Consider the following 57,671-nt stretch of genomic DNA (forward strand, 5'->3'; position numbering starts at 1 on the left):
GCGCGAGATCCTCGCCGAGAGCTGAGCGCGACGACCGCTGGATGGCGCCGTCTCAGATCAGCCGGTAGCCGATGCCCGGCTCCGTGACGATCAGGCGGGGGGCGGCGGGATCGCGCTCCAGCTTGGCCCGCAGGTGCCCGACATAGACGCGCAGATATTGCGTATCGTGCTCGTTGGCCGGGCCCCAGACGCCGCGCAGCAACTGGCGATGCGTCATCACCGTGCCGGCGTGGCGGAACAGCATCTCGAGCAGCGCGAACTCGCGTTTCGTCAGCCGGATCTCCTCCTCGCCCCGGTGCACCCGGTGCGCCTCGCTGTCGAGCGTCACCTCGCCCGAGCGGAACGACGTGTCGCGCGAGGAGCGCGAGCGATGGCGCAGCGCCGCGCGGATTCGCGCCATCAGCTCGCCGACGCCGAAGGGCTTGTTGACGAAGTCGTCGGCGCCGAGATCGAGCGCATGCACCTTCTCGGCCTCGCGATCGCGCGCCGAAAGCACGACGATCGGTACGTCCGAGACGCGGCGCAGCCGCTCGATCACCACCTTGCCGTCGATGTCGGGCAGGCCGAGATCGAGAACGAGGATGTCGGGCCGGCGCTCGCTCGCCAGCGCGAGTGCCTCCTCGCCCGTCGTCGCCTGCACCACGTCGTATCCCTCGGCCGCCAGCGACGGGCGCAGGAAGCGGTGGATCGCCGGCTCGTCGTCGACCACCAGCACGAGGGCGCACGTCATCGATCGTTCCCCCGTTCGTTCGGCAGGCGCAGGCGAAACACCGCGCCGCGCGGGTGGGCGGGGTCGGGCGGCACGAGCTCGATCGTGCCGCCATGAGCCTCCAGGATGCCCTTGGCGATGGCGAGGCCGAGACCGGCGCTCTCGCCGCCGTCGGCCGCGGAGCGCCGCGCGCGGGTGAACTTCTCGAAGACGTGGGCGCGCAGGGTCTCGGGCACGCCGGGCCCGTCGTCGGCGATCTCGACGGTGAACCCGTCCTCGCCGCTTGCCGCCGACAGCGTGACATGCGCGCCCGCGCCAGCATGGCGCACGGCGTTGGCGACGACGTTGCCGAGCGCCTGGTCGAGAAGGCCGCCATCGGCGCGCAGCAGCGGCAACGGCCGCTCGCGCGGGGGGATGGCGAAGCGCTGGGGAGCGCCGCGCCGCTTCGCCAGATCCACCACGCGCTCCAGCGCCTCGCCGAGATCCACCCAGTCGCGGTCGAGTTCGAGGGCGCCCGCTTCCAGCCGCGTCATCGACAGGAGATTGCGCACCATCGTGTCGAGATGGCGGGCCTCGTCGCGCACCTGACCGAGGAGGTCGAGGCGCGCGGCGCGATCGAGCCGGTCGTCGTAGTCGATGAGCGCGGTGGCGGAGCCGAGCACGCAAGCGAGCGGGGTGCGGAAGTCGTGGCTGATGGAGGCGAGCAGGATGTTGCGCACGCGCTCGGTCTCGGCGGCGGTGCGCACGAGGCGCATCTCGTCCGACAGGAGCGCGCGGTGGAGCGCGGCCGCCGTCTGTTCGGCGAGCGCGGCGAGGAGCGTGCGCGTCTCGCGATCGAGCGGCGCGGCGTCGCCGGTGCGCTCGATGCCGAGGACGCCAACGCGGCCCTCGGGCGCGGCGAGCGGCAGGAAGGTCCAGCCGCTGTTCGGCAGCGTCGCCGTACCCTCGCCCGCCGGCTCGCCGCGATCGAAGGCCCAGCGGGCGGCGGCAAGGGCGGGCGTTCCCAGCCGGTCGTCCGGCGGCCAAGCCGCGGCGATGGCGAGATCGGCGCCGTCCAGCCGCAACAGCACGCAGGCGCGCCCGATCGCGGCATGCACCTCGCTCGCCGCCGCCTCCATCACCGCCCCGGCATCCGGCAGGGCCGAGAGCGCCTTGGTGAACTCGTAGAGACGGCGCGCGGCGCGGGTGCGGGCGGCCGAAGCGCGCATCTGCTCGCGCGCCCGGCCCGCAAGTGCCGAGATCGACACGGCGATGATGAGGAAGATCGCGAGCGCCAGCACCTCGTGCGGCCGTGCCACGGTGAAGCTGCCGGTGGGCTCGATGAAGACGAAGTTGTAGGCGCCGAACGAGAGGAACGAGGCGAAGACCGCCGGCCAGACGCCGTACGCGACGGCGGGCACGAGCACGGCGAGGAGATAGAGCATCGAGAGGTTGGGCAGCGGCACGAAGCGCAGCAATTGCGATCCCATCAGCGTCGCGGCGCCGACGCTGGCCGCCGCGCTCGCATAGCCGATCCAGCCGCCGAAGGCCGGCATCGCGAACGCGCGAGCACCCTCGTCGGCTTCGCCCGTGATGACGTGGATCGACACCCCGGCGGCGCGCCGCACGAGCGCATCGGCCAGGCTCGGCCGCGGCCAGCCGAGGGCGGACGCGCGGCGGCGCGCCTTGCCGACGACGATCTGCGTGACGTTCTCGAAGCGGGCGAAGCGCAGGAGTTCGTTTCGCAGGTCGGACGCCACGAGATGGCGCGTCTCGGCGCCGAGCGTGCGGGCGAGCTGCATCGCGCTCTCCAGCCGGGCGGCGGCGGTCTCGCCTTGCGTGGTGCCCGGCCGCTCGATCGTCACCGCGAACCAGGGCGCGTCGAGAAGATCGGCGAGGCGCTTGGCGCCGCGCACGAGCCGCTCGGCGGCGTCGGTGGGGCCGAGGCAGACGAGCAGCCGCTCGCCGGCCGCCCAGGGGCCCTCGATGGCACCGCCTTGCATGCGCTCCAGAAGGTCGCTGTCCACCTGCGCGGCCACCTGGCGCAGCGCCAGTTCGCGCAGCGCCGTGAGGTTGGAAGGCTTGAAGAAGTTCTGCGTGGCGCGGGTCGCGGTGTCCTCGACATAGACCTTGCCCTCGGCGAGCCGGCGGATGAGCTCGTCGGAGGGCAGATCGACCAGCACGATCTCGTCGGCCACCTGCAGCGTGGTGTCGGGCACGGTCTCGCGCACGCGCACGCCCGTGATGCGCTGGACGACGTCGTTGAGACTCTCGACATGCTGGACGTTCATCGTGGTCCAGACGTCGATGCCGGCGGCGAGACATTCGGCGACGTCCTGCCAGCGCTTGGGGTGGCGCGAGCCCGCGACGTTGGAATGGGCGTATTCGTCGACGAGAAGAAGCCCGGGCCGGCGCTCCAGCGCGGCGTCGATGTCCAATTCGGCCACCAGCCGGCCGCGATAAGGCACGCGTCGGCGCGGCAGGATCTCGAGATCGGCGACCATCGCCTCGGTGTCGGCACGCCCGTGCGTCTCGACGATTCCGACGAGGACCGCGCGCCCCGCGCCCGCTGCGGCGCGCGCCGTCTGCAGCATGGCGAAGGTCTTGCCGACGCCGGGCGCGGCGCCGAGAAACAGCCGCAGCCGACCCCGCCCCTCGCGCCCGGCCTCGGCGAGAAGCGCATCGGCGCTGGCGCGCGGAGCCTCGTCCCGGTTCATGGGCCTCGCTGTCCTTCTCGATCGGCTGCGAGGCGATGGTCCTGCCCCGCGCCGTCACATCTGCCTTCGAACGTCATAGCGCCGGCACCGGCCGATGCCCACCGAGGGCGCCTCGTCGCCTCACCCCGCGGGCGAGGCCGAAGCCGTCGGCACCCCATCCGCAGGTACCGGCGCCGCAGCGTCGAGGGCGAGGTTGGCGGCGAGGACGTTGACGCGGGGCTCGCCGAGAAAACCGAGCGTGCGGCCCGTGGTGGCGGCGGCGAGGACGCGGCGGACGGTGTCGACCGGCAGGCCGCGCGCCTCGGCGATGCCGGCCGCCTGGAGGTCGGCGAAGGCGGGCGAGATTTCGGGGTCGAGCCCGCTGCCCGACGTCGTCACCGCGTCGGCCGGCAAGAGGGCGGCGCCCGTCCGGGCGCGCAGCACCGCCGCGTCGGTCGCCAAGCGCTCGGCGAGCGTGGCGCTGGTCGGCCCGAGATTGCTGCCCGACGAGGCCGAGGCGTCGTAGCCGGCGCCGGCCACGGAAGGGCGCGGATGCAGGTAGCGGGCGTCCGCGAAAGACTGGCCGACGAGCCGCGAGCCGACCGCGACGCCGTCGCGCATCACGAGGCTGCCCTTTGCCTCCTCGGGAAAGAGCGCGCCGGCGACGGCCGTCATGGCGAGCGGATAGAGAAGGCCGAGAAGCACGGTGAGGACGCCGAGCAGCGTGGCGGCGGCGCGAAGTTGAGCGAGCATGGGATGGGTCCTTTCAGGCGAGAGCCAGCGCGGAGACCGCGAGGTCGATGAGCTTGATGCCGGCGAAGGGCACGAGGATGCCGCCGAGGCCGTAGACGAGGAGGTTGCGCCGCAGCACGGTGGCGGCGTCCAGTGCCCGGTAGGGCACGCCGCGCAACGCCAGCGGGATCAGCGCCACGATGACGAGGGCGTTGAAGATGACCGCCGAGAGAATGGCGCTCTCGGGCGACGCCAGCCCCATGACGTTGAGGATTGCGAGCTGCGGGATGGCGGCGACGAACAGCGCCGGGATGATCGCGAAATACTTCGCGACGTCGTTGGCGATCGAGAAGGTGGTGAGGGAGCCGCGCGTCATCAGGAGCTGCTTGCCGATGCCGACGATCTCGATGAGCTTGGTCGGATCCGAGTCGAGATCCACCATGTTTCCGGCCTCGCGGGCGGCCTGCGTGCCCGTCTGCATGGCGACGCCGACATCGGCCTGCGCGAGCGCCGGGGCGTCGTTGGTGCCGTCGCCGCACATCGCCACGAGCCGGCCCTGGCGCTGCTCGTTGCGGATGTAGTTCAGCTTGTCCTGCGGGGTGGCCTCGGCGATGAAGTCGTCGACGCCCGCCTCCGAGGCGATGGCGGCGGCGGTGACGGGATTGTCGCCGGTGACCATGACCGTGCGGATGCCCATGCGGCGCAGTTCGGCGAAGCGCTCCTTGATGTCGGGCTTCACGACGTCCTTCAGGTGGACGACGCCGATGAAGCGGCCGTTCTCGGCGAGGCCCAGCGGCGTGCCGCCGGACTTCGCGATGCGCTCCACCGCGGCGGTGAAGGCTGCGGGCTCGGGCACCTCGCGACCCGCGCTCTCGCGCACGAAGCGGCGGACGGCATCGACCGCGCCCTTGCGCACGTGCCGGTCGCCCCGGTCGACGCCCGACAGGCGGGTGGCGGCCGAGAAGGGAATGAAGACGGCGTCCGCGGGCGCGGCGTCGGGCAGCGAGACGCCATGCCGCTCGCGCGCCAGCACGAGAATCGAGCGGCCTTCGGCCGTCTCGTCGGCAAGACTCGCCTCGGCCGCGGTTCGTGCCGCCTCGGCGTCGCCGACGCCCTCCACGGGCACGAACTCGGCCGCCATGCGGTTGCCGAAGGTGATGGTGCCCGTCTTGTCGAGAAGCAGCGTGTCGACATCGCCCGCCGCCTCCACCGCGCGGCCCGACATGGCCAGCACGTTGTGGCGGATGAGGCGGTCCATGCCGGCGATGCCGATGGCCGAAAGGAGTCCGCCGATCGTGGTGGGAATGAGCGTCACGAGAAGCGCCACGAGGATCGGCACGGAGACGGCCGCGCTGGCATAGCGCGAGAAGCCCGTGAGTGTGACCACGGCGACGAGGAAGATCAGCGTCATGCCGACGAGGAGGATCGTCAGCGCCAGCTCGTTCGGCGTCTTCTGCCGCTCGGCGCCCTCCACCAGCGCGATCATGCGATCGAGGAAGGACGAGCCGGGCGCGGCGGTGATGCGCACCACCAGCCAGTCGGACACGACCGTGGTGCCGCCGGTGACGGCGGAGCGGTCGCCGCCGGCCTCGCGGATCACGGGCGCGGACTCGCCGGTGATCGCGGCCTCGTTCACCGAGGCGATGCCCTCGACGATCTCGCCGTCGCCGGGGATCACGTCGCCGGTCTCCACGAGAACGTGGTCGCCGAGCTTCAGATCGAGCGCCGAGACGCTCACGGTCGCGGTGCGATCCCGAGGGTTGGCGAGGCGCCGGGCCGGCGTGTCGGTGCGCGCCTTGCGCAGACTATCGGCCTGCGCGCGCCCCCGCCCCTCCGCGATCGCCTCGGCGAAATTGGCGAAGAGCACCGTGAACCAGAGCCAGGCGGTGATCTGGCCGGTGAAGAGAAGCGGGTTTCCCGCCACGAGATCGCGCAGGAAGAGCACCGTGACGACCGCCGCCACCGCCTCGGTGACGAAGATCACGGGGTTGCGCGCGAGGGCGCGCGGGTCGAGCTTGCGGACGGCGTCGAGCGCGGCGCGCCCGACGAGATCGGGCCGGAAGGTGGATGCGGCGGCTTTGGAAGCCATGGAACGGGTTCCCTGAGGATCGGGCTCGGAGGAGCCGACGGAGGACGGAAGGAGCGGGGCCGGCTTGAGGCGTCAGAAGGTCTGGCCGGCGAGCATCTGCACCTGTTCGGCGATCGGCCCGAGAGCGAGCGCGGGAAAGAACTGCAGCCCGCCGAGGATGAGGATGATGCCCGCCAGCAGCCCGACGAAGAGGGGTCCGTGCGTCGGGAACGTGCCGGCCGAGGGGGCGAGCCGGGTCTTCTCCACGAGCGAGCCGGCGATGGCCATCATCGGCACGATGTAGGCGAAGCGGCCGATGAGCATGGCGAGGCCGAGCGTCGTGTTCCACCAGGGCGAATTGGCCGAGAGGCCGCCGAAGGCCGAACCGTTGTTGCCGGCCGCCGAGGTGTAGGCGTAGTAGATTTCGGAGAGCCCGTGCGGTCCGGCATTGCCGAGCCCGGCCAGCGCCGCCGGCAGCACCGCGGCAACCGACGAGAAGCCGAGGATCGCGGCGGGCAGCACAAGGATCGCGAGGATCGCCATCTTCATCTCCTTGGCCTCGATCTTCTTGCCGAGATATTCCGGCGTGCGCCCGACCATCAGCCCGGCCACAAAGACCGAGACGATCGCGATCACCAGGATGCCGTAGAGGCCGGAGCCGACACCGCCCGGCAGGATCTCGCCGAGCATGATGAGCACCATCGGCACCATGCCGCCGATGGGCGTGAAGGAGCCGTGCATGGCGTTGACGGCGCCGTCCGAGAGACCCGTCGTGACGGCGGCGAACATCGCGGAGGCCGCCAGGCCGAAGCGCACCTCCTTGCCCTCCATGTTGCCGCCCGCGGGATCGAGGCCGGCGGCCGCGAGGATGGGCGTGCCCGCCGCCTCCGCCCAGTAGGCGACGGCGATGCCGGTGACGAGCAGCAGCCCCATGACCGAGAGAATCGCGGCGCCCTGGCGGCGGTCGCCGACGATGCGGCCGAAGGCGAAGACCATGGCGGTGGAGACCACCAGCATCTGCCAGATCGTCAGCGCGTTGGAGAGCGGCGACGGGTTCTCGTAGGGGTGTGCCGAGTTGGCGTTGTAGAAGCCGCCGCCATTGGTGCCGAGCTGCTTGATCGCGAGCTGCGAGGCGACGGGCCCGAGCGCCAGCGTCTGCTCGCTTCCCTCCAGCGTGGTGAGCGTGGCGGCGGCTTCCAGCGTCTGCGGCGTGCCCATCGACACCTGCCAGAGGCCCGTGACGATCGCGAGCGGCAGCAGCACGTAGAGCGTCGCACGGGTCATGTCGGCGAAGAAGTTGCCGACCGTCTTCTGCCCGGACCGCGCGAAGGCTCGCACGAGCGCCACCGCGAGCGCCATGCCGGTGGCCGCCGAGAGGAAGTTCTGCACGGTGAGGCCGGCCATCTGGCTGAGATGGCTCATCGTCGTCTCGCCGCCGTAGCTCTGCCAGTTCGTGTTGGTGACGAAGGAGACGGCGGTGTTGAAGGCCAGATGCGGCGACAGGCCGGCGAAGCCTTGCGGGTTCAATGGCAGCACGCCCTGCCCGCGCAGCAACGCGTAGAGCAGCAGAAAGCCGCCGGCGTTGAAGGCGAGCATGCCCAGCGTATAGCCGAGCCAGCTCTGCTCGCGGGCGGGATCGATGCCGGCCAGGCGGTAGAACCCGCGCTCGACGGGGCCGAGGATCGGCGTGAGGAATGTGCGCTCGTTTGCGAAGACGCGCCCGATGAAGGCGCCGAGCGGGATCGCGACGGCCAGCACCGCCGCGAGGATGACGAGAATCTGCAGCCAGCCCATGACCGTCATGGCACGTGCCTTTCAATAGTCGGAAGGGGTCAGAACCGCTCGGGCCGCACGAGGGCGAATACGAGATAGCCGGCGAGGGCGAGCGCGACGGCGCCGCCGAGGACGAGATCGAACATCGTCAGGCCTGTCCGGCCCAGCGCGCATAGGCGCCCATCAAGACGAAGAAGCCCAGCCCCGTGGCCAGGTAGAAAAAATCGAACATGGCGGTGCCCTCCTTGGGGATCACCCCAGGAGTGCCGCAGGCCGGCGTAAAAAATCGATGCGAGTTTTCGGCGGAAATCGGCGGGTCGGTGGGATTTGAACGGCCGGGTGGCAGGTCTTCGCTCTTCACCGTTCGCCCGCCGATGCGCCGCGACGCCGCGATGGACCGTCAGCGCCGGGTGCGTCGGATCAAGATCGGCGAGGCGTGCCGCACAATCGCCGGCCGCCGCGTTGCCGGCGACGATAAAGCTTGTGCCCAATGGCCTCGGACGTCGGGTTCTCGTCCTTCGGGATCAGATACTGGGTGTTGGGAGCGATAATGCGAACGCCCTCGTCGTCGAAGAACCGACGCAGACTTGGATCGAAGGACGGGGTCCGGCCGCAGCAGTCCTCCGCAGTCGGCCAAAACGGGACGAGCTTCGTATCCCGGACGATTCCGTCCTGTGCCGGGTCCTCCATCTGGGTGTCCCCGGTTCCATCCGTCATGAGCAGGACTATGGCCCTGGCCGTCTGTCTCGTCAGCCCGTCTCCAGGCTTCGTGATCGCCTTCTGCAGCTCCCCGAAGGCGAAATGCGCGTTCGTGCCGGCCTCCCGCGTCGAGAGATCGATCTTCGGGACCGGAGGCGATGGCGCTCGCGGAGCCCGTCAGAGGCATGTTGCGAACGAGGAATGGATCGGTTCGTCCGCCCTCACGCCTCTGTCCCGACCTCCGCAGCGTCGATCGGCCGGCGCGGTCAATCCACGGGATAATGGAGAGCATCGCGGCCGCAAACTGCCCCTTCGAAGACGGCCGCGATGGTCGTTCGGTGCGCCGTGGGGGGCATGTCACGGCGCCGCGGATTACACGGCGCGTCCCGCTCCGCCCTCGTCCGGTCGTCGCGCGAGGCTCGGCGCCCCTGTCTCGGTCAGCGTGCGCCCGGCTGGCCGAGAAGCCGCGCCAGGATGCGCCCCTCGATCGCCGCGGCGGCGGCCGAGCCGCGGCGGCGCGGGCGCGGCAGGTCGACGCGTTCGTCGAGCGTGATCTCGCCGCCCTCGACCAGCACGATGCGGTCGGCGAGCGCCACCGCCTCCGAAACGTCGTGGGTGACGAGCACGGCGGTGAAGCCCTGCTCGCGCCAGACCCGCTCCAGAAGGCCCTGCATCTCGATGCGGGTCAGCGCGTCGAGGGCGCCGAGCGGCTCGTCGAGCGCCATCACCCGCGGATGGCTGACGAGCGCGCGGGCGAGCGCCACGCGCTGGCGCTGGCCGCCCGAGAGCACCGAAGGCCAGTCGCCGCCCCGCTCGGAGAGACCGACTTCGGCGAGCGCCTCGGCCGCGAGCCGGCGCCGCTCGGTGAGCGCCAAGCGCCGGTCGGCGCCGAGCGCGACATTGGCGAGAACCCGCTGCCAGGGCAGGAGCCGGGGCTCCTGGAAGACGAAGCGGGCCGACACCCCGGCGCGGCGGGCCTCGCCGCCGATGCGGATGTCGCCGGCATCGGGCGTCTCGAGCCCGAGGAGGAGGCGCAGCAGCGTGGACTTGCCGCAGCCCGAGCGACCGACGATCGCCACGAACTCGCCGGGGCGCACGTTCAGATCGATGTTCGACAGCACGGTCTTGTCGCCGTAGCGCTTGGCGACGCCGCGAAGCTCGATCTCCGCCCCGGCCGGCCGCGCGGCCTCGGCCGGCGTCGCCGCCGGCGCATCGGTGCGCACGGGAGACGCGAAAGGGCTGCGGGCGCGCGCGACCGCCTGGGGCTGGGGAAACAGTGCCGTGTTCATGGCGGTCGGCCTTTCCAAAGGGGTTCGGGCGCTAGCGGCGATAGCCGGGATGCCAGGAGAGCGCGGCGCGCTCGAGGATCCGCACCAGGCTGTCGGCGAGCTTGCCGAGCAGCGCGTAGATGAGAATGGCGAGGATCACGACGTCGAGCTGCATGAACTCGCGCGCCTGCATCGCCATGTAGCCGAGGCCCGAGGAGGCCGAGATCGTCTCGGCGACGATCAGCGTCAGCCACATGATGCCGAGCGCGTAGCGCACGCCGACGAGAATCGAGGGCAGCGCGCCCGGAAACACCACGCGGGCGAAGAGTTCGAGCCGCGAGACGCCGTAGACCCTCGCCATCTCGACGAGCTGCGGGTCCACCGAGCGGATGCCGTGGAACGTGTTGACGTAGACCGGGAAGAACACGCCGAGGGCCACGAGGAACAGCTTGGCCTCCTCGCCGATGCCGAACCAGACGATCACCAGCGGGATCAGCGCCAGATGCGGGATGTTGCGGATCATCTGCACGCTGGTGTCGAGCACCGTCTCGGAGCGGCGCGACAGACCGTTGGCGAGGCCGAGCGCGAAGCCGACGAGCCCGCCGACGGCAAAGCCCGAGAGCGCCCGGCCGACGCTGACGGAGAGGTGCTCGGCCAGCTGCCCGTTGCCGGCGAGCTTGGCGAAGGCCGCGGCCACCGCCACCGGCGAGGGCAGGACGTTGCGGGCGACGAAGCCGCCGGCGGTCGCCGCCTGCCAGACGGCGAGCAGCAGCAGCGGCAGGAGGAAGGGAGCGAGGCGCTCCCCGAGGCGTTGCCGGGTCATGGCCGATCCCTTCAGGTGGCGCGCGCGGCGCCGAGGCCGGAGCGCTGGCCGATGGCGGTCTGCAGCCCCGCGGGCACGCGGCTCTCGCGCCCGTAATGGCCGACGGTGAGGCCGAGTTCGGGGAAGAGCAGCTCGGCGACGCGGTAGGATTCCTCCAGATGCGGATAGCCCGAGGCAATCACCGTATCGATGCCAAGCGCCTGATATTCGCGGATGCGCGCGGCGACGGTGGCGGGATCGCCGACGAGCGCGGTGCCCGCGCCCTGGCGCACCAGGCCGATGCCGGCCCAGAGATTGGGCGAGACCTCGAGCGCATCGCGGCGCCCGCCGTGGAGCGCGGCCATGCGGGCTTGCCCGACGCTGTCGCTGTTGTCGCGAAGCGCCGTCTGCGCGTTGGCGATCGTCTCGTCGGAGAGATGCGAGATCAGCCGGTCGGCCTCGGCCCAGGCCTCCCGCTCGGTCTCGCGCACGATGAGGTGCAGCCGGATACCGAAGCGCAGGCGCCGACCGCGCTCGGCCGCCGCCGCGCGCACCCGCGCGATCTTCTCGGCCACCGCCGCCGGCGGCTCGCCCCAGGTGAGATACATCTCGACGTGATCCGCCGCGACGTCGATCGCGGCGTCCGAGGAGCCGCCGAAATAGAGCGGCGGATGGGGCGTCTGCACGGGGGGAAAGAGCGTGCGCCCACCCTTGGCGTTGAGGTGGCGACCCTCGAAATCGACTTCCTCGCCCGCCATCAGCGCGCGCCAGACTGTGAGGAACTCGTCGGCCTGCTCGTAGCGTTCGTCATGGGCGAGATGGATGCCGTCGCCGGCGAGTTCCCTCGGGTTGCCGCCGACCACGACGTTGAGGAGCAAGCGACCGTTCGTCAGCCGGTCGAGCGCCGCGGCCTGCCGGGCGTAGTGGGCGGGCGTCGCGACGCCCGGCCGGATGGCGACGAGGAACTTCAGCTGCTCGGTGAAGGGCGCGATCGAGGCGGCGGTGATCCACGAGTCCTCGCAGAACTGCCCGGTCGGCAGCAGCACGCCGCGATAGCCGAGCCGGTCGGCCGCCACCGCGATCTCGCGCAGATAGGCGTTGTCCGGCGCCCGGTTGCCGACGTCGGAGCCCAGGTAGCGCCCGTCGCCGGCGGTGGGCAGGAACCAGAAGAGATCGAGCGGGCGATCCTGGATGAAGGCATGGGTGTTCATCGCGTGTCTCCGTGGGAAGTCGCCGGGAGCGGGGTAGGCGCTGCCGAACGTGTCAGCTGCCGGGCCGCGACCAGACGATGTCGCTCACCTTGATCGGCTCGGGGATGAGGTTCAGCTTGGCGAAGCGGTCGGCCACCTGCTGCTGGGTCGCCACGATCTCGGGCGTCACGGGCGTCACCGTGAACTCGCCGCGCTCGGCCGTCAGCGTCTGCGTCTCGACGGGCACGCCGGTGGCCTGCGACAGCGCCTCGGCGACCTTGCCCTTGTTGGCATTGGCCCATTCGCCCGCCTCGCCCAAAGCGTCGATCGCCTGGGCGACGATCTCGGGATGGGCCTTGGTGAAGGTGCCGTTGGCGAGGAAGAACGAGTTGGTCTGCCCGAGGATCTCGGGGCCGGAGGCCAGGACGCGGGCGCCGTAGTTCAGTTCGGCCGCCGCATAGAAGGGGTCCCAGATGCTCCAGGCGTCCACCGAGCCGGAGGAGAAGGCCGCGCCCCCGTCGGCGGGGCTGAGGTAGACCGGCTCGATGTCGCCATAGGTCAGGCCGGCCTTTTCCAGCGCGGCGATGGCGACGTTGTGGGCGCTGGAGCCCTTGGTGAAGGCGAGCTTATGGCCCTTGAGGTCGGCGAGCGTGCGGATCTCGCTGTCCTTGGGCACGAGGATCGCCGAATTGTTGCCCTTGGCGGGCAGCGCCGCGACGTAGAGGAGGTCGGCACCGGCGGCCTGCGCGAAGATCGGCGGCGAGTCGCCGGTGGTGCCGAAATCGATCGAGCCGACGTTCAACGCTTCCAGCAGCGGCGGCCCGGCCTGGAACTCGATCCAGTTGACCTTGATGCCCTCGTCGGCCAGCGCCTTCTCGATCAGTTGCTGTTTGCGGGCGACGACGAGGACGCCGTTCTTCTGGAAGCCGACGTTGAACTCCTTCAGCGCCTCGGCGTCCGCGACGCCGGAGAGCGAAAGGATGACGGCGAGCGCGCCGGCGGAGGCGGCGAGACGGGAGCGGATCGACATGGAAACATCCTCATGGCTTCGCCGGTCCGCCCGATCGGGCGGTGTTGGCGGCGGTGAATTCGAAAACGCCAGAGTGAGAGCGAGCCGTCAGGCCGGGAGCGGCGCACCGAGATCGAGGGCGCCGTAGCGTCCCTCCGCATAGACGAGCGCCGGGCCGGGGGCCCCGAGCACGACCGCGCGCACCGCGCCGAAGATCAGCGCATGGCTGTGGCGCTCCACGACGTGCTCGATCTCGCAGTCGATCGAGGCGAGCGCGCCGACGAGGGCGCCCGCGCCGGTCGCCAGTTGCACCCACTCGGCGCCCTCGTAGCGCGCCTCTCCCTTCTCGCCGCCCCGCCCGGCGAACCGGTCGGCGACCGCGAGCTGAGAGGCCGCGAGAAGATTGACGCAGAAGGCGCCGTGATCACGGATCACCGGCCAGCTCGAGGACGAGCGGTTGATGCTGATCAGCATCGTCTCGGGATCGACGGACAGCGACTGGGCCGAGGTGACCGTCGCGCCGGTGCGGTGGAGGCCCGTGCCGGCGGTGACGACCGACACGGCGCCGGCCATGCGGCGCATGGCGGACTTGAGGGCGACCGGGGCAGGTGTGAAACGGCGGGGATCGTGCAGCATGGAAAAGCCCTTCGCTCAGCCGGCGTTCAGCGGCTGGCCGAGGCCCGACAGGGCATCGCTGAACAGACGTTCGCCGGAGCGCGCCCGCTTCAGCCGATCGCGCGCGTCAGGCGTCGCGCCGGGTTCGGCGGCGTCCTGCGGCAGCGGCGCGGAGCGCGTCAGGGTCTGGATCAGAAGCGAGAGATCGAACATGGGGCACCTCAGATGGCGAAGGTCGCCGATGCCCAACGATAACTATCACTATAGAATTAGTAGAGAGATACAGCGCTAGTTTGACGGTGTATCGTGAAACGATCGTCTCAAATGACCCCGCTCGGAGGATGATCGTTCGCTTCAGCCGGCGCTGGGTCCGGTTTGAGGGTGCGCCCCGCCGGAGACGGATCCGCGCGTTGGCCTCGTGCTTGTCCGGCACGCCGGTCGCCCGGCCGCTGTGTCGGCGGGCTCGTCCGGGCCTGCCAGGCAAGAGGCCGAATCTCACCGGCAGGCGGGCAATTGAGATAGCTGCGGTTCGGCGCGACGAGCCACCTCGCACGATGGCCGGCCCGACGTTGATCGCCGAGCCGGCCGCGGTGGATGGAACGTCCTACTCGTCGAAATCCTCGTCGTCGTCGGTGTCCTCGTGCGCGCGGAACCCTTCGCGCCAGAGATCGAACTCGTCGGTCCCCTTCTCGTAGGGGTTGGCGGAGATGCGCTCGCCCTCGGAGGCTGCGATCTGGCCCTCCTCGTAGGGCCCGGTGTCAAGATTGGACATGCTCGCCCCTTTCACTGTTCGGCGCGGCGATAATGCGGCAGGGCCCTCGCCGTTCCCCCGCTCATGCGTGGCCGGCTGCCGGTCGGACAGGCTGGCCACGAGCCGTCAGAAGGCGATGAGCTTCAGCATCAGCGCGGTCGCGACCGTGTGGGTCTTGTTCGAGCAGTTCAGCTTGCGCTGCGCGTTGGAGAGGTGGGAGACCACCGTCTCGCGCGAGATCCCGAGGATCATGGCGGTCTCGATCACCGTCTTGCCGTAGGCGGCCCAGATCAGGCTCTCGCGCTCGCGGTCAGTCAAGGATGCCGCCTCGAGCGACTGGCCCTCGCCGTCCAGCAGTTCGCGCGGCTTCAGCTGGTCCCGCGCCACCAGGTTCATCGCCCGCGTCGCCCAGTAGATCATGATCAGCTGAAACTGGAGCTGGTACTCGCGCTTCTTGATCACGCGCCTGAACAGCCCGACATCGTCGGTCCAATAGGCCACGGCCGAGCTCGAATAGTGTCGCCCGAGCGCGTCGGTGTAGTGGCAGGGCACCACCAGCCCGTCGCGGAACGAATGGTCGGCCGCCGCGTCCATGATCTTGCGGGCGAGTGGCTTGCGCACGCCGGGCCCCTTCGGCAGGGGCGTCGAGCTCCAGGTGAACGGCTGGTTGGTTCGCCGCGCGAAGGCCGCGCAGGGGTCGCCCGCCACGAAGTCGTTGGCGATGTAATCCTGGACCCACCCGTCGGTCGTCGTGGTGACGTAGAAGGTCTCGGGCTTGGGCCCCGAGCGCGTGTGCATGAAGCCGAAGGAGTGGAAACCGTTCCGCTGCACTTCGGCATGCATGATCTGCGTGAGCTGGTCGAGGCTGTCGGCGCTCTCGATGCTGGTGATCAGATCGTCGGTCTTCATCCAAAGTCCCACTTTCATGGGATACGTCGACCACGCCCCACGCCTTAACCCTGGTTGCACTAGCATTCCTGCAACCCACGGTGAAGCGACGTGCCAACCTATTCGGGTGTTTTCTTCCGTCCATCGAGCGATCCCGCGCGCTTCGACGCGGTGGCGCGACTGCGCAAGACCATCTTCGTCGATCAGCGCGGCTGGGATCTGCGCACGGTCGACGGGCGCGAGAGCGACCAGTTCGACCTGCCCGACACCGTCCATGCCACGCTCGCGCGGCGGGGCGCTCTCGTCGGCAGCTTCCGGGTCCGCTCGACAAGCGAGCCCTATCTCGCCGACTCCGTCTTTCCGGGTCTGGCCACCGACCGCCCCTATCCGCGCGACGCCGACTGCGTCGAGATCTCGCGCTTCGGGGTCGACCGGGACACCGCCGGCCACGAGGACGCCGTTCGCCTCTACGCGCTGATGTTCTGGTATGCGCGCCGGCGCCAAGTTCGCGCGCTCGTGGCGCTCTGCGACCCCACCTACGAGCGCTTCCTGCGAGCCTTGGGCGTGCGCACGCTGCGCTACGGCCCGCCGCAGACGGTGGACCTCGACGCCTTCGGGCGGCCGATCGAGGTGATGGCGGGCGAAATCCCGATGGCGACTCAGTCGGGCCCGCGCTTCCAGAAGCTTCTCGCGACCTGCGACGACATGGAGATCTCTGATGAAACATCCGTTTTCGGACGTCGCCGCCTTTCAGCGTGACGCGACCAGCCTCCTCTCGCGCGATTGCCGCGACGGCGAGCCGCTGAAGCGCCTGCATCTCGGCCTGCGCCCGGTCTACCAGGTCACCGATCCCGACCTCGTCAAGCCCATCCTCAAGGCCGACGAGACGATTCTCGACAAGGGCCGGATGGTACACAAGCTACGCTCGGTGGTGGGCATGAGCTCGCTGACGATCAGCGGTCCCGAGAACACGCGCCGGCGCGCCGCCATCCACGAGCAGCTGCGCGACGGGCTGGCGCAGCATTTCGTGCCGGTCGTCACCGATCTCTACCGTCAGGTCTGGTCGCGCCTGCCCGAGGAGGGCGTCGTCGACGCCCACAGCTTCACGGGGCCGCTGGCGCTGCGGGTGATCTGCTCCGTGCTGTTCGGCGGCGGCGTGCTCACGGCGGGCGACGAGGCCGCGCTGATCACCTGCGTCAAGCTGGTGGAGGACGACCTCGCCGACAGCATCACCCGCGTGCTGCCCGCCCTGCCGCATCGCCAACTCGCCAAGCGCCGGAACCTGCGCTTCGCGATGGCGGCGATGGATCTCGTGGTGCGCCGCGCCCGAGACAATGCGAGCGAGCAGAGCATCCTGCGCGGCCTGCGAACGCTCGGCCTCTCCGACACGGATCTGCGCGACGAGATCCTGATGCTGATGCTGGCGGGCCACCACACCACCGGCACCGCCGGCGCCTGGATCCTCTACTACCTCGCCAAGGATCCGGTGCTCGCCAACGCCGTGCGCCAGGAGGCGCTGCAGGCCTGCGGCCCCGACGGGACGCTCGACGCCCGTCGCCTCACGCGATGCGCCGTCAGCCTCAACGTGGTGAAGGAGGTGCTGCGCCTCTATCCCTCGAGTTACTGGTTCGCGCGCGAACTGAAGCAGGACCACGAGATCGCCGGGCAGCCGCTGAAGCGCGGCACCTCGCTGATCATCAGCCCCTGGCAGATGCAGCGCGACGCGCGATTCTGGAGCGATCCGACAGAATTCCGGCTGGGCCGCGACTACGGCGGCAAGACCTACCTGCCGTTCGGCGCGGGGCCGCGCGCCTGCATCGGCATCCAGGTGGCGATGCTCGAGCTGCAGCTTCTGGCGCTGGAATTCGCCCGGAACATGGATCTCGAAATCCACTCGCCGGTGCCCGCCCCCCTGCCCCGCCCGTCGCTGACGCTGATCCCCCCGCCAATCCTCGTCTCGGGCCGCATCCACCACCCCCATCACGCACGCGAGGCCGCATGATCGACGACCACGAGCCCCTGATGGCGCCAAGCTCCCTCGACCACGTGGAATGGGTCGCCTACCTCCGGCTCATCCGCAGCGAACTCGCCACCCTCTCGCCGGTCGCCGCCCAGTGCATCGAATGGGCCGAGGACATCCTGCGCCGCGAGGACGCGGCCGGCACCCGCCTCCTTCCGGTCACCAGCGCCGTGGCCCTTCGCCAGTAGCCGCCGGGGGAAAGGTACGGATCGATGGCATCCGACGCAGGCCGGCCTCTCGGCCCGCTTGCAGAGTTCGCCGTCCAGCGCCGTGCGCAACCCACGCCATCGCCGAAGGGCACGCCCTCGACGGTGGCGGATCGGCGCCGATACCGGCACGGCCGACGATCTCGCGAAACTCGCCGACGGCCGGGCGAACGCCATTGCGGGTCTCGGCAGCGGATGTCCTCCCGCCGCCGACCGCACACGCCGACGGCCATCCCACCATGTAGACCAAGTCGGATCCCGTCGTCGCGGCACCACCGACCATGCTGTCGATCAACAGTTGGCGGCGATGCCGGCGGCGTCGTTCGCGCCGCGCGCGGTCTGGCAGGCCGCGCCCTTCGCGAAATCGTTCAGGCCGTTGCGGGTGGCGTCCAGCGCCTCGGCCCCGGCCTCCTTGGCGCGGGCCACGGCGGGTGCTGCGGCATCGCGCACGTCGCCGGCGGCCGAGCTCGCGGCCTCCCCGACTTCGCGGCCCGCATCCTGAAGCGCCGCGCCGGCCTCGCGCGCCTGCTGCTGCGTCGACGTCGCAGGGGTCGCGGTCGACTGGACCGCCGCCGGCGTCCCCGGCTCGTCGCTGCAACCGGCCAGCAACATCAGAGCCACGAGGGCGGGAGCAAAGGCGCGCATGGAGAAACTTTCATCGTGAGAACTTTGGGTCACAGGAGATGGAGCACCCGCCCGCCCCTGCAACCCTCCAGGCTCTGGCGCGTGCGCTTTGCCTTGGGCGACGCTCAGGTCCTTCATGGGACACGGCTGCACGGATGGCGACCGGTCGGCGTCATGCGGACGAGCGGGCAGCGTGCGCTCTCTTACGAACTTACCGAGCATACCGGGTCGCATCACCGGCATATCGAAGAACACCTCGTTCGCCTGCAACACAACACATTAGGCCGCAACTCTGACCTAACGAACGACCGGCCGAAAACTTACGTCGAAGAGCAGCGGGTCGCGGTCAGCGTCGCGGACGCATCGTCGAAAGGAGAGCCCAACAGGTGGGAAGGATTTTCCCATCTCGGCGACGAGGCTTGCAACTTCAAACGCTACCGATGACGAAGATGGTACGGTTGGGCGGGTTCGAACCGCCGACCTCTGGAGCCACAATCCAACGCTCTAACCAACTGAGCTACAACCGCATCCGGGCGGGGTTCACCGCCGAGGCCTCGCAATAGGATTTTTTGCGGGCCGTGGCAAGAGGCGACGAGAGCCGCCTCCGCCAGGGCCGCGAGGGCCTGTCGTCAGAACGCGTCCTTGCCGCTCGCCTGTTCGGCGGCCTCGCGTGCCGGCTGGCTGACGTCGCGCGCCACCGACTGCGACATCTGCTGCATTTCCTTGGCCTGGTCGGTCGCCAGTTCGACCTGGCGGCGCACGAAGCTCGTCTGCATCTCGATGATCTCGGAGAGCGAGCGCGCGGAGGCCAGCTTCTCGAGATGGGCGAAGTTCAGCTCGGCCTGCGCCCGCAGACCCTCGATCGCCCGCTTCGACAGCGAGAGCGAGCCGTTATGGGCGTGCTCCATCGTCGACTCCAGCGTCTTGGTGGCCTGGTCGGCGGCGGTCTTCATGCGGGCGTAGGCGTCCTTCGACTGCTCCATCGACCGCTCGGTCATGGTGCGGAACGCCTCGGTCATCTTGGCGGGATCGAGCCCCATCGCGGCCTGCGCGTCACGATAGGCCTTGGGATCGGTCATCGTGTCGAAGGCTTTCTGGGCCTGGTCGTAGGCCTGGCGGCCGGGTTCGTTGCTGTTGAAGTTCTCGGTATCGGACATCGGGCATCCTCCTGAAGCGCTTCGGCAGTGGGAGGCTAACATGCATTTCCCCCCGAGGTTGCGACAGTGCGTCCGATTTTGTCGCGGTGCCGTTTTTCCTCGCATCGCTCGCGCCGCCCGCGAATTTAACCGTGCCGACAGGGACCGGCGTCGGCACGCCCGCGCGTTCTGGATTAACGGATGCCAAGCGCCTATTAACGTTCCAGTAACCGCATTCGACCTGCCGGAGACCCGCCCATTCCCGCCCCCCTCGATCTCATGGCCACCGAGGCCGTCCGCACGGCCAATGCACTCGGTTCCGCGATCGCGGTGCTCTCCGAAGACCTCGGCGGGATCGTCTGGGCGAACGGCGCGGGTCAAGCCCTGCTGCGCGGCACGCCGGACGAGGCCCCGGACGGCGCCGACGCTCAGCCGGTGATGCGCCAGATCGCCGCCGCGATCGGTACGCTGCGCGCCAAGGGCCGGACGCAGCTGCTGCTGCGCCCGGCCTCGGCCGCGCTCGGGCGGGCGGTGCTCGCCCGGCTGGAGCGGATCGAGGATTTCGAGACGCCGCTGGCGCTCCTCACGGTGCGCATCGAGTGGGCCCCCGCGGAGACCCGCCTGCAGCTGGCCGAGCGGCTCATCGCCGAAGCGGGCCTCGGCGACGCCGCCGCCTGCATTGTGGCCCGCGACGGGCTGGTCGCCGCCGCCGCCGGTCTGTCGCGCGAGGAGGAGCCGCTGCTCGCCGCGCAAGGCCAGGAGTTCCTCCTCTCGGGCGAGACGCGCCTCACCGTCGAGGACGAGTTCGGCGCTCTCTCCTTCGCCGAGGTCGCCCACGGCCTCGTGCTCATCCATGTGGGCGCACCGCCGGAAGCCGCCGCGACCCCTCCCCTTGCGCTCGACGATGCGCCCGAGACGGCGCCGGTGGCGGTCGTCGAGACCCCCGCCGAGCTCGAGGACGTCGCATCTGCGAAGCCCGGCGATGATGATTTCGCTGAAATGCGGGACGGCGAATGCGCCGGGGACGAGCCGGTCGAGGCGCGGCTTTCCGCAGGCGAGCCGGCCGAAGCGGTTTTGCCCGAAGCCGAGCCCCACGCCGCCGCCCAGCCCCAGCCCGCCCCGCCCGTCGCGAGCGAAGCCGCACCGCCGGCAGGCGACCCGGCGCCCGATTTCCGAGCCGATCTCACCGCCGAACCCGCGCGCTTCGTCTGGCAGATCGACGCCGAGGGCCGTTTCTCCTCGTTCTCGCCCGAGTTCGCCGCCGTGCTCGGCCCCCGCAGCGCCGACGTGATCGGACGCTCCTTCGCCGATGTCGCGGCCGTCTACGGCTTCGACGAGGGCGGCGACATCGGCCGGCTGCTGGCGCGGCGCGACACCTGGTCGGGACGCTCGATCCTGTGGCCGATCGAGGGCACGGACCGCCGTGCGCCGATCGACCTCGCGGCGCTGCCGCTCTATGGCCGCGACCGCGGGTTCGAGGGCTTCCGCGGCTTCGGCGTGGTGCGCCCGGCCGAGCATGTCGAGGATCCCGACGCGCTCGGGCTGGTTCTCGTGCGCCCCGTCGAGGCCACCCCGCCGCCGCCGCCTGCCGAGCCGTCGTCACCCGCCCCCGAGATCGTAGCGTCGCAAACGGGCGAGGCGGATGCGGCGCTTCGCCCGGCGCCGAAGATCCGTCGCATCGTCGCCGAGCCGGCCCCGGGCTTCGGACGGCGCTCGCAGCGCTCGATCGATGCGGCGAACGAGGCGGAGCAGGCCGAGGATCGGCGGCGCCTGCGCGAGGCCTCGCTCTCCAGCGCCGAGGCGGCGGCGTTCCGCGCCATCGGCGCCGAACTGCAGCTTCCGGCGAGCGCGCCGAGCCTCGTCGCCCTCGCCTCGCAGCCCCCCGTCGCGCCGGCGGCGGCGCCGCCGATCCTCGCCAGCGCCCTGCCCGAGGTGCCCGACATCGGCTTCGAGGAGGACGACGATCCCGCGCTCGCCGCCGCGCGCGAACTCGAGACGCTCCTCGACGCGCTGCCGCTCGCGGCGCTCGTTCAGATGCAGGAGCAGCTCGTCTTCGCCAATCGGCGCTTCTTCGGGCTGACCGGCTATCCCGATCTCGACGCGCTCGACGCCGTCGGCGGCCTCGATCACCTCGTGGTCTCCTGCGGCATCGACGAGACCGATTCGGAAGCGGTGATCCGCAAGGCCGACGGATCGCAGGAGCGCGTGCGCCTCTATCTGCAGCGGATCACGGTGGCGGGCCGATCCTGCCTGCTGATGACCTTTCCGGCCCCGGAACAGACGACGGCCCCGATCCCCGACGTGTTGACCCCCGAGGTGCTGGCTCCCGACGCGTCGATCGACGACCTGCGGCGCGAGCGGGACGAGCTGCAGGCGGTGCTCGACACCGCCACCGACGGCATCCTCCTCCTCGACGACGACGAGCGGCTGCGCAAGATGAACGGTTCGGCAGAGGCCCTGTTCGGGCTGGCGGCCGAGCAGTATCTCGGGCGCCCCTTCGTCGATCTCCTCGCCCCCGAGAGCCGGCAGCCGGCGCTCGACTACATCGAGACGCTGCGCGACAACGGGCTCGCCGCGATTCTCAACGACGGGCGCGAGGTGAGCGCGAAGGTCGCGGCCGGCGGCGCCACGATCCCGCTCTTCGTGACGCTCGGCCGGCTGGCCGACGGCCGCGGCTGGTGCGTCGTCATCCGGGACATCGCCCAGTGGAAGCACGCCGAGACCGACCTCGTGGCGGCGCGGCGTCAGGCCGAGGACGCGAGCCTCCACAAGAGCCGCTTCCTCGCCAACATCAGCCACGAACTGCGCACGCCGCTCAACGCCATCATCGGCTTCGCCGACGTGATGGCCTCGGAATGCTTCGGCCCGATCGGCCATGCGCGCTATCTCGAGTATCTCGGCGACATCAAGCGCTCGGGCCACCACGTGCTCGATCTCGTCAACGATCTTCTCGACATCTCGAAGATCGAGGCGGGCAAGGTCGAGCTCACCTTCGAGTCGGTCTCGCTGAACGAGGTGGTGGCCGAAGTGGTGTCGCTGATGCAGCCGCAGGCCAATCGCGAGCGCGTCATCGTGCGCTCGGTGCTGCCGGCCTCCGTGCCCCCCGTGGTGGCCGACCGGCGCTCGGTCCGGCAGATCGCGCTCAACCTCATCGCCAACGCGGTGCGCTTCACGCCCGCCGGCGGCCAGATCGTCGCTTCCACCCATTACGGCAAGGGCGGCGAGGTCACGCTGCGCTTCCGCGACAGCGGCATCGGCATGACCGAGCGCGAGATCGAGATCGCCCTCACGCCCTTCCAGCAGGTGAACGCCGCCGCACTCGGCCAGGGCGAGGGCACCGGCCTCGGGCTGCCGCTGACCAAGGCGATGGCCGAGGCGAACCGCGCCCTCTTCTCCATCGCTTCGACGCCTGGCGAGGGAACCTCCGTGGAGATCGTCTTTCCGGCGCAGCGCGTTCTCGCGGACTGATCTTGAATGATAAGTGATCTATACTTTTTCAGGCGTGAGTTCACGGTCTAGAATCACTCTAGATCGCATTACACGACCTCGTTACTGGCGAAGGACTTGCACCACGCGATCGATTCCGACATCGAAAACTTGAGCGAGGCGGTCATGTCATCCCCTCGCCACCTGCCGCCCGTCGCGTTCACGCGACGAAGCGGCTGCGATCCGGACCGACGAGCGGAGTTCTGCCATGCATCCCACCTTCCTGCGACACGCCGCGGCGCTGGCTCTGGCGGCGACGGGTGCCGCGATCGGCGCGCCGGCGCTGGCGGCCGACGTCAACATCTACTCCTCGCGCCAGCCCGCGCTGATCCAGCCGCTGCTCGACGCCTTCACGAAGGAGACGGGGCTTTCCACCGCGACGATCTTCATCGAGAAGGGCTTGGAAGAGCGGGTGAAGGCCGAGGGCGCCAATTCGCCGGCCGACGTGATCCTCACCGTGGACATCGGCCGCCTCTACGCTGCCAAGCAGGCCGGCATCCTGCAGCCGCTGGCGGACGCCGTGATCGAGCGTGACATTCCCGCGACATTCCGCGACAAGGCAGGCGAGTGGTCGGGCGTGACGGCGCGCGCCCGCGTCGTCTACGCGTCCGCGGAGCGCGTCGGCGACGAGCCGATCACCTACGAGAGTCTCGCCGACCCCCGGTGGAAGGGCCGGATCTGCATCCGCTCGGGCCAGCACCAGTACAACGTGGCGCTCATTGCCGCCTTCCTCGCCCATCACGGCGAGGAGAAGACCAAGACCTGGCTGACGGGACTTCGCGACAATCTCGCCACGGCGCCCGAGGGCGGCGACCGCGACCAGGCGCGCAACATCGCCTCCGGCCAGTGCGACATCGCCATCGGCAACACCTACTATGTCGGCCTGATGCAGACCAACGAGAAGGAGCCGCAGCAGAAGGAATGGGCGAAGGCCATCAAAGTGGTGATGCCGGCCTTCGAGACCGGCGGAACGCACGTCAACATTTCCGGCATGGGCCTCGCGAAGAACGCGCCGAACCGCGACAACGCGGTGAAGCTGATGGAATTTCTCACCACCGACGAGGCGCAGCGCATCTACGCCGAGACCAACTACGAGTATCCGCTGAAGCCCGGCGTCGCGCTCTCGCCCGCCGTGAAGGCCTTCGGCGAGCTGAAGCCCGACACGCTGTCGCTCGACGACATCGCGGCCCAGCGGTCCAAGGCCTCGGCGCTCATCGACGAGGTGCGCTTCGACGAGGGTCCGCAGTCCTGATCGGCGCCGGGACCGGGCGCGAGTCCGGTCCCGCAGGTCCGATCCCGTCCCGGCGGATCGGCCGCGCGCCGCCCGCCGATGCCCCGCCGCAGCGGCGCTCGCTCCCTTCGGGAGCGGGCGTCGTCGGCCGTTCGCCCTCCTGCATTTCATGAGCCCGCCATGAGCCGTCCGGCTCGCCCGATCCCGCGCGCCGGCTTCGCAGCGTCGCCGGAGCGCCCGTTCCTTCTCGCCGCGCTCCTTCTGGCCGCCCTCGTGGCAATGCCTGTGGTGGCGCTCGCCGTGATCGCCCTCTCGGGGTCGCTCTCGAATTTCCGGCATCTCGCCGCCACCGTCCTGCCGCGATCGGGCACCACGACACTCGGTCTCATGGCGGGCGTGGCGCTCGCGACGGGCACGACCGGCGTCGTCACGGCCTGGCTCACCACGAGCTTCCGCTTTCCCGGCCACCGCGTCTTCTGCTGGGCGCTGGTGCTGCCGCTGGCCGTGCCGACCTATATCGCCGCCTACTGCTTCAACGAATTGCTGCACTTCGTCGGCCCGGTGCAGAGCGCGCTGCGCGCGGCCTTCGGCTGGCGCTCGCGCGCCGACTACTGGTTTCCCGACATCCGCTCGCTCGGCGGCGCCGTGCTCGTGCTCTCCTCGGTGCTCTACCCCTACGTCTTCCTCACCACGCGCATGGTGTTCCTGATGCAGGGCGCCAAGGCGGCGGACGTGGCGCGAACGCTCGGCGCCGGCCCCGCGCGGGTGTTCTTCGTCGTGCTCCTGCCGATGGCCCGGCCGGCGCTCGCGGTCGGCGTCGCGCTGGCGCTGATGGAGGTGGTGAACGACATCGGCGCGGTGGAGCATCTCGGCGTCCAGACGCTGACCTTCGCGGTCTATTCCACCTGGCTCAACCGCGGCGATCTGGAAGGCGCCACGCAGCTCGCGCTCCTCATGCTCGCGGTGATCCTTCTCCTCGTCGGGGTGGAGCGGTTCGCGCGCCGGCGCCAGCGCTTCACGGCGGCGCGCGCCGACCGAATGCGCGCGCCGCCCGAGCGGCTCACCGGCTGGCGCGCGGCGGCGGCGGCGCTCGCCTGCGCCCTGCCGATCGTCTCGGGCTTCGGCATCCCGCTCGTCGTTCTCGCCGGATACGCCGCCCGGCGCCTCGGCGATCTCCTCGATCCCGTGCTCTGGCGCGCGCTCTGGCACACGATCGCCATCGCGAGCGCCACGGGGCTCGCCACCGTCGCGATCGGCTTCCTGCTCGCCTACGGCGCGCGACTGACGCACGACCGCACGCTGAGCGCCGTCTCGCGCGTCGCGGCGCTCGGCTACGCCATTCCCGGCACGGTTCTGGCCATTGGCATCCTCGTCCCCCTCGCCGCCTTCGACAACGGCCTCGACGCCCTCATGCGCCGGAGCTTCGGCGTCTCCACCGGGCTTCTCCTGTCGGGCTCGGGCTTTGCGGTCGTCTTCGCCTGCACCGCCCGCTTCATGGCGATGGGGCACGGCTCGCTCGAAAGCGGCTTCGCCAAGCTCTCGCCGCATCTCGACATGGCCTCGCGAACGCTCGGCCGCGGGCCGGGGGAAACGCTGCGCGCGGTGCTGCTGCCGCTGATGCGCCCGGCCGTCTTCACGGCGTTCCTTCTCGTCTTCGTGGAGGCGGCGAAGGAGCTTTCGGCGACGATCCTGCTGCGCCCCTTCGACTTCGACACGCTGGCGACCTTCGTCTATGCGCAGGCCTCGCGCGCCGCCTTCGAGGACGGGGCGATCGCCGCCCTCCTCATCGTCCTCACCGGCATCCTGCCCGTGATCCTCCTCACGCGCTCGCTGCTGGCCGACGAGACGCGGCGCTCCGGCTGATCCCGGCCCGCCCCCGCACACGCGAGGCGACTTGCCGTCGCCATCGGGCCGGCGCATTCTAGGGATAGAGCGAGCAGGCCGTGGGCCGCCGTTTCCGGCGCGCTGCCCCATTTTCGTTTTCGCTTCCACGGCTTTCCGGCCGGACTTCGAAGGACCACCGCTTGACCGACGCGCCAGACCCGGCCCCACACCCCCCGGTTGGCCGCAGCCGCGCTCGCACCCTGCCGACACGCCGCCTGATGCTCGGCGCCGTCGTGGCGGCCTGCCTCCTTCTGCCGGCGGCGTTTCTCGTCTCCTCGGTCTCGCTCGCGCTCCCCTCGGCCCGGTCCGCTATCGAAGAGAGGCTGGCACGGTTGACCGGCGGCCCGGTGCGGGTCGAGGGCGAAGCGCGCTTCTCGCTGTTCCCGCGCGCCAGCGTCTCGCTCGTCGACGTGCGCATCGGCACGGCGGCCGGCGAGGAGGCGCTGGCGCTCGACGTCGACCGGATCGACGCCGACTTCGATCTGGTCTCGGCCCTGTTCGGGCGCACCGAGATCGACCGGGTGACGCTGGTGCGGCCCGAACTGGTGGCGCTCGGACCCGTCGTCGCCGCAGTTCCCGCAGCCGCCCCGCCCGCCGCGCCCGCCGCGCCGCGCACGAGCGAACCGACCGCCCCCGCCGACAGGCAGGTCGACACGCGCCGCGCCTCCGATCTCGCCGCCTTCTTCCTGTCGCGCTTCGAGGGGCTGCACGAGTTGCATGTGCGCGACGGCCTGTTCCGGCTCGCCGGCCGGGGCGGCGGCGTCTCCAACGTCAATCTCGCCTTCGAGTGGGCGGGCGGCGGGGCGCCGGCCATCGTCGACGGATCCTACGTCTGGAACGGCCAGCCGACCGAGATCGACGGGCGCTTCGACAGCCCGCTCGACTTCCTGGCGGGCACGCCGAGCGCGCTTGCCCTGCAGGTGAGCTCGCCAGCGCTCGAGCTCGGCTTCTCCGGCAGCGGGGCTGCCGGCGACAGCCTGCACCTCGCAGGGGGGCTTCGCGTCGCCGCCCCGTCGCTGTCGCGCGCCATCCGCTGGCTCGGCACCCGCCAGCTCACGCTTCCCGACATCGGCGCGGTGTCGCTGGAGACGCAGATCCAGCTCGTCAGCGATCGCGTGAGCTTCGGCGCCGCGCAGCTCGATCTCGGCGGCAACGAGGCGCGCGGCGCCCTCGAGGCGATCCTGCCGCGCGGCGGCGCGCGCGCCAGCCTGTCGGGAACACTCGCCTTCGACCGCCTCGACTTCGGCGTCCTGTCGCAGGCGATCGCCCCGACGCCGCGCACCCTGATCGACCTGGAGCGCCCGATCCGCAGCAGCTTCATCCGCGCGCTCGACATGGATCTGCGGCTCTCCGCGCGCCGGGCGACGCTCGGGCGAGCCAGCGCCAGCGAGGTCGCCGCGACCGTGAAGATGGCGTCGGGCGTCGGCGTGATCGACGTCGGCGACATGGCGGTGCTCGGTGGGCGCGGGCAGATGCGGGTGACGCTCGACGCGCGCGCCGACGTGCCGACCCTCATCGTCACCGCCGGAGTGCGCGACGCCGGGGTCGGCGAGGTCGCGGCGCTCGTCAACGAGCCGCTGCCCTTCGCCTCCGGCAGCGCGCTGATCGGCGCCACGCTGCGCAGCCCCGCCGGAAACTGGGGGCAGATCCTCGCCTCCAACCGCGGCGAGTTCACCGCCGAGATCCGCGACGGCGCGCTGCAGGGCATCGACGCGGCGCTGCTGAAGAGCGCCGGTCGTCACGCTCTGGATTTCTCCGTCGCCAGCGCCGGCGCCCCCTTCCAGTCGATCCGGATCAAGGCCCAGTCGCTGGGAACGCGCGTGCGCTTCGACGACATCGCCGCCGTGATGCAGGACGGCGAGATCGCGGCCTCCGGCCAGTTCGACCTGCGCGGCGACGGGCTCCAGATCGCCGGCAACATGCAGTCGCCGCGCATCGAGGCGTCGGGTCGTCAGGATTCCTTCACCACATCGCAACCCCTTCGGTTCACCTTGCGGGGCGAATGGCCGAAGCCGGTGATGACCGTGGGATCTCCGGCGGAGCCGATCTGACGGATGCCGCCGCGAGGCGGGTCCGTCGCCAAAACGGAGCCGACCCTTGCACTCGAAGCCCAGCCGCCGCCCCGCGTCCCTCCGCCTCTCCTCGACCCTTCTCGCAGCCGGCCTCGCGCTGGGTGCGCTCGCGCCGGCCGCTGCCGCCTCGTCGGTCACCGAAGCCGGGCGCGTCGAAACGGCCGGTGGTTCGGTGACGCTCGCCGCCGCGCCGCGCGCGAAATCCACGGTCACGCCGGCCCGCTGCGCCGAAACCTTCCACGCCGCCTTCGCCGACATCCTCGCCGGCCCCTATGCCGCGCTGAAAGCGGCGGCCATGGCGCCGGCCGCGACGGATGCCGGGGCACGCCCGAGCGATCTGCCAGGGGCGCTGGTCTTCGCGCCTCCGCCGCGCCCACGCAGCACGACGGAGGCTGCGGCGCTGCGCAGCGCCGCCTCGCTGGCGCGCCGGGGCGCGCGCATGGGCGCGGCCCCGGCCGATGCGAACGCCCGCTGGGTCGCCGCGCGCATCCGCGAGGACCTCGCCGATTTCCTGACGCAGGGGCCCTCGCCCTATCTCTGCTCGGGCATCGACAACTATCTCACGACGCTGAAGCGCCAGGCCGACACGATCGCGATCGGGCCCGACCGCCGCGCCGGCGACCTCGCGGTGCAGACCGAGGCCGCCCGGCAGAGCCTGAAGAGCGCGCTCGACGCGCTGAAGCCGGTTCCCGTTCCCGTGGCCGCCCCCGCGGACAGGCCCGACGCCGGGATCGTCGCACAGACGTTGCGCTCCACCGTCGGTCTCGGCCGCGAGGCGATGGGCCCGCCGATGCTGATGGCCAACCGGGGCGACGAGGCCTCCCGCCTGTCGGAGGGGCAGACGGACCCCGACCTGCCGCCGCTCGGGCTGGACGAGACGCGGGCGCTGTCGAGCGAGGCGGACATTCTCGCCGCCGTCGATCGTCTTGCGGGCGCGATCGAGGCTGCGGGGCTCTTCGCGCCGGCTCCGCAGGCCGATCCGGCCCCGAGCCTTGATGCCGGGCCGACCGACAGCGTCATCACCGGCAGCGTCGCGCCAGCCGCGCCGCCGCGACCGGTGATCGCGCGCCTCGCCGAGATCCGCCCACGGCTGGCGACCACGGCCTCGCCGATCCGCGACCCGCGGCTGCGCCTCGCGTTGCAGGGGGCCTTCGCCGATCTCGAGGCGCTCGACTATCTGCGAGTCGCGGCGCTCGAACCCGCCGATCCGCTGCGGGCGGCGATGTCCGCCACGTTCGAGGCGATCGCCGCGGCGCATGCGAAGGCCTGCGACTGCCGGCCCTGAACCGGCGGGCGCGCGCTCGTCAGGCGCCTTCGGCCGCCATACGCTCGTCGCGCAGCCGCTGGCGCTCCTGGCGGCGGGTGACGAAGGAGGCGGCGACGACGCCGGCCGCGACGACGCCGATGAGGATCGTCGAGATGGCGTTGATCTCCGGCGTCACGCCGAGCCGGACCTGACTGTAGATCCGCATCGGCAGGGTCGTCGCGCCCGGGCCCGAGGTGAAGCTGGCGATCACGAGATCGTCGAGCGACAGGGTGAAGGCGAGCATCCAGCCGGCGGCGACCGCCGGCCAGATCACCGGCAGCGTCACGAGCAGGAAGGCCTTGGCCGGCGGGCACCCGAGATCCTGCGCGGCCTCCTCCAGCGAGCGGTCGAAGGAGACGAGGCGCGATTGCACCACGACGGCCACGAAGCAGAGTGTGAAGGTCGTGTGGGCGATCGTCACCGTCCAGAAGCCGCGATCGAAGCCGATGGCGACGAAGAGCAGCAGCAGCGACAGGCCGGTGATCACCTCGGGCATCACCAGCGGCGCGAACACCATGCCGGAGAACAGGAACCGCCCGGGAAACCTGGCATGGCGCACCAGCGCCATCGCCGCCAGCGTGCCGAGCACCGTGGCCGCGCAGGCCGAGAGGAAGGCGACGCGCAGCGTGACCCATGCGGCGTCGAGAAACAGCCGGTTCTGCGCGAGCTGCCCGTACCAGCGCGTCGAGAAGCCGCCCCACACCGTGACGAGCTGCGAGGCGTTGAACGAGTAGACCACGAGAAGCACGATCGGCACGTAGAGAAACGCGAAGCCGACGATGAGCGAGGCGACGTTGAAGGCGGTCAGGCGGCGTTGCAGGGTGGCCTCCTCAGACGGTCTTGGCCTGGACGCGCTGGAACAGCGCGATCGGCACCACGAGAAGCAGCAGCAGGATCACCGCCACCGCCGAGGAGACCGGCCAGTCGCGGTTGGCGAAGAACTCGTCCCACAGCGTCTTGCCGATCATCAGCGTCTGCGATCCGCCAAGGAGATCGGGGATCACGAACTCGCCGACGGCGGGAATGAAGACGAGGAAGGCGCCGGCGAGAACGCCGGGCAGCGACAGCGGGAAGGTGACGCGCCAGAACGCCCGGATCGGCGTGCAGCCGAGATCGGCCGCCGCCTCCAGCAGGCGCCCGTCCAGCCGCTCGAGGCTGGCGTAGATCGGCAGCACCATGAAGGGCAGGTAGGAATAGACGATGCCGATATAGACGGCGGTGTTGGTGTTGAGGATCTGCAGCGGCGTGTCGACGAGGCCGGTCCAGAGCAGGACCTGGTTGAGATAGCCCTCGTTGCGTAGGATGCCGATCCACGCGTAGACGCGAATGAGGAAGCTCGTCCAGAACGGCAGGATCGTCAGCATCACGAGGATCGGGCGCAGCCCGTTCGAGGCGCGCGCCATCGCGTAGGCCAGCGGATAGGCGACGAGCAGCGACAGCGCCGTGGAGACGGCGGCGATGCGAAGACTCGAGACGTAGGCGTTGAGATAGAGCGGATCGTCGGCGAGCCAGCGATAGGACTGGACGCTCAAGTCCCGCGCGCTCTCGATGAAGCCGGACAGGCTGTCCAGCGGAAACACCGGCAGGTAGGGCGGCTGTGCGATCGCGGTCTCGGAGAGCGAGATCTTGAAGACGATGAGGAAGGGCACGAGGAAGAGGACGACGAGCCAGAGATAGGGCACGCCGATCACGACGCCCGTCCACCAGCCGTCGCGGCGGCGCGTGCCGCCAGTACGACCGACCGCGAGAGGGCGTGCGGGAGATGGCGTCTCGCTCATTGCACCAGCACCAGGCCGGCGTCGCGCGGGAAGGTGAGCCAGACCTCCTCGTCCCAGGCGATCTGTTCGGGTGCGATGCGCGAGGCGTTGATCACGGTGGAGCGCACCATGGTTCCGCCGTCGAGCTTGACGTTGAAGAGCGTCACGTCGCCGAGATAGGCGATGTCCCACACCGTGCCGCGCAGCGCGTTGACGCCGATGTCGCCGGGCACCTGACGCGACAGGCGCATCTTCTCGGGCCGAATGGCGAAGGCGGCGGTCATGCCGGGTGTGGCCGGCGCGCTGCTCTCGCTCTCGATCGTGCCGACCGGGGTGGCGAGGCGCACCACGCCGTTCGACGCGCTCTCCACCACGCCCTCGATCAAGGACACGTTGCCGACGAAATCGGCGACGTAGCGCGAACTCGGCGCCTCGTAGATGACGCCGGGCGTCGCGACCTGGCAAAGCTTGCCCGCGCGCATCACGGCGATGCGGTCGGACATGGTCATCGCCTCCTCCTGGTCGTGCGTGACGATGACGAAGGTGAGGCCGAGCTCCTGCTGCAGGTCCATCAGCTCGAACTGCGTCTCCTCGCGCAGCTTCTTGTCGAGCGCGCCGAGCGGCTCGTCGAGGAGCAGCACCTTCGGCCGCTTGGCGAGCGAGCGCGCCAGCGCCACGCGCTGCTGCTGCCCGCCCGAAAGCTGCTGCGGCTTGCGGCGGGCGAAGGCCTCGAGCTTCACGAGCTTCAGCATCTCGGCGACGCGCGCGTCGATCTCGGAGCGCGCCATGCCGTCCTGGCGCAGGCCGAAGGCGATGTTCTTCTCGACGCTCATGTGCGGGAAGAGCGCGTAGGACTGAAACATCATGTTCAGCGGCCGCCGATAGGGCGGCACGCCCCGTAGGCTCTGCCCGGCCAGCCGGATGTCGCCCTCGCTCGGCTCCTCGAAGCCGGCGAGCATACGCAGCAGCGTGGACTTGCCGCAACCGGAGGGCCCGAGCAGCGCGAAGAACTCGCGCTCGTAGATGCCGAGCGACAGGTCATCGACGGCGGTGAAGCCATCGAACCGCTTGGTAACGCGGTCGAACTCGATCAGCGGCTTGGCCGCAGGATCGTTCCAGGGTTCGAAGGATCGGCGGATGTTGCCGAGAGACTTGGATGCCGAGGCCATTCGATTCCCGATGCTTCCCGTGTGAGGATCACGCCTGCGCGCGCCTTCCTAGGCGGGCGTCACTGCCCCGTCTTGACGGTGGTGAAGGCGCGCGTCACGAGGCGCTGGGAGCGGGCGTCGTAGGGCTTCTTGGTGAAGAGCGTGGCGAGCGTCGCCGCGTCCGGGTAGATCGCCGAATCCTGGATGATCTTGGGCTCGATCAGCGGCTGCGAGGCGAGGTTGCCGTTGGCGTAGCTCGTGTGGTTGCTCGCCTTGGCGATCACGTCCGGCCGCATCAAGTAGTCGATGAATTGGTGCGCCGCGTCGACATGGGGGGCATCGGTGGGAACGACCATCTGGTCGAACCACATCATCGCGCCCTCCTTGGGGATGGCGTAGGCGATCTCGACGCCGGCGCCCGCTTCCGCCGCCCGGTCGCGCGCCTGGAAGACGTCGCCGGAGAAGCCGACGGCCACGCAGATGTCGCCGTTGGCCAGCGCGTTGATGTATTCGGAGGAGTGGAAGCGGCGGATGAAGGGGCGCACCTTCATCAGGAGTTCCTCGGCCTTGCCGATGGTCTCGGCGTCGCGCGCATCGGGGTCGAGGCCGAGATAGCGCAGCGCCGCGGGGATGATCTCGCCGGGGGCGTCGAGCATGTCGATGCCGCATTTCGACAGGGGCTCGGCATATTTCGGATCGAACACCAGCGCCCAGCTGTCCACCGGCGCGTCGGGCAGGATCGCCTTCACCTTGGCGACGTTGTAGCCGACGCCGGTGGTGCCCCACATATAGTTGACGGAGTAGGCGTTGCCGGGATCGTAGGCGGCGACGCGCTCGGTGATGAGGGGCCACATGTTCTTCAGGTTCGGCAGCTTGGCGGGATCGAGCTTCTGGAACACGCCGGCCTCGATCTGGCGCGCCATGTACTCGGCCGAGGGCACCACCACGTCGTAGCCGCTGCCGCCCGCCAGAAGCCGCGTCTCCAGGATCTCGTTGGAATCGTAGACGTCGTAGACGACGCGGATACCCGTTTCCTTCGTGAAGGCGTCGACGGTCGAGGTGTCGATATAGTCCGACCAGTTGTAGACGTTGACGACCTTGTCCTGCGCCAGCGCCGCGTGCGGGGCGGCGGCGGCGAGAGCCGCACCGAGAAATGCGGGGAGACGCTTCATGCGGGAGAACCTCTTCGTGGCGCGCCGACAGTGAGGCCGATGCGGTCGGCCGGTCCGGGCAACCGGTCCGGTCGGCGCCACTATTGTCGAGCGAGGGCGCGATTCCTAGTCCCCGCTGCCGTTTTCCTGCACAGGGCGCGCTTCGCGGCATTCGGCGGTGTCGCGCACCATGTAGACCGCCGTCGGCCCGTAGGCGCGCAGCTTCGCGGCCATCGCCTCGCCGTCCACGGCGCGAAAGCCATGACGCGCCCAGAAGGGCGCGGTGCCGTAGACCGAGACGAGCATCGCGGCTGGAAACGCCGCGGCGAGCGCCAGCAGCCGGGCGATCCCCTCGCCCGATCGCCCGCCGCCGCGCCATTCCGGCGCCAGGGCGACGTCGTGCAGGTAGAGCGCGTCGGCCTCATTCGGTAGTCGTCCGAGCACCGTGTCGAGCGGCGGCGGCGAGCCGAGGCGGGCGGGATAGGCCACCGCGTAGCCGACGATCGCCCCCGCATCGTCGGCCAGCACGAGGCAGCCGCCGGGAAACAGGCGCATCCGGTCGCGATACATCGCCTCGCCCTCGGGAAAGTCGGGATGGACGCGGTCGGCGAGCGCGATGACGCCGACGAGGTCGGCCTCCGTCATCGCCCGCCAGCGGACCATCGGCAGACCCTCAGCGATGCTTCTGTCCGGCGCCATAGAACATCTTCTCCCAGGCCTTGTGGGCCTTGTAGCCCTCGCGGATGAACGGCGTGAAGACCGCGAGGTTGAGCACCGCCTTGTTCGTCAGGTTGGCGGGGAAGGCGAGCGGCTTCTCGAAATCGACGAAGAGCACGACGCGCACTCCGGTCGAGTGGTTCCAGGCCTCGTGCTCGTAGGCGTCGTCGAAGATCAGCGCCTTGCCCTCCTCCCAGTGGCAGGTCCGGTCGGCGATGCGGATGCCGATCTTGTCGGGCTCGGGCGGCACGAGCAGGCCGAGATGGAAGCGCAGCACGCCGTTATAGGGTCCGCGATGGGGCGGCAGGTGCTTGCCGGGCTCGAAGATCGAGAACATGGCCGACTTCATGCCGGGGATCTTCTGCAGGATGCGCCAGGTCTCGGGGCACTGGCGGATCGCCTCCTCCGACTTGATGCCGTAGCCGCAGAGGAAGAACGTCTTCCAGTTCTGGTCCGAGGAGATGGAGCGCACCTCCGAGGAGATCTCGTGGAAGGCGGGCAGGTCGCCCTTGCGCACCAGAACCTCGTCGAGCTCGGCGCGGATCAGGCGCCATTCGCTCTCGACCTCGCGCGCCCAGGGGAAATCGTCGGTCGGATAGACCGGCGGATTGCCGCGCGCGGCGTATTTCAGGTTCAGCCGCTCGGCCCCGTCGACGAGCGACTGGACGGTGCGCGCCACCGCGCCGCCGCGCGACATCGTGTCTTCGAGGCCGGCGGTCTTGGTCTTCTGGGTGCTGTCGGTCATCAGATGCGCCGCGCCTCGCGGCCTCCTTGCCCCGCCGATGCGACGGTCCCGATTTCAGATAGCTCGATCGGTGTCATTTCAATGACGGCGGCCGGCCGATCGCCCCTTTCCGCGCTGCGTTTCGGGGCCGGATCCGCCGATCCCCGGCAACCGCCCGCCGCCGTCGATCCGCCGGCCCGGCGCGCCTTTCGCCGCGCCGGGCGACAGGCTATGGTCGGCGATCCCCGCAACCGCCCGCAGGATTGCATGCCCGACCCTTCCCGCCCGACGAAGCTCGACGCGAAGACGCGCTCGAAGATCAAGCGCGACAAGCCGAAGCGCCGGACGGCAGAGGGCGGAGGATCGACGGCGGGCCGCGCCAGCCCGCCGAAGTCCCGCGTCCTCGAGGCCGAGCGGCCGGCCTATCTCGAGCGGCGCCGCGGCGTCGGCTCGATGGCGGAGGCCGCCGAATGGCTGCGGGTGCGCGGCATCGAGGATCTCGAGTGCATCACGCCGGATCTGGCGGGCGTGGCCCGCGGCAAGATGATGCCGGCCAAGAAGTTCACCGGCAACACCTCGCTCGCCCTGCCCTCCGCGCTGTTCATGCACACGATCTCCGGCGAATACCCGGACGAGACCGGCGAGTTCCGCTATTCGCCGAACGACGGCGACCTCAAGCTCGTGCCCGATCTCTCCACCCTCTCGGAGGTGCCCTGGGAGAGCGACGCCACCGCGCAGGTGATCTGCGATCTCGTGGACACGGCCGGCGCGGCCGTCGGCTACACGCCGCGCAACGTGCTGAAGCGCGTGCTGCAGCTCTATGAAGAGCGCGGCTGGCAGCCGATCGTGGCGCCCGAGATCGAGTTCTACCTCGTCTCCAAGAACGTCGATCCCGACTACCCGCTGACCCCGCCGATCGGGCGCTCGGGCCGGCAGATCTCCGGCGGGCAGGCCTATTCGATCGGCGGCGTCAACGAGTTCGACGAGCTGATTGACGACATCTATCACTTCTCCGACCGGCAGGGCCTGGAGATCGACACGCTGATCCACGAGGACGGCGCGGCGCAGCTCGAGATCAACCTGCGCCACGGCGATCCGATCGAGCTCGCCGACCAAGTCTTCATGTTCAAGCGCACGATCCGCGAGGCCGCGCTCAAGCACGACATCTACGCCACGTTCATGGCCAAACCCATTCAGGGCCAGCCGGGCTCGGCGATGCACATCCACCAGTCGGTGATCGACCTGAAGACCGGCGCCAACGTCTTTTCCAACGACGACGGCTCGCCCTCGCAGCTGTTCTACCACTTCATCGGCGGCATGCAGCGCTACGTGCCGGCGGCGCTCATCATGATGGCGCCCTACGTCAACTCCTACCGCCGCCTCACCTACGGCATGTCGGCGCCCACCAACAACGCCTGGGGCTACGACAACCGCACCACGGCCTTCCGTATCCCGTCCTCCGACGCCTCCTCGCGGCGCGTCGAGAACCGCCTGCCCTCCTCCGACGCCAACCCCTATCTGGCGCTCGCCGCCTCGCTGGCCTGCGGCTGGCTCGGCATGGTCAACGCCGTCGACCCCGACCAGCCGACCGACCGCACGGTGAACGAGGACGGCATCATCTCGCTGCCCCGGGGCCTGCTGGAGGCCGTCGCCGCCTTCGAGGCGGAGGAGGCATTCCACGAGGTGCTCTCGCGCGAGTTCGTGGGCACCTATGCCGGCATCAAGCGCGGCGAGTTCGAGACCTTCATGCAGGTCATCAGCCCGTGGGAGCGCGAGTTCCTGCTGCTCAATGTCTGAGCCCTACCAGTCGCCGATCTCGCCTGGCCGGTCCTGGTACGAGGATTCGGTGCCCGATCGCCCGCGCCATCCCCGGCTGGAAGGCTCGGTCCAGGCCGACGTGCTCGTGGTCGGCGGCGGCTTCACCGGGCTGTCGGCAGCGCTGCATCTGGCCGCCAGCGGGGTGCGCGTCGTGCTTCTCGAGGCCGCGCGGCTCGGCGACGGCGCCTCGGGGCGCAACGGCGGCCAGTTCGGCACCGGCCACCGCGTCTGGCCGGAAGACCTCGAGGCGAGCCTCGGCCTGGAACGCTCGCGCCGCCTCTTCGCGCTGGCCGAGGAGGCGAAGGCGCATCTCCACGAGATGATGGCGACGCACGGCATCGACGCCGACTACCGCCCCGGCCAGATCTCCCTCGTCCACAAGCGCCGCTACGTCGACGAGTTCCGCCGCCATGCCGCGATCCTGCGCGATCGCTACGACTACCCGCACGCCGCCTTCATGGACCGCGCCGAGACCGCCGAGCGCCTGGGATCGCCGGCCTATCATGCCGGGGTTCGCGACACCGGCACCGGGCATCTCCATCCGATGAAGCTCCTCGTCGGCACGGCGCGAGCCGCAGCTGCCGCCGGCGCCCGGCTCTTCGAGGAGACGCCGGTGCGCGCCGTGCGCCGCGAGGGCGGACACATCGTCGCCGAGACGCCGTTCGGCACCGTCACGGCCGACCGGGCGCTGCTCGCGACCAATGGCCACGGCGGCGGGCTCAACCGGCAGAGCGCCGCCCACGTCATGCCGATCCGCTCCTTCATCGGCGCCACCGAGCCGCTAGCCGAGCCCGCGCGCGTGTTGCCGGGCAACGAGGCGGCCGACGATTCGCGCTTCGTGGTGCGCTACTTTCGCAAGAGCGTCGACGGGCGCCTGCTCTTCGGCGGGCGGGAGGCCTATTCCTCGTCGGCGGGCGACATCGCCGGCCAGATCCGCCGCCAGATCGCCGACGTCTATCCCCATCTCGCCGACGTCGCGATCACCCATGCCTGGGGCGGCTCGGTGGCGGTGACGATGACGCGCATGCCCTATGTCGCCGAGCCGGAGCCAGGCCTGACGACCATCGGCGGCTTCTCCGGCCATGGCGTCCTTCTCTCTCACTTCACCGGACGCCTCTATGCCGAGCGCGTCGCCGGCAACCGGGACCGGCTCGCCGAGTTCGAGGATCTGCGCATTCCCTCCTTTCCCGGCGGCACCGCCTTGCGAAAGCCGCTGCTTTTCCTCGCCATGACTTGGTTCGCCCTGCGCGATCGGCTTTGACGGGCTTGCGCATTCGGCCCGAACCGGCCACCTGAGACGAGACTAGAAGCCGATCGCACGCCACGCCTTTTCCGGACGATTTTTCCCGTGCCCCAAGCCGCCTTCCCCGACGCCGCCGACGACCGCGCGCCGCCCACCCTGCGAGAGCGGCTGCGCATCGAGACTCGGCAGGACCACGAGGCGCTCGACGCCCTCTTCGACGGGATGCTGGAGGACGAGAGCGACCGACGCTACCGCGGCTTCGTCGCCATGAATCTCCTCGCCCACCGCGCGATCGAGCCGCGTCTCGTGGGCGCGCTGGCAGAGGCCGGCTGGCAGCCGGGAGACCGGCTGGAGGCCGCCGAGCGCGACGCGCGCGCCCTCGGGCTCGAAGCCGCCGAACCCCCGCCCTTTCCGCTCGCCCCCCTCGCGGTCCCGGCCGCCTTCGGCGTCGCCTACGTGCTGGAGGGATCGCGTCTCGGCGCGCGGTTCATGCTGAAGGCGCTCAAGGCGCGCGAAGCCGACGCCCCTCGAAACCGTCTGCCGACGCATTACCTTCAGGCTTCGGGCGACCCGTCGCCGTTTCGAAACCTCCTGACGGCGATGAACGAGGCTGGGATGACTGAGGACGACCAGACCCTCGCAATCGAGGCGGCGAGACGGACCTTCCGCTATTTCCGGCAGATCGCCGCGACCTGGCCCCACGACGGCGGCCCGCGAACTTGAGCATTGCCCCCGCTTCGGATCACACCGTCGACCTCACCAATTGCGAGCGCGAGCCGATCCAGTTCCTGGGTCGCATCCAGAATGTCGGCTTCCTCATCGCCGTCTCGATGGACTGGCTGATCGAGCGCGTCTCGGCCAATATCGGCGACTATCTCGCCGTCGATCCCGCCGCGCTGCCCGGCGAAGCGATGGTGGCCGTCCTTCCCGAGGCGAGCATCCATGCCATCCGCGGACGCCTGCAGATCCTGTCGGCCGACGACGGATCGGAGCGGCTCTTCAACTTCGACTTGTTGGGCACCGGCCAGCCCTTCGACGTCGCCATCCACGTCTCCGGCCAGACGATCGTCATCGAGGCCGAGCCGGCCTCCGAGCGGCCGGGCATCAACCCGAGCGCCCTCGTCAAGAGCATGATCGCGCGGGTCCAGAAGACCGCCACTCTCGACACGCTCTTCCGCGAATGCGTGCGCCAGCTGCGCGGCATCACCGGGTTCGACCGCGTCATGCTCTACCGCTTCGCCTCGACGGGCGCGGGCTCGGTGGTGGCCGAATCCGCCCGCTCGGGCATCGGCGCGTTTCTCGGCCTCAACTACCCGGCCACCGACATTCCCGCGCAGGCGCGCGCCCTCTACGTGCGCAATCAGATCCGCATCATCGCCGACGTCAACGCCGAAAGCGTCGCGGTCGTGCCCGAGCTTGATCCGCACGGAAAGCCGCTCGATCTCTCGCTGTCGGTGATGCGCTCGGTCTCGCCGATCCATCTCGAATATTTGCGCAACATGGGCGTCTCCGCCTCCATGTCGGTGTCGATCGTGATCGACGGCGCGCTCTGGGGCCTTTTCGCCCTCCACCATTACTCGCCGCGTCACCTGCCGCTGGAGATCCGCGCCGCGACCGAGCTGTTCGGCCAGATGGTGTCGCTCATCATCGAGGGGCGCCTCTATAAGGAGGCGCGGCGCGTCGACGAGGAGGCGCGCGCCCTGCACGACCGGTTCGTCTCCAAGATCGCCGCGGCCTCGCCCTCGATGGACACGATCGCGGAGTTCGCCGAGGATCTGCGCGAGATCATCCCGTGCGACGGTTTCGCGGTCTGGGCGAAGGGGGTGGGCAAATGCTTCGGCCAGTGCCCGACGCAGGACGAGCTGCCGGGCCTCGCGCGCTTCCTCAACCGCGCGGGATCGAGCCGCGTCTACGCAACGGACGAGCTGTCCGCGTTCCACCCGCCTGCCGCCGATTACGTGATGCGCGCGGCCGGCGTTCTCGCCATCCCGATCTCGCGCAGTCCACGCGACTACATCCTCTTCTTCCGGCGCGAAATCGTCCAGACGGTGGACTGGGCCGGCGATCCCAAGACCAAGGAAGTGATGGTCGGGCCGAACGGCGTGCGGCTCAGCCCGCGCAAGAGCTTCGAGGCCTGGAAGGAGACGGTCTACGGCAAGTCGCTGCCCTTCACCGACGCCGAGCGAAAGGCCGCGGAGGGCTTGCGCGTCTCGATCCTCGAAGTGCTGCTGCGCTTCAACGAGGAGACCGAGCGCCAGCAGAACCTCGCCACGCAGCGCCAGGAACTGCTGATCGCCGAACTCAACCACCGCGTCCGCAACATCCTGAGCCTCATCCGCGCGCTCATCGTGCAGTCGAAGCCGGGCGCTTCGAGCGTCGACGACTTCGCCCGCATCATCGGCGGCCGCATCCAGGCGCTGGCGCGCGCCCACGACCAGATCACCAGCGACCAGTTCGCCAGCACCTCGCTGCGCGACATCGTCAAGACCGAGGTCGCCGCCTATATCGGCGCCAAGATTGACCGGGTGCATCTCGAAGGCCCAGACATCTTCGTCGAAGCCATCACCTTCTCCACGCTCGCCCTCGTGTTCCACGAACTCGTGACGAACTCGGCCAAATACGGCGCGCTGTCGGATTCCTCCGGCAGCGTCCGGGTGTCCTGGCACATCGACGCCGACGACGGCTGCCGCATCACCTGGACCGAGAGCGGCGGTCCGGCCGTGACGCCGCCGGCGCGCCGCGGCTTCGGCTCCACCATCATCGAGCGCTCGATCCCACACGATCTCGGCGGCGAAGCCCGTCTCGACTATCGCCTCGCCGGCCTCGTGGCGCATTTCACCCTGCCCCAGACGGTGTTCCACCTCGATCGTCCCCGGGCGCCTGCCGAGCCCTTCGTGGAGACCGCCTCGACGATGCCCCTCACCGCCGTTCCGCATTCGCTGAAGGGCCTCGTCGGCCTCGTGGTCGAGGACAACATGATCATCTCGTTGGATGCCGAGCAGCTGCTGCTCGACAACGGCATGGAGAGCGTGTTCACCGCCGCGAGCGTCGCGGAGGCGCGCAAACTCATCGAGGCGCACCCGATCGACGTGGCCCTCCTCGACGTCAATCTCGGCTCGGAAACGAGTTTTCCGCTCGTCGGAAACCTCAACGCCAAGGCCATCCCCTTCGTGTTCGTCACCGGTTACGGCGAGGCGATCGATCTGCCCGCCGAGGCCGAGGATGCCCGCGCGATCAAGAAGCCCTTCGCCACCGAACAGCTCGTCGTCGCGATCGCACAAGCCGTGGCGAAACGGACCGGCCGGGCGTGACGAACCGCCGTCCCGACACCGCCGCGCCCGATGCGGCGCCGGCCCGGCTTTCCAATATCAATCGATTAGCATAAAGCCTTTCGGAAGGGTCCGAGGCCCTTTCGCGAGCCGAGCCGGAGGTGCCACCCGTGTCCAGTCAGATCATTCCCGTCGAATGCTTCGACTACATCGTGTTCGGCGGAAACGGCGATCTCGCCGAGCGCAAGCTTCTGCCCGCCCTGTTCCACCGCGATCTCGACGGCCAGATCCCCGCGGGCTCGCGCATCATCGGCGCTTCGCGCACCGCGATCTCCGACGAGGACTACCGCGCGTTCGCAAAGGCCGCGCTCGAGGAGCACGTGGCCGAGGGCGACCGGCAGACCGCCCCGATGGAGCGCTTCCTCTCGCGCCTGTTCTACCGTCAGGTCGACGCCAAGAGCGAAACCGGCTGGGCCGATCTCAAGGCGCTGCTCGACGAGGCCGGCGACAACCGCATCCGCGCCTTCTACCTCGCCGTCGGCCCGGCGCTGTTCGGCGATCTCGCCTCCGGCATCGACCGGCACGGCCTGTCGAACGATCGCACGCGCCTCGTGGTCGAGAAGCCGGTGGGACGTGATCTCGCCTCGGCGCGCGAGCTGAACGCCCTCATCGGCGAGCATTTCCGCGAGGACCAGGTCTTCCGCATCGACCATTATCTCGGCAAGGAGACGGTGCAGAACCTGATGGCGCTGCGCTTCGCCAACATGCTCTACGAGCCGCTCTGGAACAACGCCTTCGTCGACCATGTGCAGATCACGGTGGCCGAGAGCGTCGGGTTGGAGGGCCGCGCCGGCTACTACGATAAGGCCGGCGCGCTGCGCGACATGGTGCAGAACCACATCCTGCAGCTCGTCTGCCTCGTCGCCATCGAGCCGCCCTCCTCGCTCGGCGCCGACCCGTTGCGCGACGAGAAGCTGAAGATCCTGCGTTCGCTGAAGCCGGTCGACACGAAGAACGTCGAGCAGGTGACGGTGCGCGGCCAGTACAGGGCCGGCGCCTCGAAAGGCGGCGCGGTGAAGGGCTATCTCGACGATCTCGGCGAGCCTACCAGCGACACCGAGACCTTCGTCGCCATCAAGGCCGAGATCAACAACTGGCGCTGGGCCGGCGTGCCCTTCTACATCCGCACGGGCAAGCGCCTGTCGGAGCGCATGAGCGAGATCGTCGTCACGTTCCGGCCGATCCCGCACTCGATCTTCGACAATTCGGCCGGCCACGTGCAGCAGAACCAGCTCGTCATGCGCCTACAGCCGGACGAGGGCGTGAAGCAGTGGTTGATGATCAAGGATCCCGGCCCGGGCGGCATGCGCCTGCGCCACGTTCCGCTCGACATGAGCTTCGCCGAGTCCTTCCATGTGCGAAACCCCGACGCCTACGAGCGCCTGCTCATGGACGTGATCCGCGGCAACCAGTCGCTGTTCATGCGCCGCGACGAGGTGGAGGCCGCGTGGGAATGGGTCGATCCCATCCTGAAGGCCTGGGAGGAGATGAGCCTGAAGCCGCAGGGCTACACCTCGGGCACTTGGGGCCCCTCCTCCTCGATCGCGCTGATCGAGCGCGACGGGCGCACCTGGCACGAGCCGGATTGAGGGGGCCGCGATGAAGCGACACGACTACGCGACGCGCGCCGACCTCGCGCAGGCTCTCGCCGCCGGCGTCGCCGCCGTCCTGGCGGGCGGCATCGCGACGCGCGGCGAGGCCATCCTCGCCGTTTCCGGGGGTTCGACGCCGAAGCTCTTCCTGCAGACCCTTGCGCAGGCCGAGATCGATTGGTCCCGCGTCATCGTCTGCCTCGTGGACGAGCGCTGGGTGCCCGACACCAGCCCGCGCTCGAACGCCGCCTTCCTGCGGGAGAACTTCCTGCGAGGACGTGCGGCGGCGGCCCGTCTCGAACTGTTCCACGAGGACGGCCTCACCGCCGAGGAAGCCGAGCCCGAACTGACCCGGCGCTTCGGCGGCCTGCCCCGGCCCTTCGACGCGGTGATCCTCGGCATGGGCGGCGACGGCCACACGGCTTCGTTCTTTCCCGGCGGCGACAATCTCGCCCGCGCGCTCGATCTCGCCAGCCACGAGGCGGTGGTCTCGATGCGCGCCCCTGGCGCGGAGGAACCGCGCGTCACGCTCACCCTTCCGCGACTTGCCGACGCGCGGTTTCTGGCGCTCCATATCGAGGGCGAGGACAAGCGGCGCACGCTGGAGACCGCGATGGGGCCGGGGCCGACCGAAGAGCTGCCGGTGCGCGCGGTGCTCCGGCTCGACCGCGCCGAGCCGCTGCAGGTGTTCTGGGCGCCCTGACGCCGCCCGGGCGGCCCCTGGCGCCATCGACCTATCGCCGGGGTGCCGCCCCCGGCAGACGACCCGAACGAGGAAGTGACCCATGTGCGCAGATCGCCGCATCGAAGCCATCACGGATCGCATCCGCGAGCGCTCGCGCGCCACGCGCGAGGTCTATGTCGACCGCATCCAGACCCGCGGCCAGGCTGGCCCGAAGCGCTCCTCCCTCACCTGCGGCAACCTCGCGCATGGCTTCGCGGCCTGCGGCCCGACCGACAAGGAGCGTCTGGCCGGCGACCGGACGCTGAACCTCGGCATCGTCACCTCCTATAACGACATGCTCTCGGCGCATCAGCCCTTCGAGACCTACCCCGAGATCATCCGCCAGACGGCGCGCGAGGCCGGCGCCACGGCGCAGGTCGCCTCCGGCGTGCCCGCCATGTGCGACGGCGTCACGCAGGGGCAGGTCGGCATGGAGATGTCGCTCTTCTCGCGCGACGTCATCGCCATGTCGGCGGCCGTCGGGCTCTCCCACGACATGTTCGACGCCGCCGTCTATCTCGGCGTCTGCGACAAGATCGTGCCCGGCCTCGTCATCGCCGCCCTCTCCTTCGGCCACCTGCCGGCGATCTTCGTGCCGGCCGGCCCGATGACCACGGGCCTGCCGAACGACGAGAAGAGCCGCATCCGCCAGCTCTACGCCGAGGGCAAGGTGGGGCGCGAGGCGCTGCTGGAAGCGGAGTCGAAGTCCTATCACGGGCCGGGCACCTGCACCTTCTACGGCACGGCCAACTCCAACCAGATGCTGATGGAGATCATGGGCCTGCACACGCCCGGCTCCTCCTTCGTCAACCCCAACACGCCGCTGCGCGACGCGCTGACGCGCGAGGCGACGCGCCGCGCGCTCGCCATCACCGCGCTCGGCAACGAGTACACGCCCGCCGGGCTCGTGGTGGACGAGAAGGCCGTGGTGAACGGCGTCATCGGCCTGCACGCCACAGGCGGCTCGACCAACCACACGATGCATCTCGTGGCGATGGCCGCGGCGGCCGGCATCAAGCTGACCTGGCAGGACATCTCGGACCTCTCCGACGTGACGCCGCTGCTTGCCCGCGTCTATCCCAACGGCCTTGCCGACGTGAACCACTTCCAGGCCGCCGGCGGCATGGGCTTCCTCATCCGCGAGCTTCTCGCCCACGGCCTGCTGCACGAGGACGTGCGCACCGCCTGGGGCGCCGGCCTCTCGGCCTACACCGTCGAGGCGCGCCTCGGCGAGGACGGGCATTCCGTCGCCCGCGTGCCCTCGCCCGAGCTCAGCGGAGACCCGAAGGTGCTGACGACGCCCGCCATGCCCTTCTCCGCCAATGGCGGGCTGAAGATGCTGAACGGCAATCTCGGCAAGGCGGTGATCAAGGTTTCCGCGGTGAAGCCCGAGCGTCGCTTCGTCGAGGCGCCGGCGCGCGTCTTCCACGACCAGGACGACATGCAGCGCGCCTTCAAGGCCGGCGAACTCACCGGCGACTTCGTGGCCGTGGTGCGCTTCCAGGGGCCGAAGTCCAACGGCATGCCGGAGCTTCACAAGCTGACGCCCTCGCTCGGCGTGCTGCTCGACCGCGGCCAGAAGGTGGCGCTCGTCACCGACGGGCGCATGTCGGGGGCTTCCGGCAAGGTGCCCGCCGCCATCCACGTGACGCCCGAGGCCAAGGACGGCGGGCCGATCGGCAAGATTCGCGATGGCGACCTCATCCGCCTCGACGGCGAGGCCGGCACGCTGGAGATCATCGTCGACGCCGAGGAATGGGCGCGCCGCCCGCTCGCCGAAGCCGATCTCTCGGCCAACGAGCACGGCCTCGGGCGCGAACTCTTCGCCGTGTTCCGCCGCGCCGTCGGCACCGCCGACACCGGCGCCAGCGTCTTCTGACGAGCGCGGGCTCCTCGCCCCCTTGCGCGGGGCGAAGATCGAAGGCTCCATGCCGGCAGGATTTTGCCGCCGCCGTCGGAGGTTCGCATGCCGCCCTTCCTCGCGTCGGCCCTCATCGGCGTCGCCTTCGTCGCCGTGACCTCGCACGTCACGATCGCCAGCTATCTCGCGGCGCGTCGCCTCTTCGGGGCCGTGGACGAGGCCGACCGCACCTATGACGTCGCCGCCACCGTGGCGGTGCGCATCGCCGCGCTGCACGGGCTGATTCTGGTGCTGGTCTATGCGCAGGAACTCGACGCCTACCGGGACCTGCGCGCAGACCTCATCGAGGAGGCCGTCGCCGTCTCGGACGTGTTCAACGACGTCCGCCGCTATGGCGGTCCGGCCGTGGCGCCGGTGCAGGCGGGGCTGGCGCGCTACGTGCGGCTCGTCGTCGACGACGAGTGGGATCGGCTCGGGCGCGGCCAAGGCCTGTCGCCCGCCGCCTGGATCCAATGGAACGACGCCTACGAACGCCTGCTCGACCTCGAACCCGCCAGCGATCGCGAGCGCTTCCTCGCCGGGCGGCTGCGTGATCGCATCACCGCGATCGCGCGCCTGCGCCAGTCGCGCGAGGCCACCTCGATCGACCGGTTCCCGACGCTGTTCTGGGCTCCGGCGCTGATCGGCCTCGTGCTCGTCGCCGCCCCGCTCTTCGTCTTCCGGCCGACGCGCTTGCATCTCGCGCTCATCGCCCTGTTCGGCGCCTATGCCGGCATCATCCTCTTCTTCATCTACGGCTTCTCCAATCCCTTCGCGGTGCCCGGGCGCCTGGAGCCCACGGCCTTCGAACGGCTGCTCGCCGGCGACATCGGCGCGCCGCCGTGATCGAGCCGGCGGGCCCCGGATTTCCCCTGCGGCCCGGGATCGGCTAGAGCTTGCGGCGTCCCGCTCGGCCGTTGCCTTCCGCGGGTCCGCCGTCTTCGATCCCGGATTTCGCCATGTCGCGTCGTCGCCTTCCCCGTCTGCCCCGCGGCTCGCTCCGGTCCTTCGGCATCGTTCATGACGTCGCGATCTCCTGCATCGCGATCACGCTCTCGCTCGGCCTCGCCTTCGATTTCTACCCGCTGGCGATCTCGTGGCAGCTTTGGGCGCTGATCGCTTCGTTCACCGCGCTCTCGGCCGCGATGTTCCCGCTCTTCTCGCTCAACAGCGGCGCCTGGCGCTACGCCTCGCTCCTCGACGTCGTGTCGATCGTCAAGGCGGTGACGGCGATCAACGTCGTCTTCCTCATCGGCAACTTCATCCTCTTCCGCGGCCAGTACTTCCCGCGCTCGGCCTTCGTGATGACCTGGTTCATCATGATCGTCGGGCTCGGCGGCCCACGCCTCGCCTACCGACTCTACAAGGAGCGCGGCCTCTCGGAGCGCTTCTTCGACACCGGGCTGGCGAAGGCGCGCACCCAGCACGTGCTGCTCTACGGCTTCAACGACAACGCCGATCTCTTCATCCGCGACGCCCGCCGCTCGCACGATCCCGTGCATATCGTCGGGCTCATCGACGCCCGCCCGAAGAACCGCAAGCGCCAGCTCCATGGCGTGCGGGTGCTCGGCTCGCTCGACGAACTCGGCGAGGTCGTGCAGAAGGCCGAGCACGGCGCGACGCCCGTGACGCAGCTCATCGTGACGCAGACCTCGCTTTCGCCGGCCGAGCTGTCGCGCGTGGTCGAGGCCGCCGCGCCCTTCCAGATCGCCGTGAAGCGCCTGCCCGACATCTCGCGCGCCGGCGGCGTCGACCGCGACCAGCCGATCGAGGCACTGCCGGTGTCGCTCGAGGATCTTCTCGGGCGCACCGAGATCGATCTCGACATCGCCGAGGTCGCCCAGCTCATCCGCGGGCGCTGCATCGCGGTGACCGGGGCCGGCGGCTCGATCGGCTCCGAGCTCGTCAACCAGATCGCCGCCTTCGAGCCCGGCCGCATGGTGCTGGTGGATGCCAACGAGTTCAACCTCTACTCGATCGGCAAACGGATGGAGCACGCCCATCCCGGCGTCGCGGTGGTGGAGCGCATCGTCGACGTGCGCCAGGCCGAGCGGGTCCGCGCGGTGTTCGCGCAGTGGCAGCCGGAGGTGATCTTCCACGCCGCCGCGCTGAAGCACGTGCCGATCGTCGAGGAGAACCCGCTCGAGGGCATCGAGACCAATCTCCTGGGCTCGCGCAACGTCGCCGACGCCGCGCTCGCCTGCGGCGCGCTTGCCTTCGTCATGGTCTCCACCGACAAGGCGGTGAACCCGACCAACGTGATGGGCGCCACCAAGCGCGCAGCCGAGGCCTATTGCCAGGCGCTCGATCTCTCGCAGGCCGGCACGCGCTTCATAACCGTGCGCTTCGGCAACGTCATGGGCTCGGCGGGCTCGGTGATCCCGCTGTTCCAGGCGCAGCTGGCGCGTGGCGGGCCGCTGACGGTGACCCATCCCGACATCACCCGCTTCTTCATGACGATCCCCGAGGCCTCGCGCCTCATCCTGCACGCCGCCGGCCACGGGCTGGGATCGAACGCGGCGCGCGGCCAGATCTTCGTGCTCGACATGGGTGAGCCCATCCGCATCGCCGAACTCGCCGAGCGGCTGATCCAGCTCGCGGGCCTACGCCCGCATCAGGACATTCCCATCGCCTTCACGGGCCTGCGCAAGGGCGAGAAGCTCTTCGAGGAGCTGTTCGGCGATGGCGAGACCCGCGAGAAGACCGGGCGCTCCGGCCTCCTCATCGCGCGTTCGCGCGTCTCCGACATCAACTTCCTGCGCCGCAATTTCGAGGCGATCACGCTGGCGCTTCGCGAGGGCGACGCGCCGCGCGCCGTGGAGCTGCTGGCCCATATCGTGCCGGAATACGCGCGCTCGCGCGCCGAGCCCGCGCTGATCGGCACCGACGAGATCCGCCTGCTGCGCCCGCCGGAGGCCTGAGGCCGGTGCGAGCATGTCCCTCGGCAGCCGGGACGGCTGTCATGCCCGGACGATGCGTCGCCGCAAGACGATGGGGCCCGTCCGGGTGAACCAGACAGGCTCCACCCCCCTCAGGCGGCGAGCCGCTGCAGACCCCGGATCGCCCGCCCCTCCGGCCCGAACAGCCGGATCGCTCCGGCGTCGGCCTGAAGATGCACCGTCGCGCCGCGCGCCAGATTCACCGCGCCAGGAAGCTTGGCCACCAGCGGCTCGCCGCCCTGCCCGAGATCGACATAGACGAGCGTCACCTCGCCGAGCGGCTCGGTGAGCGTCACGGTGCCCGTCAGAATGGCATTGCCGGGCTCGCCGAGGCGAAGATCCTCGGGACGCACGCCGAGATGCACCGCCGCACCTTGCAGGCCAGCCGCCGTCGCGCCGGGAAAGCGGATGGTGCGCCCATCTGGCAGCGCGATCTCGCTGGCCGCCCCGGCCCGCGCCAGCGTCGCCGGCAGGATGTTCATGGCGGGCGAGCCGATGAACTGCGCGACGAAGAGATTGTCGGGATCGGCATAGAGGTCGAGCGGCGCGCCCACCTGCTCCACTCGGCCCTTGTTCAGCACCACGATCCGGTCGGCGAGCGTCATCGCCTCCACCTGATCGTGGGTGACGTATATCATCGTCGTGCCGGGCATGCGCTCGTGCAGGCGCGCGATCTCGATGCGGGTCTGCACCCGGAGCGCCGCATCGAGATTGGAGAGCGGCTCGTCGAACAGGAAGACCTTGGGGTCGCGCGTGATGGCGCGCCCGATCGCGACGCGCTGGCGCTGTCCACCCGACAGGGCCTTCGGCAGGCGGTCGAGATAGGGCTCGATCTGCAGGATGGCGGCGGCGCGGCGCACGCGCGCGTCGATCTCGGATTTCGGCGTGCCCTTCTCCAGCGTCAGGCCGAAGGCCATGTTGTCGTAGACGCTCATATGCGGATAGAGCGCGTAGGACTGGAAGACCATGGCGATGCCGCGCTCCTTGGGCGTGCGCTCGTTCACGACCTGGCCCTCGATCTCCAGCGTGCCGCCGCTGATCTCCTCCAGCCCCGCGATCACCCGCAGCAGCGTGGACTTGCCGCAGCCGGAGGGGCCGACGAAGACCACGAACTCGCCCGAGCGGATGTCGAGGTCGATCCCATGCAGCACGTCCACCGCACCGTAGGACTTGCGCACGTCGGAGAGCTTGAGAGAGGCCATGCTGCGGTTCCTTGCCGGGAAGCGGAGGGTCAGGGGCGACGCGCGAGGAGAAAGCCGTGCCGGGGAAGACGAAGCGGATCGGGCGCCGCATCCTCTCGGCCGGGACCGATCGGGATGGCGCCGTCGAGAAGCGCGATGCCGGCGAGATCCGCCGACTCGCCCGAAAGGTTGAAGACGCAGACGATGCGCTCCGATGCGAGAATGCGGTCGAAGGCGAGAAGGCCGGGGCCGAGATCGTGGAAGGCGATCTCGCCCTTCACGAGCGCGGGATGCGCGCGGCGGAAGGCGAGGAAGGCGCGGTAGAATTCGAGGAGCGAGCCTTCGCGCCCCGCCTGGCCGTCCACGGCGAGCGCCAGATGCTCGGCCGGGATCGGCAGCCAAGGTCGGGCGTTCTGGGTGAAGCCGCCCTGCGGGGCTGCGCCCTCCCAGACCATCGGCGTGCGGCAGCCGTCGCGCCCCTTGATCGTCGGCCAGAAGCGCTTGCCCCAGGGATCGACGATGTCCTCGTAGGCGATCTCGGCCTCGGTCTGGCCGATCTCCTCGCCCTGGTAGAGGCAGACCGAGCCCCGCATGGTGAGAAGGATGGCGGCGGCGAGGCGCAGGATCGCCTCGCGGTCGGCGTGGCCCTCGGCCCAGCGGGTGGCATGGCGCGTCACGTCGTGGTTGGAGAAGGCCCAGCAGGGCCAGCCGTCGGCGCCGACCTCGGAGAAGCGCTCCACCACCGGGCGGATGTCGTCGACCTCCGGCAGCACGGTGTTGAGGAAGTCGAAGGCGTAGCACATGTGCAGGCGGTCGGTGCCGCGTGTGTATTCGCCCATCAGTTCGAGACCACGGATGAGCTCGCCCACCTCGCCGATGGCGGTGGCCGCCGGATATTCGTCGAGCAGCGCCCGGAAGCGCTGGAGGAAGGCGAGGTTCTCCGGCTGGTTCTTGTCGTAGAGATGGTCCTGCCAATTGTAGGGCCGGTCGCGCGGTGCCGTGCGCTCGTTCCAGAACGGTTCGGCCAAGGGCGGGTTGTCGCGCAACGCGGCGTCGTGGACGTAGAAGTTCACGGTGTCGAGCCGGAACCCGTCGACGCCCCGGTCCAGCCAGAAGCGGACGACGTCCAGCATCGCGTCCTGCACCGCCGGGTGGTGGAAGTTGAGGTCGGGCTGCGAGATCAGGAAGTTGTGCAGGTAGTATTGCCCGCGCCCGGCGTCCCACTCCCAGGACGAGCCGCCGAAGTTCGACAGCCAGTTGTTCGGCGGCGAACCCTCCGGCTTGGCATCGGCCCAGACGTACCAGTCGGCGCGCGGATTGGTGCGGTCGCGCCGGCTCTCCATGAACCAGGGATGGCGGTCGGAGGAGTGCGACAGCACGAGGTCGATCATCACCTTGAGGCCCAGCGCGTGAGCGCGGGCCACCAGCGTGGCGAAATCGGCGAGCGTGCCGAAGATCGGATCGACGTCGCGATAGTCCGAGACGTCGTAGCCGAAATCCTCCATCGGCGAGCGCATGAAGGGCGAGATCCAGACCGCGTCCGCGCCGAGCGCGGCGATGTGGTCGAGCCGCCGGGTGATGCCCTCGAGGTCGCCGATCCCGTCGCCGTTCGAGTCCTGGAACGAGCGGGGATAGACCTGATAGATCACCGCGCCGCGCCACCAGTCGCGGTCCACCGGCGCGCCGGCCGGGGTCTCGGGGTCGGGCGCGATGCCGGTAACGGGTCGGTCGAATTCGAGCATGCGGAGGGTCAGCCTTTGACGCCGCCGGCGGTGAGGCCGGAGATGATCTTGCGTTGGAAGACGAGGACGAGGACGATCAGCGGCACGGTGACCACCACGGAGGCCGCCATGATCGTGCCCCAGGGCACCTCCTGCTCGGAGGCGCCGGAGAGGAGCGCGATCGCCACCGGCACGGTGCGCGTCTCGTTGTTGGCGACGAAGGTGAGCGCGAAGAGGAACTCGTTCCAGGCGGCGATGAAGGCGAGGAGGCCCGTGGTCACCAATGCCGGCCACATGAGCGGCAGGAAGACGCGGCGGATGATGGTGAAGGGCGAAGCGCCGTCGACGATCGCCGCCTCCTCGATCTCGATCGGCAGATCGCGCATGAAGGTGGTGAGCACCCAGACCGTGAAGGGCAGGGTGAAGATCATGTAGGCGAAGATCAGCGACCAGAGCGTGTTGTAGATGCCCATCGCCCGGATCATCTCGAACAGCCCGGCGAGCACCGCGATCTGCGGGAACATCGACACCGCGAGGATGGTGAGGAGAAGCAGCCCCCGGCCGCGGAAGGAGACGCGCGACAGGGCGAAGGCGGCGGTGACGGCGAGGAAGAGCGAGATCGCCACCACCGAGACCGCGACGACAACGGAGTTGAGCACGTTGCGCAGGAAGGTGCCGGAACTCAGCACCGTCTCGTAGTTGATCAGCGAGAAGGCGCGCGGCCAATAGTCGATGCGGAAGAGGTCGGTGCCCGATTTGAAGCTCGTCAGGATGGCGTAGTAGAACGGGAAGATCGAGAACAGGACGACCGCCACGACGAGGGCGTAGAAGCCGACCTGCCCGGCCGTCCGCTTGAGGGCGCGGGCGCTCATCGACCGCCTCCCGAAAGGTCGAGGCGCGCGGCCTTGATGTAGATCAGCGTGATGCCGGCGATGACGAGGAAGAGAACCGTCGAGGCGGCCGACCCCTGCGCGAAATTGTCGAACTGGAAGAGGTTCTCCTGCGCGTAGACGCTCATCGTCTTGGTCTGGTTGTTGTTGGGCGTCAGCACGTAGATGAGGTCGAAGACGCGCAGCGCGTCGAGCGCGCGGAAGATCACGGCGACGAGGATGGCCGGCCGGATCAGCGGCAGCGTCACGCGGAAGAACACCTTCACCGGGTTCACGCCATCGATCTTCGCGGCCTCGTAGACGTCGCCCGGCACCATCTGCAGGCCGGCCAGGATCAGCAGCGCCATGAAGGGCGTCGTCTTCCAGACGTCGACGATGATGACGGCCAGCATGGCGGTGTCGGGTGAGGCGGTCCAGGCGATCGGCGCGGAGATGATCCCGACGGAGACGAGCATGTCGTTGAGGATGCCGAACTGGTCGTTCATCATCCAAGCCCACATCTTCGCCGAGACGATGGTGGGGATCGCCCAGGGGATGAGCACGGCGGCGCGCACGAGGGCGCGGCCGGGAAAGTTGGCGTTGAGCACGAGCGCGAAGACGAGGCCGAGCACAGTCTCGATCGACACCGAGATCAGCGTGTAGCGAACCGTGTTCCACACCGCCTGCCACCAGACGGGATCGACGAGCAGCCCGAAGGCCTCGCCCTCCCCGTCGCCGTAGTCGACCCATTCGTAATAGTTGCGGAACCCCACGAACTTGGCGCCGGCGAGATCGCTCAAGGTCGCGTCGGTGAGCGAGAAGCGGATCGTCTGCAGCAGCGGGTAAGCCGCCACCAGCGCGAGAACGAGGAGCATCGGCGCGAGGAACAGCCAAGCCGATCGGCGTCGCTCGCGCGTCAGCCGCGAACGGCCGGGAACGGAGGGCACGGTTCGGATCGGGGATGCGCCGGCATGGACGTCTGCCATGGTGATCGCCTCGTCGGAAGCTGCGGGGAAGCGAAGGGGAGCGCGGCGGCCGCCCTCGTCCTGCGTCGAGGCCGGTGGCGCTCGCCGCCGGGCTCGCGGATCGGGCGGGAGCGTCCTACCAGTCGCTGCGCTTCAGGCGGCGCATCTGCTTTTCGAGCGCGTCGAGATTGGTTGCAGCGTCGCCCTGGTCCGACAGGGTCTTGTTCACCGCCGTCCAGAACTGCTGCGAGACCTCGTTGTACTTGGCCTTGGTCGGCGCGGAGGGACGGGGCGTGGCGTTCTCGAAGACGCTCTTCCACTTTGCGACCAGCGGCTGCTGCGCCTTGATGTCGGCGTCGTCGTAGAGCGTGGTGATCGTCGGCAGGCGGGCGGTGCCCAACGCACGGGACTTCTGCGACTCGGCCGAGGCCAGGAACTTCACGAGTTCGATCGCGGCGTCCTTGTTGGGCGAGTATTGCGACACCGCCAGGTTCCAGCCGCCGAGGCATGCGGCGGACTGACCGCCCTCGCCGGCCGGCAACGGCACGGCCTCGAACTTGCCCTTCACGGCCGAATCGGCGCTCGCGCTCAGCGGATAGGCGTAGGGCCAGTTGCGCATGAACACAGCATTGCCGGTCTGCCAGACGCCGCGCGACTCCTCCTCCATGTAGCCGAGCACCCCGGCCGGCGCGATCGTGCCGACCCAGCCCTTGGCCATGTCGAGCGCCGCCGCGGCTTTGGGATTGTTGACGGTGATCTCGCCTTCGGGCGAGACGATCTGGCCGCCGCCGCTGGAGGCGATCCATTCGAGCGCGTCGCAGGTGAGCCCCTCGTAGGCCGCGCCCTGGAAGACGAAGCCGTTCATCTGCGGGTTGCCGCCGGCGCGCTCGCCGTCCTGGATCTCCTTGGCCGTCGCGGCCATCTCGCTCCAGGTCTTCGGCACGCCCTTGCCGTATTTCTGCAGGAGATCCGTGCGGTAGTAGAGGGCCGGCGCGTCGGCATAGAGCGGCATGGCGACGAGCTTGCCGTCCACGGTCTGCGACTGGATGATGGCGGGCGAGTGCTGGGGCAGCACGTCCTTCATCGCCTCGGTGAGATCGACGAAATTGGCGGCGAGTTGCGGCGCCCAGATGACGTCGGTGCGATAGACGTCGACGTCGGTGTTGCCGGCCGAGAGCCAGAGCCGGTACTGGCCGAACTGGTCGGTGGTCGAGGCCGGCATGGTGACGATCTTCACCGTGTGTCCGCTCGCGGCCTGGAACTGGTCGAGCTGCGCGCGCATCTCCTCGACGTCCTTGCCGATCGAGCCGAGCACGATCGACAGTTCGGCGGCCGAGACCGGGCCGGCGAAGGCGGGCATCGCGGCCAAGGCGGCGGCCCAGAATGTCCAGCGGATCATAAGCGACGTCCTCCCTGCGCGGCGCGCGGACCGGATCGGTCCGTTCGCCGCCTTCTGCCGGGTCGTGGCGCTCACCTTGACGAAGCGATACGCCGACTCGGCACTCGTGAGGACAGAATTGACGCAAGGAAATGATTTGGGAAGACCGCCGGCGGGTCTGCCATCAAATTCAACTTGAGGGCGAGCTCGTTCTGCCCTTCGATGATCGCGGAGGGCGAGCGGTCAGGAGGCTTCGCGCATCGCGGGTTTGCGCCGGCGGCGGGCCGCCTCGCGGGTGAGGCTGATCCGGTCGCGCTGCGGGTCGGCGGTCTCGAGCGTCGGCTCCGCCTCGGGTGCGGCGTCCATCAGGGGAGCGGGGCGATCGTCGTCTACACGCGACGCGGGCACCGGCCGCCGCGATCCGATCTCGCGAATGCGCTCACGCAGCAGCGCCCGCCGAACTTCGATGTCGCCCGTGACCGCGACGGGATTGGCGCCGGCCTCGGCGGTTTCGCCGTCCGGTCCGGCCGCGACGGGTTCCGCCGCCGGCATCGTCTCGGGCGACGCTGAAGCAGGATGATCGGCCGCCGCGTCCATCGTCTCGGGTCGCTCGGCCATTTTGACGGCCTCGGGTGCCGGCGTCTCGCGCTCTTCGGTAATCTCCGGCGCAGCCTGCGACACAGGCGTCACATCGGCGAGACCGTCGTGGACCGCAGCCTCGGAACCATCCTGCGCCGTCTCGCCGTGGTGCCGATCGGCTGTGGACGCCGGAACCCTCTCCGGCAGGGGGTCGGTGACGTGGCGATCGGCAACGGCAGCGTCGCTCCGCTCGCTTGCAGGCCCGCGCAGCGCCCAGCCGGCCGCCATCGCTTCGGCGCGTTTCGCCGTCTCGGCGGCGCGCTCGACCGTCGGCCTCTCGGTCGTGACGACCGCGCCGGCGGGACCGGCACGGCCGGCCGACAGATGAAGCCGCTGCGCGCCATAGGCGGGCTGCGGGCTAGGCGTCTCGTGCTGCGTCTCGCCCGACCATCTTTCGACCGAGAGCGAACGGGCGGGCCGGCGCACCAGCGACACGAGCCCGGCGACGAGGGCGACGCCGGCGCCGAGCATCAGGCCGCAGACGAGGCCGAGGATCGCGATCAGCTTGCGCGAGGATCCCGACGGGTCCATCGGCACCACGGCGTCGGAGATCACCCGCACGTTGGCGGTGTTCAGGCTCTCCTGCTCGCTCGTCTGGCGGGCGCGCAGCAGATAGGCCTCGTAGACGGCGCGCGAGGCGTCGACCTCGCGCTCCAGCTCGCGCAGCCGCACGAAGGCGCCGCTCGTCTCGATCTGGCGCGAGCGCAGCGTGTCGATCTGGCTTGAGAGGTCGCGCTCGGTCTGCTCGGCGCGGGCGAGCTCGGTCTGCGCCGAGGCGACGATGCGGGCGAGCTCGCCCTGGATGGCGCGGCGGGCAGTGGCGACGGCCTGCTCGGCGGCGATGCGCTGGGGATGGCGCGGTCCCAGGCGCGTGGTGAGGATCGCCTGGTTCTGGGCGGCCTCGGAATAGGTCTGGCGAAGCCGCAGCAGCGATTCGGCGTTCAGCCCTTCCGGGTAGGAGCCGCCGACGACGTCGTCGACGTCGGCGCGGCGCAGCGATTCGGCGCGCACGTTCAGCGAGGTGATCTGCGAGCGCACGTCGGCGAGCTGGTTGTTGACGCGGGTGATGTAGTCGTCGTCGATCAGCCGTCCGCCGACGCCGACGAGCTTGTTCTCGGCCTTGTAGGTCTCGACCGCGCCTTCCGCCTCAACCACGCGCTGGCGCAGTTCCGCGAGGCGCGAGGAGAGCGCCGCCGTGGCGCGCCGGGCGACGTCGGACTGCGCACGGCCCTGCTCGGCGATGAAGACCTCGGTGGTGAGGTTGGCGAGACGGGCGGCCTTTTCGGGATCCTCCGACTTCACGGCGAGGCTGATGACGAAGCTGTTGGCGGTGCGCGTCGCGCTCATGCGCTCGCGCAGCGCGTTGATCGTCACCTGCTCGCGGTCGCGCACGGCCTTGGCGGGATCGCGCGAGACGAGCGCCGAGATCAGCGAGGTGATCCGCGAGACGGCGTTGGTGCGCGTGCCGTTGAACTCGGGATCGGCGGCAAGCGAGGTCTGCGCCACGACGCGTCCGAGCACCGAATTCGAGGTCATCACCGCGATCTGGCTCTCGATCAGCGCCAGCGTCGCGTCGGTGGTCATGCCGGTAGGCGTTTCCGTCACCTCGTTCTGCACGAGATTGAGGTTGCGTGGATCAATGACGATCTGCGTCACCGCGGTGAACTGCGGCGGGATGGTGCTGGCGTAGCTGCCGGCCAACACCAGGCCGACGACGCCCGCCAGAAGCACCATGCGCCGACGACGCCAGACCTCGCCGGCCACGGCCAGCGGATCGAACAGGCTGCGAGCCGGATCGGCGGATGCGGGAGAGGACGCCGCAGGCGTCGCGGCTCGGGCGGCATCGGTGCGGTCGGCGTAGAACATCCGGAATGGCCCGTCGGCAGGAGGGAGCGATTGCGCGTTCGGCCCGCGGCGCCCTCGCGAGGCGCTCCGGGTCCGTCCGGTTCCCTGAACCATCGGGCAACATGGCAAAGAAAGCGTTAATGCTCCGGCCGGGACAACCTGAGCGACTACCCCTGCGTCAGCTTGCGCCGCAGCGCCTCGTACCAGGCCTTCGGGCGGCCTTGCGGGTCGAAGGGCAGCGGCCGGGCGGGCGTGCCGTCGGTGCGCGGCATGACGTCGGACACCCAGCTGTAGCGGTCGCTCAGCCCCCAGGTGATCACCGCCTCGGGACGCTGGCCCGCGAACAGCCCGTCGAGGAAGTCGCCGACCACGACGCTCGCCGCCTCGTCGATCGCGTCGGCGTCGCCCCGCACCTGGAAGTCGATGACGTCGAGCTCGGTGGCGAGGAGGCCGACGCCCATCGCCTCGAGGTCGCGCCCGAAGCGGGCGAGCGCCTCGCGGTCGATCTTCAGATGCGAGTAGAGATGGCCCTGGATGCCCACGGCATCGACCCGGTGGTTCGCATCCTGAAGCTGGCGCACGATGTCGAGCATCACCGCGCGGCGCCGGTCGTAGCGGTCGCCGGTGAATTCGAGGTCGTAGTCGTTGATCACCAGCCGGGCGCTCGGGTCGGCGCGCGCGGCCGCAGCGAAGGCGAGCGGGACGTGGCGGGGCCCGAGCCGGCGCAGCCAGATGCTGTCGCGCAAGGGGCCGCCGGCCTCGCCCGGTTCGTGCGCGATCACCTCGTTCACCACGTCCCAGCTCGCGAGGCGACCGCGGAAATGGTCGGCGGTGCGCTCGATGTGGTCGAGCAGCACCCGCTCGGCCTCGGCCTCCTCGGTGACCGC

48 protein-coding genes and 1 tRNA gene (2 of these 49 only partly in view) are annotated in these 57,671 nt (G+C 69.9%); 18 read left to right on the plus strand and 31 right to left on the minus strand.

Annotated features, from left to right (window positions below; all coding sequences use genetic code 11):
• Positions 1-25, plus strand: the end of a protein-coding gene (locus tag GGR04_RS03975) for an LLM class flavin-dependent oxidoreductase (RefSeq protein ID WP_183198062.1). The gene continues 1,013 nt to the left of window position 1, outside the view; 25 of the gene's 1,038 nt are visible here — the last part of the coding sequence; its start codon lies beyond the left edge, outside the window; it ends in the stop codon at positions 23-25.
• A 27-nt stretch (positions 26-52) separates the two neighbouring features.
• Here GGR04_RS03975 and GGR04_RS03980 read toward each other — a convergent pair whose 3' ends face one another.
• From GGR04_RS03980 to GGR04_RS04050, 15 genes are all read right to left on the minus strand, one after another.
• Positions 53-730: a response regulator gene (locus GGR04_RS03980; RefSeq protein ID WP_183198064.1), complete on the minus strand. Its 678-nt coding sequence runs from the start codon at positions 728-730 to the stop codon at positions 53-55.
• On the minus strand, positions 727-3,405 hold the full coding sequence (locus GGR04_RS03985) for a DUF4118 domain-containing protein (RefSeq protein ID WP_183198067.1): 2,679 nt from the start codon (positions 3,403-3,405) through the stop codon (positions 727-729). Before GGR04_RS03985 ends, GGR04_RS03980 begins: the two co-directional genes overlap by 4 nt.
• 120 nt (positions 3,406-3,525) lie before the next feature.
• On the minus strand, positions 3,526-4,137 hold the full coding sequence (gene kdpC / locus GGR04_RS03990) for a potassium-transporting ATPase subunit KdpC (RefSeq protein WP_183198069.1): 612 nt from the start codon (positions 4,135-4,137) through the stop codon (positions 3,526-3,528).
• Between the two features lie 13 nt (positions 4,138-4,150).
• A complete protein-coding gene (gene kdpB, locus GGR04_RS03995) occupies positions 4,151-6,205 on the minus strand; it encodes a potassium-transporting ATPase subunit KdpB (protein ID WP_183198071.1) in 2,055 nt (684 codons plus the stop codon).
• Between the two features lie 72 nt (positions 6,206-6,277).
• Positions 6,278-7,987 carry a potassium-transporting ATPase subunit KdpA gene (gene kdpA / locus GGR04_RS04000; RefSeq protein WP_183198073.1) on the minus strand — a complete coding sequence of 570 codons (1,710 nt, stop codon included), beginning with the start codon at positions 7,985-7,987 and terminating at the stop codon, positions 6,278-6,280.
• A 29-nt stretch (positions 7,988-8,016) separates the two neighbouring features.
• Positions 8,017-8,103, minus strand: coding sequence for a K(+)-transporting ATPase subunit F (gene kdpF / locus GGR04_RS24525; protein ID WP_062205557.1), 87 nt, complete (start codon positions 8,101-8,103; stop codon positions 8,017-8,019).
• A gap of 2 nt (positions 8,104-8,105) precedes the next feature.
• A complete protein-coding gene (locus tag GGR04_RS23840; RefSeq protein ID WP_183199050.1) occupies positions 8,106-8,318 on the minus strand; it encodes a hypothetical protein in 213 nt (70 codons plus the stop codon).
• 775 nt (positions 8,319-9,093) lie between these two features.
• Complete coding sequence (locus tag GGR04_RS04015) at positions 9,094-9,945, minus strand: ATP-binding cassette domain-containing protein (RefSeq protein WP_183198075.1); 852 nt, start codon at positions 9,943-9,945, stop codon at positions 9,094-9,096.
• A 31-nt stretch (positions 9,946-9,976) separates the two neighbouring features.
• The gene (ssuC, locus tag GGR04_RS04020) at positions 9,977-10,747 is read right to left on the minus strand and encodes an aliphatic sulfonate ABC transporter permease SsuC (protein WP_183198077.1); all 771 of its coding nucleotides are present in this window, start codon (positions 10,745-10,747) and stop codon (positions 9,977-9,979) included.
• Between the two features lie 11 nt (positions 10,748-10,758).
• Positions 10,759-11,937: an FMNH2-dependent alkanesulfonate monooxygenase gene (ssuD, locus tag GGR04_RS04025; protein ID WP_183198079.1), complete on the minus strand. Its 1,179-nt coding sequence runs from the start codon at positions 11,935-11,937 to the stop codon at positions 10,759-10,761.
• A 52-nt stretch (positions 11,938-11,989) separates the two neighbouring features.
• Positions 11,990-12,946: a sulfonate ABC transporter substrate-binding protein gene (locus tag GGR04_RS04030; RefSeq protein ID WP_183198081.1), complete on the minus strand. Its 957-nt coding sequence runs from the start codon at positions 12,944-12,946 to the stop codon at positions 11,990-11,992.
• A gap of 87 nt (positions 12,947-13,033) precedes the next feature.
• Entirely contained in the window at positions 13,034-13,561 is a 528-nt protein-coding gene (locus tag GGR04_RS04035; RefSeq protein ID WP_183198083.1) for a flavin reductase family protein, read from the minus strand.
• A gap of 15 nt (positions 13,562-13,576) precedes the next feature.
• Complete coding sequence (locus GGR04_RS04040; RefSeq protein ID WP_183198085.1) at positions 13,577-13,753, minus strand: hypothetical protein; 177 nt, start codon at positions 13,751-13,753, stop codon at positions 13,577-13,579.
• Positions 13,754-14,144: 391 nt separating this feature from the next.
• The gene (locus GGR04_RS04045; protein ID WP_183198087.1) at positions 14,145-14,312 is read right to left on the minus strand and encodes a hypothetical protein; all 168 of its coding nucleotides are present in this window, start codon (positions 14,310-14,312) and stop codon (positions 14,145-14,147) included.
• Positions 14,313-14,417: 105 nt separating this feature from the next.
• Positions 14,418-15,200 (minus strand): helix-turn-helix transcriptional regulator, encoded by a 783-nt coding sequence (locus GGR04_RS04050; protein ID WP_183198089.1) that lies wholly within the window; start codon positions 15,198-15,200, stop codon positions 14,418-14,420.
• A 90-nt stretch (positions 15,201-15,290) separates the two neighbouring features.
• Here GGR04_RS04050 and GGR04_RS04055 point away from each other — a divergent pair, with 90 nt between their 5' ends.
• From GGR04_RS04055 to GGR04_RS04065, 3 genes are read left to right on the plus strand one after another with little or no spacing between them, the layout of a single operon-like run.
• Positions 15,291-15,938, plus strand: a complete 648-nt coding sequence (locus tag GGR04_RS04055) for an acyl-homoserine-lactone synthase (protein WP_183198091.1) — start codon at positions 15,291-15,293, stop codon at positions 15,936-15,938.
• The gene (locus tag GGR04_RS04060; protein WP_183198092.1) at positions 15,898-17,181 is read left to right on the plus strand and encodes a cytochrome P450; all 1,284 of its coding nucleotides are present in this window, start codon (positions 15,898-15,900) and stop codon (positions 17,179-17,181) included. Before GGR04_RS04055 ends, GGR04_RS04060 begins: the two co-directional genes overlap by 41 nt.
• A complete protein-coding gene (locus GGR04_RS04065; RefSeq protein WP_183198094.1) occupies positions 17,178-17,387 on the plus strand; it encodes a hypothetical protein in 210 nt (69 codons plus the stop codon). The genes GGR04_RS04060 and GGR04_RS04065 overlap by 4 nt, the downstream gene beginning before the upstream one ends.
• A gap of 309 nt (positions 17,388-17,696) precedes the next feature.
• On the opposite strand, the gene GGR04_RS04070 is transcribed toward GGR04_RS04065, so the two are convergent.
• From GGR04_RS04070 to GGR04_RS04080, 3 genes are all read right to left on the minus strand, one after another.
• Entirely contained in the window at positions 17,697-18,050 is a 354-nt protein-coding gene (locus tag GGR04_RS04070; protein ID WP_183198096.1) for a hypothetical protein, read from the minus strand.
• A 429-nt stretch (positions 18,051-18,479) separates the two neighbouring features.
• Positions 18,480-18,556: transfer RNA gene (locus GGR04_RS04075), tRNA-His, on the minus strand.
• Positions 18,557-18,658: 102 nt separating this feature from the next.
• Positions 18,659-19,186, minus strand: coding sequence for a phasin family protein (locus GGR04_RS04080; protein WP_183198099.1), 528 nt, complete (start codon positions 19,184-19,186; stop codon positions 18,659-18,661).
• Positions 19,187-19,444: 258 nt separating this feature from the next.
• On the opposite strand from GGR04_RS04080, the gene GGR04_RS04085 reads away from it, so the two are divergent.
• The 5 genes from GGR04_RS04085 to GGR04_RS04105 all read left to right on the plus strand — a co-directional run bounded on the left by GGR04_RS04085 (position 19,445) and on the right by GGR04_RS04105 (position 29,123).
• Positions 19,445-22,633 (plus strand): ATP-binding protein, encoded by a 3,189-nt coding sequence (locus tag GGR04_RS04085; protein ID WP_183198101.1) that lies wholly within the window; start codon positions 19,445-19,447, stop codon positions 22,631-22,633.
• Between the two features lie 226 nt (positions 22,634-22,859).
• Complete coding sequence (locus GGR04_RS04090) at positions 22,860-23,903, plus strand: Fe(3+) ABC transporter substrate-binding protein (RefSeq protein ID WP_183198104.1); 1,044 nt, start codon at positions 22,860-22,862, stop codon at positions 23,901-23,903.
• A gap of 159 nt (positions 23,904-24,062) precedes the next feature.
• On the plus strand, positions 24,063-25,745 hold the full coding sequence (locus GGR04_RS04095; protein ID WP_183198107.1) for an ABC transporter permease: 1,683 nt from the start codon (positions 24,063-24,065) through the stop codon (positions 25,743-25,745).
• Between the two features lie 161 nt (positions 25,746-25,906).
• Entirely contained in the window at positions 25,907-27,817 is a 1,911-nt protein-coding gene (locus GGR04_RS04100) for an AsmA family protein (RefSeq protein WP_183198109.1), read from the plus strand.
• 46 nt (positions 27,818-27,863) lie between these two features.
• Entirely contained in the window at positions 27,864-29,123 is a 1,260-nt protein-coding gene (locus GGR04_RS04105; protein WP_183198111.1) for a hypothetical protein, read from the plus strand.
• A 19-nt stretch (positions 29,124-29,142) separates the two neighbouring features.
• Here GGR04_RS04105 and GGR04_RS04110 read toward each other — a convergent pair whose 3' ends face one another.
• The 6 genes from GGR04_RS04110 to GGR04_RS04135 form a co-directional block, all read right to left on the minus strand.
• Positions 29,143-29,964 carry an ABC transporter permease gene (locus GGR04_RS04110; protein WP_183199013.1) on the minus strand — a complete coding sequence of 274 codons (822 nt, stop codon included), beginning with the start codon at positions 29,962-29,964 and terminating at the stop codon, positions 29,143-29,145.
• A 10-nt stretch (positions 29,965-29,974) separates the two neighbouring features.
• A complete protein-coding gene (locus tag GGR04_RS04115; RefSeq protein WP_183198113.1) occupies positions 29,975-30,922 on the minus strand; it encodes an ABC transporter permease subunit in 948 nt (315 codons plus the stop codon).
• Positions 30,919-32,070 (minus strand): ABC transporter ATP-binding protein, encoded by a 1,152-nt coding sequence (locus GGR04_RS04120; RefSeq protein ID WP_183198115.1) that lies wholly within the window; start codon positions 32,068-32,070, stop codon positions 30,919-30,921. Before GGR04_RS04120 ends, GGR04_RS04115 begins: the two co-directional genes overlap by 4 nt.
• Positions 32,071-32,129: 59 nt before the next feature.
• On the minus strand, positions 32,130-33,221 hold the full coding sequence (locus GGR04_RS04125) for a polyamine ABC transporter substrate-binding protein (protein ID WP_183198117.1): 1,092 nt from the start codon (positions 33,219-33,221) through the stop codon (positions 32,130-32,132).
• Positions 33,222-33,326: 105 nt separating this feature from the next.
• Positions 33,327-33,899, minus strand: coding sequence for a GNAT family N-acetyltransferase (locus GGR04_RS04130; protein ID WP_246392664.1), 573 nt, complete (start codon positions 33,897-33,899; stop codon positions 33,327-33,329).
• Positions 33,874-34,662: an aspartyl/asparaginyl beta-hydroxylase domain-containing protein gene (locus tag GGR04_RS04135; RefSeq protein WP_183198119.1), complete on the minus strand. Its 789-nt coding sequence runs from the start codon at positions 34,660-34,662 to the stop codon at positions 33,874-33,876. Before GGR04_RS04135 ends, GGR04_RS04130 begins: the two co-directional genes overlap by 26 nt.
• Positions 34,663-34,908: 246 nt before the next feature.
• Here GGR04_RS04135 and GGR04_RS04140 point away from each other — a divergent pair, with 246 nt between their 5' ends.
• The 9 genes from GGR04_RS04140 to GGR04_RS04180 all read left to right on the plus strand — a co-directional run bounded on the left by GGR04_RS04140 (position 34,909) and on the right by GGR04_RS04180 (position 48,168).
• Positions 34,909-36,438 (plus strand): glutamine synthetase family protein, encoded by a 1,530-nt coding sequence (locus tag GGR04_RS04140; RefSeq protein ID WP_183198121.1) that lies wholly within the window; start codon positions 34,909-34,911, stop codon positions 36,436-36,438.
• Positions 36,431-37,720, plus strand: a complete 1,290-nt coding sequence (locus tag GGR04_RS04145) for an NAD(P)/FAD-dependent oxidoreductase (protein WP_183198124.1) — start codon at positions 36,431-36,433, stop codon at positions 37,718-37,720. The genes GGR04_RS04140 and GGR04_RS04145 overlap by 8 nt, the downstream gene beginning before the upstream one ends.
• An 87-nt stretch (positions 37,721-37,807) precedes the next feature.
• Entirely contained in the window at positions 37,808-38,425 is a 618-nt protein-coding gene (locus GGR04_RS24235; protein ID WP_183198126.1) for a biliverdin-producing heme oxygenase, read from the plus strand.
• The gene (locus tag GGR04_RS04155) at positions 38,422-41,013 is read left to right on the plus strand and encodes an HWE histidine kinase domain-containing protein (protein WP_183198128.1); all 2,592 of its coding nucleotides are present in this window, start codon (positions 38,422-38,424) and stop codon (positions 41,011-41,013) included. The genes GGR04_RS24235 and GGR04_RS04155 overlap by 4 nt, the downstream gene beginning before the upstream one ends.
• Positions 41,014-41,141: 128 nt before the next feature.
• Positions 41,142-42,620, plus strand: coding sequence for a glucose-6-phosphate dehydrogenase (gene zwf / locus GGR04_RS04160; RefSeq protein ID WP_183198131.1), 1,479 nt, complete (start codon positions 41,142-41,144; stop codon positions 42,618-42,620).
• A 10-nt stretch (positions 42,621-42,630) separates the two neighbouring features.
• Complete coding sequence (pgl, locus tag GGR04_RS04165) at positions 42,631-43,326, plus strand: 6-phosphogluconolactonase (RefSeq protein WP_183198132.1); 696 nt, start codon at positions 42,631-42,633, stop codon at positions 43,324-43,326.
• Positions 43,327-43,408: 82 nt separating this feature from the next.
• Positions 43,409-45,226 (plus strand): phosphogluconate dehydratase, encoded by a 1,818-nt coding sequence (gene edd, locus GGR04_RS04170; RefSeq protein ID WP_183198135.1) that lies wholly within the window; start codon positions 43,409-43,411, stop codon positions 45,224-45,226.
• An 87-nt stretch (positions 45,227-45,313) separates the two neighbouring features.
• On the plus strand, positions 45,314-46,093 hold the full coding sequence (locus tag GGR04_RS04175) for a bestrophin-like domain (RefSeq protein ID WP_183198137.1): 780 nt from the start codon (positions 45,314-45,316) through the stop codon (positions 46,091-46,093).
• Between the two features lie 113 nt (positions 46,094-46,206).
• Complete coding sequence (locus GGR04_RS04180) at positions 46,207-48,168, plus strand: polysaccharide biosynthesis protein (RefSeq protein ID WP_183198139.1); 1,962 nt, start codon at positions 46,207-46,209, stop codon at positions 48,166-48,168.
• Between the two features lie 110 nt (positions 48,169-48,278).
• Here the strand turns inward: GGR04_RS04180 and GGR04_RS04185 are convergent, their stop codons facing one another.
• The 7 genes from GGR04_RS04185 to GGR04_RS04215 all read right to left on the minus strand — a co-directional run.
• A complete protein-coding gene (locus tag GGR04_RS04185; RefSeq protein ID WP_183198141.1) occupies positions 48,279-49,388 on the minus strand; it encodes an ABC transporter ATP-binding protein in 1,110 nt (369 codons plus the stop codon).
• 29 nt (positions 49,389-49,417) lie between these two features.
• On the minus strand, positions 49,418-51,109 hold the full coding sequence (locus GGR04_RS04190) for an alpha-amylase family glycosyl hydrolase (protein WP_183198143.1): 1,692 nt from the start codon (positions 51,107-51,109) through the stop codon (positions 49,418-49,420).
• Positions 51,110-51,117: 8 nt separating this feature from the next.
• Positions 51,118-51,960: a carbohydrate ABC transporter permease gene (locus GGR04_RS04195; protein WP_183198145.1), complete on the minus strand. Its 843-nt coding sequence runs from the start codon at positions 51,958-51,960 to the stop codon at positions 51,118-51,120.
• Positions 51,957-52,943 (minus strand): carbohydrate ABC transporter permease, encoded by a 987-nt coding sequence (locus GGR04_RS04200; RefSeq protein WP_183198147.1) that lies wholly within the window; start codon positions 52,941-52,943, stop codon positions 51,957-51,959. The genes GGR04_RS04195 and GGR04_RS04200 overlap by 4 nt, the downstream gene beginning before the upstream one ends.
• Before the next feature lie 115 nt (positions 52,944-53,058).
• Entirely contained in the window at positions 53,059-54,321 is a 1,263-nt protein-coding gene (locus GGR04_RS04205; RefSeq protein ID WP_183198149.1) for an ABC transporter substrate-binding protein, read from the minus strand.
• Positions 54,322-54,543: 222 nt separating this feature from the next.
• Entirely contained in the window at positions 54,544-56,805 is a 2,262-nt protein-coding gene (locus tag GGR04_RS04210) for a GumC family protein (RefSeq protein ID WP_183198151.1), read from the minus strand.
• Positions 56,806-56,951: 146 nt separating this feature from the next.
• Positions 56,952-57,671: the 3' portion of an endo-1,4-beta-xylanase gene (locus tag GGR04_RS04215; RefSeq protein ID WP_183198153.1), read on the minus strand. Its footprint extends 426 nt past the window's final position; only the last 720 of its 1,146 coding nucleotides appear in the window; its start codon lies off the right edge, out of view; it ends in the stop codon at positions 56,952-56,954.

Source organism: Aureimonas pseudogalii (genome assembly GCF_014196835.1).
GTDB lineage: Bacteria > Pseudomonadota > Alphaproteobacteria > Rhizobiales > Rhizobiaceae > Aureimonas > Aureimonas pseudogalii.

Excerpts from the sequence above, each read along its gene's own strand:
- GGR04_RS04135 (WP_183198119.1), bottom strand. The coding sequence starts at position 34,662 with ATGACCGACAGCACCCAGAAGACCAAGACCGCCGGCCTCGAAGACACG.
- kdpB (WP_183198071.1), bottom strand. The coding sequence starts at position 6,205 with ATGGCTTCCAAAGCCGCCGCATCCACCTTCCGGCCCGATCTCGTCGGG.
- GGR04_RS04050 (WP_183198089.1), bottom strand. The coding sequence starts at position 15,200 with ATGAAGACCGACGATCTGATCACCAGCATCGAGAGCGCCGACAGCCTC.
- GGR04_RS04015 (WP_183198075.1), bottom strand. The coding sequence starts at position 9,945 with ATGAACACGGCACTGTTTCCCCAGCCCCAGGCGGTCGCGCGCGCCCGC.
- ssuD (WP_183198079.1), bottom strand. The coding sequence starts at position 11,937 with ATGAACACCCATGCCTTCATCCAGGATCGCCCGCTCGATCTCTTCTGG.
- GGR04_RS04145 (WP_183198124.1), top strand. The coding sequence starts at position 36,431 with ATGTCTGAGCCCTACCAGTCGCCGATCTCGCCTGGCCGGTCCTGGTAC.
- GGR04_RS04030 (WP_183198081.1), bottom strand. The coding sequence starts at position 12,946 with ATGTCGATCCGCTCCCGTCTCGCCGCCTCCGCCGGCGCGCTCGCCGTC.
- GGR04_RS04035 (WP_183198083.1), bottom strand. The coding sequence starts at position 13,561 with ATGCTGCACGATCCCCGCCGTTTCACACCTGCCCCGGTCGCCCTCAAG.
- GGR04_RS04195 (WP_183198145.1), bottom strand. The coding sequence starts at position 51,960 with ATGAGCGCCCGCGCCCTCAAGCGGACGGCCGGGCAGGTCGGCTTCTAC.
- ssuC (WP_183198077.1), bottom strand. The coding sequence starts at position 10,747 with ATGACCCGGCAACGCCTCGGGGAGCGCCTCGCTCCCTTCCTCCTGCCG.
- GGR04_RS04200 (WP_183198147.1), bottom strand. The coding sequence starts at position 52,943 with ATGGCAGACGTCCATGCCGGCGCATCCCCGATCCGAACCGTGCCCTCC.
- GGR04_RS04120 (WP_183198115.1), bottom strand. The coding sequence starts at position 32,070 with ATGGCCTCGGCATCCAAGTCTCTCGGCAACATCCGCCGATCCTTCGAA.
- GGR04_RS04040 (WP_183198085.1), bottom strand. The coding sequence starts at position 13,753 with ATGTTCGATCTCTCGCTTCTGATCCAGACCCTGACGCGCTCCGCGCCG.
- GGR04_RS04045 (WP_183198087.1), bottom strand. The coding sequence starts at position 14,312 with ATGTCCAATCTTGACACCGGGCCCTACGAGGAGGGCCAGATCGCAGCC.
- GGR04_RS04060 (WP_183198092.1), top strand. The coding sequence starts at position 15,898 with ATGAAACATCCGTTTTCGGACGTCGCCGCCTTTCAGCGTGACGCGACC.
- GGR04_RS04185 (WP_183198141.1), bottom strand. The coding sequence starts at position 49,388 with ATGGCCTCTCTCAAGCTCTCCGACGTGCGCAAGTCCTACGGTGCGGTG.
- GGR04_RS03985 (WP_183198067.1), bottom strand. The coding sequence starts at position 3,405 with ATGAACCGGGACGAGGCTCCGCGCGCCAGCGCCGATGCGCTTCTCGCC.
- GGR04_RS04115 (WP_183198113.1), bottom strand. The coding sequence starts at position 30,922 with ATGAGCGAGACGCCATCTCCCGCACGCCCTCTCGCGGTCGGTCGTACT.
- GGR04_RS04125 (WP_183198117.1), bottom strand. The coding sequence starts at position 33,221 with ATGAAGCGTCTCCCCGCATTTCTCGGTGCGGCTCTCGCCGCCGCCGCC.
- GGR04_RS04180 (WP_183198139.1), top strand. The coding sequence starts at position 46,207 with ATGTCGCGTCGTCGCCTTCCCCGTCTGCCCCGCGGCTCGCTCCGGTCC.
- GGR04_RS04085 (WP_183198101.1), top strand. The coding sequence starts at position 19,445 with ATGGCCACCGAGGCCGTCCGCACGGCCAATGCACTCGGTTCCGCGATC.
- pgl (WP_183198132.1), top strand. The coding sequence starts at position 42,631 with ATGAAGCGACACGACTACGCGACGCGCGCCGACCTCGCGCAGGCTCTC.
- GGR04_RS04140 (WP_183198121.1), top strand. The coding sequence starts at position 34,909 with ATGCCCGACCCTTCCCGCCCGACGAAGCTCGACGCGAAGACGCGCTCG.
- GGR04_RS04210 (WP_183198151.1), bottom strand. The coding sequence starts at position 56,805 with ATGTTCTACGCCGACCGCACCGATGCCGCCCGAGCCGCGACGCCTGCG.
- GGR04_RS04205 (WP_183198149.1), bottom strand. The coding sequence starts at position 54,321 with ATGATCCGCTGGACATTCTGGGCCGCCGCCTTGGCCGCGATGCCCGCC.
- GGR04_RS03980 (WP_183198064.1), bottom strand. The coding sequence starts at position 730 with ATGACGTGCGCCCTCGTGCTGGTGGTCGACGACGAGCCGGCGATCCAC.
- GGR04_RS04080 (WP_183198099.1), bottom strand. The coding sequence starts at position 19,186 with ATGTCCGATACCGAGAACTTCAACAGCAACGAACCCGGCCGCCAGGCC.
- kdpA (WP_183198073.1), bottom strand. The coding sequence starts at position 7,987 with ATGACGGTCATGGGCTGGCTGCAGATTCTCGTCATCCTCGCGGCGGTG.
- GGR04_RS04090 (WP_183198104.1), top strand. The coding sequence starts at position 22,860 with ATGCATCCCACCTTCCTGCGACACGCCGCGGCGCTGGCTCTGGCGGCG.
- kdpC (WP_183198069.1), bottom strand. The coding sequence starts at position 4,137 with ATGCTCGCTCAACTTCGCGCCGCCGCCACGCTGCTCGGCGTCCTCACC.
- GGR04_RS04175 (WP_183198137.1), top strand. The coding sequence starts at position 45,314 with ATGCCGCCCTTCCTCGCGTCGGCCCTCATCGGCGTCGCCTTCGTCGCC.
- GGR04_RS04065 (WP_183198094.1), top strand. The coding sequence starts at position 17,178 with ATGATCGACGACCACGAGCCCCTGATGGCGCCAAGCTCCCTCGACCAC.
- edd (WP_183198135.1), top strand. The coding sequence starts at position 43,409 with ATGTGCGCAGATCGCCGCATCGAAGCCATCACGGATCGCATCCGCGAG.
- GGR04_RS04070 (WP_183198096.1), bottom strand. The coding sequence starts at position 18,050 with ATGCGCGCCTTTGCTCCCGCCCTCGTGGCTCTGATGTTGCTGGCCGGT.
- kdpF (WP_062205557.1), bottom strand. The coding sequence starts at position 8,103 with ATGTTCGATCTCGTCCTCGGCGGCGCCGTCGCGCTCGCCCTCGCCGGC.
- GGR04_RS04130 (WP_246392664.1), bottom strand. The coding sequence starts at position 33,899 with ATGGCGCCGGACAGAAGCATCGCTGAGGGTCTGCCGATGGTCCGCTGG.
- GGR04_RS04190 (WP_183198143.1), bottom strand. The coding sequence starts at position 51,109 with ATGCTCGAATTCGACCGACCCGTTACCGGCATCGCGCCCGACCCCGAG.
- GGR04_RS04095 (WP_183198107.1), top strand. The coding sequence starts at position 24,063 with ATGAGCCGTCCGGCTCGCCCGATCCCGCGCGCCGGCTTCGCAGCGTCG.